The sequence below is a fragment of the Plectonema cf. radiosum LEGE 06105 genome, assembly GCF_015207665.1.
Classification (GTDB): Bacteria; Cyanobacteriota; Cyanobacteriia; order Cyanobacteriales; family Nostocaceae; genus Rivularia; species Rivularia radiosa_A.
On the sequence record NZ_JADEWL010000001.1, the window covers coordinates 115,344 to 158,018 of the forward strand.

Annotated in this window: 47 protein-coding genes; 17 read left to right on the forward strand and 30 right to left on the reverse strand. The window is 37.9% G+C overall.

Annotated elements, in window-relative coordinates; translation table 11 throughout:
- Positions 1–24: 24 nt before the first annotated feature.
- A complete protein-coding gene (locus tag IQ247_RS00395; RefSeq protein ID WP_193915631.1) occupies positions 25–1,383 on the forward strand; it encodes an MFS transporter in 1,359 nt (452 codons plus the stop codon).
- A 109-nt stretch (positions 1,384–1,492) separates the two neighbouring features.
- On the opposite strand, the gene IQ247_RS00400 is transcribed toward IQ247_RS00395, so the two are convergent.
- The 3 genes from IQ247_RS00400 to IQ247_RS00410 all read right to left on the reverse strand — a co-directional run bounded on the left by IQ247_RS00400 (position 1,493) and on the right by IQ247_RS00410 (position 4,591).
- On the reverse strand, positions 1,493–2,896 hold the full coding sequence (locus IQ247_RS00400; RefSeq protein ID WP_193915634.1) for an NAD(P)(+) transhydrogenase (Re/Si-specific) subunit beta: 1,404 nt from the start codon (positions 2,894–2,896) through the stop codon (positions 1,493–1,495).
- Between the two features lie 116 nt (positions 2,897–3,012).
- On the reverse strand, positions 3,013–3,300 hold the full coding sequence (locus IQ247_RS00405) for an NAD(P) transhydrogenase subunit alpha part 2 (protein WP_193915637.1): 288 nt from the start codon (positions 3,298–3,300) through the stop codon (positions 3,013–3,015).
- Between the two features lie 130 nt (positions 3,301–3,430).
- The gene (locus tag IQ247_RS00410; RefSeq protein ID WP_193915639.1) at positions 3,431–4,591 is read right to left on the reverse strand and encodes a Re/Si-specific NAD(P)(+) transhydrogenase subunit alpha; all 1,161 of its coding nucleotides are present in this window, start codon (positions 4,589–4,591) and stop codon (positions 3,431–3,433) included.
- A gap of 887 nt (positions 4,592–5,478) precedes the next feature.
- Here IQ247_RS00410 and IQ247_RS00415 point away from each other — a divergent pair.
- Positions 5,479–6,006 (forward strand): DUF2808 domain-containing protein, encoded by a 528-nt coding sequence (locus IQ247_RS00415; RefSeq protein WP_193915642.1) that lies wholly within the window; start codon positions 5,479–5,481, stop codon positions 6,004–6,006.
- A gap of 406 nt (positions 6,007–6,412) precedes the next feature.
- Here IQ247_RS00415 and IQ247_RS00420 read toward each other — a convergent pair whose 3' ends face one another.
- From IQ247_RS00420 to IQ247_RS00435, 4 genes are all read right to left on the reverse strand, one after another.
- Complete coding sequence (locus IQ247_RS00420) at positions 6,413–6,988, reverse strand: putative toxin-antitoxin system toxin component, PIN family (protein WP_193915644.1); 576 nt, start codon at positions 6,986–6,988, stop codon at positions 6,413–6,415.
- Positions 6,966–7,202 (reverse strand): type II toxin-antitoxin system VapB15 family antitoxin, encoded by a 237-nt coding sequence (gene vap15, locus IQ247_RS00425; RefSeq protein ID WP_193915646.1) that lies wholly within the window; start codon positions 7,200–7,202, stop codon positions 6,966–6,968. The genes IQ247_RS00420 and vap15 overlap by 23 nt, the downstream gene beginning before the upstream one ends.
- 279 nt (positions 7,203–7,481) lie before the next feature.
- Positions 7,482–7,922, reverse strand: coding sequence for a putative toxin-antitoxin system toxin component, PIN family (locus tag IQ247_RS00430; protein WP_228059359.1), 441 nt, complete (start codon positions 7,920–7,922; stop codon positions 7,482–7,484).
- A complete protein-coding gene (locus tag IQ247_RS00435; RefSeq protein ID WP_193915648.1) occupies positions 7,904–8,125 on the reverse strand; it encodes an AbrB/MazE/SpoVT family DNA-binding domain-containing protein in 222 nt (73 codons plus the stop codon). The genes IQ247_RS00430 and IQ247_RS00435 overlap by 19 nt, the downstream gene beginning before the upstream one ends.
- Positions 8,126–8,208: 83 nt before the next feature.
- On the opposite strand from IQ247_RS00435, the gene IQ247_RS00440 reads away from it, so the two are divergent.
- The 7 genes from IQ247_RS00440 (at position 8,209) to IQ247_RS00470 (ending at position 12,432) form a co-directional block, all read left to right on the forward strand.
- Positions 8,209–8,439 carry a hypothetical protein gene (locus IQ247_RS00440; RefSeq protein ID WP_193915652.1) on the forward strand — a complete coding sequence of 77 codons (231 nt, stop codon included), beginning with the start codon at positions 8,209–8,211 and terminating at the stop codon, positions 8,437–8,439.
- 365 nt (positions 8,440–8,804) lie between these two features.
- Complete coding sequence (rpmH, locus tag IQ247_RS00445; RefSeq protein ID WP_193915655.1) at positions 8,805–8,939, forward strand: 50S ribosomal protein L34; 135 nt, start codon at positions 8,805–8,807, stop codon at positions 8,937–8,939.
- A 32-nt stretch (positions 8,940–8,971) separates the two neighbouring features.
- Entirely contained in the window at positions 8,972–9,394 is a 423-nt protein-coding gene (gene rnpA / locus IQ247_RS00450) for a ribonuclease P protein component (RefSeq protein ID WP_193915658.1), read from the forward strand.
- The gene (locus tag IQ247_RS00455; protein WP_193915662.1) at positions 9,381–9,773 is read left to right on the forward strand and encodes a PH domain-containing protein; all 393 of its coding nucleotides are present in this window, start codon (positions 9,381–9,383) and stop codon (positions 9,771–9,773) included. The genes rnpA and IQ247_RS00455 overlap by 14 nt, the downstream gene beginning before the upstream one ends.
- A 247-nt stretch (positions 9,774–10,020) precedes the next feature.
- Positions 10,021–11,172: a membrane protein insertase YidC gene (yidC, locus tag IQ247_RS00460; RefSeq protein ID WP_193915666.1), complete on the forward strand. Its 1,152-nt coding sequence runs from the start codon at positions 10,021–10,023 to the stop codon at positions 11,170–11,172.
- On the forward strand, positions 11,172–11,690 hold the full coding sequence (locus tag IQ247_RS00465) for a Jag family protein (RefSeq protein WP_193915669.1): 519 nt from the start codon (positions 11,172–11,174) through the stop codon (positions 11,688–11,690). The genes yidC and IQ247_RS00465 overlap by 1 nt, the downstream gene beginning before the upstream one ends.
- A 226-nt stretch (positions 11,691–11,916) precedes the next feature.
- Complete coding sequence (locus IQ247_RS00470) at positions 11,917–12,432, forward strand: YceD family protein (RefSeq protein ID WP_193915672.1); 516 nt, start codon at positions 11,917–11,919, stop codon at positions 12,430–12,432.
- A gap of 63 nt (positions 12,433–12,495) precedes the next feature.
- On the opposite strand, the gene IQ247_RS00475 is transcribed toward IQ247_RS00470, so the two are convergent.
- The 5 genes from IQ247_RS00475 to IQ247_RS00495 all read right to left on the reverse strand — a co-directional run bounded on the left by IQ247_RS00475 (position 12,496) and on the right by IQ247_RS00495 (position 16,743).
- On the reverse strand, positions 12,496–13,863 hold the full coding sequence (locus IQ247_RS00475; protein WP_228059360.1) for an alkaline phosphatase family protein: 1,368 nt from the start codon (positions 13,861–13,863) through the stop codon (positions 12,496–12,498).
- Positions 13,864–14,019: 156 nt separating this feature from the next.
- Positions 14,020–14,427 (reverse strand): hypothetical protein, encoded by a 408-nt coding sequence (locus IQ247_RS00480; RefSeq protein WP_193915674.1) that lies wholly within the window; start codon positions 14,425–14,427, stop codon positions 14,020–14,022.
- 114 nt (positions 14,428–14,541) lie between these two features.
- Entirely contained in the window at positions 14,542–15,012 is a 471-nt protein-coding gene (locus tag IQ247_RS00485) for a DoxX family protein (protein WP_228059361.1), read from the reverse strand.
- The gene (locus tag IQ247_RS00490) at positions 14,969–15,406 is read right to left on the reverse strand and encodes a DoxX family protein (RefSeq protein ID WP_193915680.1); all 438 of its coding nucleotides are present in this window, start codon (positions 15,404–15,406) and stop codon (positions 14,969–14,971) included. Before IQ247_RS00490 ends, IQ247_RS00485 begins: the two co-directional genes overlap by 44 nt.
- Before the next feature lie 77 nt (positions 15,407–15,483).
- Positions 15,484–16,743 carry an NAD(P)/FAD-dependent oxidoreductase gene (locus IQ247_RS00495; protein WP_193915683.1) on the reverse strand — a complete coding sequence of 420 codons (1,260 nt, stop codon included), beginning with the start codon at positions 16,741–16,743 and terminating at the stop codon, positions 15,484–15,486.
- Between the two features lie 982 nt (positions 16,744–17,725).
- On the opposite strand from IQ247_RS00495, the gene IQ247_RS00500 reads away from it, so the two are divergent.
- Complete coding sequence (locus tag IQ247_RS00500) at positions 17,726–18,580, forward strand: universal stress protein (protein WP_193915771.1); 855 nt, start codon at positions 17,726–17,728, stop codon at positions 18,578–18,580.
- Positions 18,581–18,707: 127 nt separating this feature from the next.
- Here the strand turns inward: IQ247_RS00500 and psbM are convergent, their stop codons facing one another.
- From psbM to IQ247_RS00525, 5 genes are all read right to left on the reverse strand, one after another.
- The gene (psbM, locus tag IQ247_RS00505; RefSeq protein WP_193915686.1) at positions 18,708–18,827 is read right to left on the reverse strand and encodes a photosystem II reaction center protein PsbM; all 120 of its coding nucleotides are present in this window, start codon (positions 18,825–18,827) and stop codon (positions 18,708–18,710) included.
- Positions 18,828–18,960: 133 nt separating this feature from the next.
- Positions 18,961–19,257 carry a 2Fe-2S iron-sulfur cluster-binding protein gene (locus IQ247_RS00510; protein WP_193915689.1) on the reverse strand — a complete coding sequence of 99 codons (297 nt, stop codon included), beginning with the start codon at positions 19,255–19,257 and terminating at the stop codon, positions 18,961–18,963.
- Between the two features lie 154 nt (positions 19,258–19,411).
- Complete coding sequence (locus IQ247_RS00515) at positions 19,412–19,549, reverse strand: photosystem II reaction center protein K (protein ID WP_193915692.1); 138 nt, start codon at positions 19,547–19,549, stop codon at positions 19,412–19,414.
- A 594-nt stretch (positions 19,550–20,143) separates the two neighbouring features.
- A complete protein-coding gene (gene tgt, locus IQ247_RS00520; protein ID WP_193915695.1) occupies positions 20,144–21,247 on the reverse strand; it encodes a tRNA guanosine(34) transglycosylase Tgt in 1,104 nt (367 codons plus the stop codon).
- A 52-nt stretch (positions 21,248–21,299) separates the two neighbouring features.
- Positions 21,300–21,752: a hypothetical protein gene (locus tag IQ247_RS00525; RefSeq protein WP_193915698.1), complete on the reverse strand. Its 453-nt coding sequence runs from the start codon at positions 21,750–21,752 to the stop codon at positions 21,300–21,302.
- Between the two features lie 381 nt (positions 21,753–22,133).
- Here IQ247_RS00525 and cobS point away from each other — a divergent pair, with 381 nt between their 5' ends.
- The gene (gene cobS, locus IQ247_RS00530; RefSeq protein WP_193915701.1) at positions 22,134–22,907 is read left to right on the forward strand and encodes an adenosylcobinamide-GDP ribazoletransferase; all 774 of its coding nucleotides are present in this window, start codon (positions 22,134–22,136) and stop codon (positions 22,905–22,907) included.
- Between the two features lie 87 nt (positions 22,908–22,994).
- Here the strand turns inward: cobS and IQ247_RS00535 are convergent, their stop codons facing one another.
- The 4 genes from IQ247_RS00535 to IQ247_RS00550 form a co-directional block, all read right to left on the reverse strand.
- Positions 22,995–23,462, reverse strand: a complete 468-nt coding sequence (locus IQ247_RS00535) for a PPC domain-containing protein (protein WP_193915704.1) — start codon at positions 23,460–23,462, stop codon at positions 22,995–22,997.
- A gap of 71 nt (positions 23,463–23,533) precedes the next feature.
- The gene (locus tag IQ247_RS00540; RefSeq protein WP_193915707.1) at positions 23,534–24,208 is read right to left on the reverse strand and encodes a ComF family protein; all 675 of its coding nucleotides are present in this window, start codon (positions 24,206–24,208) and stop codon (positions 23,534–23,536) included.
- 19 nt (positions 24,209–24,227) lie between these two features.
- On the reverse strand, positions 24,228–24,722 hold the full coding sequence (locus IQ247_RS00545) for a GNAT family N-acetyltransferase (RefSeq protein ID WP_193915710.1): 495 nt from the start codon (positions 24,720–24,722) through the stop codon (positions 24,228–24,230).
- 51 nt (positions 24,723–24,773) lie between these two features.
- Entirely contained in the window at positions 24,774–25,373 is a 600-nt protein-coding gene (locus IQ247_RS00550) for a MiaE family protein (RefSeq protein WP_193915713.1), read from the reverse strand.
- A 371-nt stretch (positions 25,374–25,744) separates the two neighbouring features.
- On the opposite strand from IQ247_RS00550, the gene IQ247_RS00555 reads away from it, so the two are divergent.
- Positions 25,745–26,869, forward strand: a complete 1,125-nt coding sequence (locus tag IQ247_RS00555) for a CsgG/HfaB family protein (RefSeq protein ID WP_193915716.1) — start codon at positions 25,745–25,747, stop codon at positions 26,867–26,869.
- 56 nt (positions 26,870–26,925) lie between these two features.
- Here IQ247_RS00555 and IQ247_RS00560 read toward each other — a convergent pair whose 3' ends face one another.
- Complete coding sequence (locus IQ247_RS00560; RefSeq protein ID WP_511023003.1) at positions 26,926–27,207, reverse strand: ParB N-terminal domain-containing protein; 282 nt, start codon at positions 27,205–27,207, stop codon at positions 26,926–26,928.
- 225 nt (positions 27,208–27,432) lie between these two features.
- Here IQ247_RS00560 and IQ247_RS00565 point away from each other — a divergent pair, with 225 nt between their 5' ends.
- Positions 27,433–29,031 (forward strand): SpoIID/LytB domain-containing protein, encoded by a 1,599-nt coding sequence (locus tag IQ247_RS00565; protein ID WP_193915722.1) that lies wholly within the window; start codon positions 27,433–27,435, stop codon positions 29,029–29,031.
- Between the two features lie 341 nt (positions 29,032–29,372).
- Here the strand turns inward: IQ247_RS00565 and IQ247_RS00570 are convergent, their stop codons facing one another.
- The gene (locus tag IQ247_RS00570) at positions 29,373–29,672 is read right to left on the reverse strand and encodes a ferredoxin (protein ID WP_193915725.1); all 300 of its coding nucleotides are present in this window, start codon (positions 29,670–29,672) and stop codon (positions 29,373–29,375) included.
- A gap of 507 nt (positions 29,673–30,179) precedes the next feature.
- Here IQ247_RS00570 and IQ247_RS00575 point away from each other — a divergent pair.
- Complete coding sequence (locus IQ247_RS00575) at positions 30,180–31,136, forward strand: Gfo/Idh/MocA family protein (RefSeq protein WP_193915729.1); 957 nt, start codon at positions 30,180–30,182, stop codon at positions 31,134–31,136.
- 242 nt (positions 31,137–31,378) lie between these two features.
- The gene (locus IQ247_RS00580) at positions 31,379–33,238 is read left to right on the forward strand and encodes a DUF3352 domain-containing protein (protein ID WP_193915732.1); all 1,860 of its coding nucleotides are present in this window, start codon (positions 31,379–31,381) and stop codon (positions 33,236–33,238) included.
- 125 nt (positions 33,239–33,363) lie between these two features.
- Here IQ247_RS00580 and IQ247_RS00585 read toward each other — a convergent pair whose 3' ends face one another.
- Positions 33,364–33,588 carry a type II toxin-antitoxin system HicB family antitoxin gene (locus IQ247_RS00585; protein WP_193915735.1) on the reverse strand — a complete coding sequence of 75 codons (225 nt, stop codon included), beginning with the start codon at positions 33,586–33,588 and terminating at the stop codon, positions 33,364–33,366.
- A 619-nt stretch (positions 33,589–34,207) separates the two neighbouring features.
- Here IQ247_RS00585 and IQ247_RS00590 point away from each other — a divergent pair.
- Positions 34,208–34,531 carry a phasin family protein gene (locus IQ247_RS00590; protein WP_193915738.1) on the forward strand — a complete coding sequence of 108 codons (324 nt, stop codon included), beginning with the start codon at positions 34,208–34,210 and terminating at the stop codon, positions 34,529–34,531.
- 181 nt (positions 34,532–34,712) lie between these two features.
- Positions 34,713–35,228: a BamJ family beta-barrel-assembly machinery protein gene (gene bamJ, locus IQ247_RS00595; RefSeq protein ID WP_375341206.1), complete on the forward strand. Its 516-nt coding sequence runs from the start codon at positions 34,713–34,715 to the stop codon at positions 35,226–35,228.
- A 202-nt stretch (positions 35,229–35,430) separates the two neighbouring features.
- On the opposite strand, the gene dnaB is transcribed toward bamJ, so the two are convergent.
- The 6 genes from dnaB to IQ247_RS00625 all read right to left on the reverse strand — a co-directional run bounded on the left by dnaB (position 35,431) and on the right by IQ247_RS00625 (position 42,538).
- Positions 35,431–38,034: a replicative DNA helicase gene (gene dnaB / locus IQ247_RS00600; RefSeq protein ID WP_193915744.1), complete on the reverse strand. Its 2,604-nt coding sequence runs from the start codon at positions 38,032–38,034 to the stop codon at positions 35,431–35,433.
- 225 nt (positions 38,035–38,259) lie between these two features.
- Positions 38,260–38,721: a 50S ribosomal protein L9 gene (rplI, locus tag IQ247_RS00605; protein WP_193915747.1), complete on the reverse strand. Its 462-nt coding sequence runs from the start codon at positions 38,719–38,721 to the stop codon at positions 38,260–38,262.
- A gap of 138 nt (positions 38,722–38,859) precedes the next feature.
- On the reverse strand, positions 38,860–39,222 hold the full coding sequence (gene psb28 / locus IQ247_RS00610) for a photosystem II reaction center protein Psb28 (protein ID WP_228059363.1): 363 nt from the start codon (positions 39,220–39,222) through the stop codon (positions 38,860–38,862).
- A 106-nt stretch (positions 39,223–39,328) separates the two neighbouring features.
- Positions 39,329–41,011: a glycosyltransferase family 39 protein gene (locus tag IQ247_RS00615; RefSeq protein WP_193915750.1), complete on the reverse strand. Its 1,683-nt coding sequence runs from the start codon at positions 41,009–41,011 to the stop codon at positions 39,329–39,331.
- 264 nt (positions 41,012–41,275) lie between these two features.
- A complete protein-coding gene (locus IQ247_RS00620) occupies positions 41,276–42,115 on the reverse strand; it encodes a M56 family metallopeptidase (protein ID WP_193915753.1) in 840 nt (279 codons plus the stop codon).
- A gap of 3 nt (positions 42,116–42,118) precedes the next feature.
- On the reverse strand, positions 42,119–42,538 hold the full coding sequence (locus IQ247_RS00625; RefSeq protein WP_193915756.1) for a BlaI/MecI/CopY family transcriptional regulator: 420 nt from the start codon (positions 42,536–42,538) through the stop codon (positions 42,119–42,121).
- Positions 42,539–42,675 lie beyond the last annotated feature (137 nt).

The window sequence follows — 42,675 nt, forward strand, 5'->3', positions numbered from 1 at the left end:
TACAACTAACAGCCAACAACTAATATGATCGAAATTAGAGAAAAATCACCTACACAAGGAGTACTAACAGTTATCCAGGAAATGAGTATTTTTATACTTATTTGGTTTGGACAAATTGTTTCTGTAACAGGCTCTGGATTAACCAACTTTGCTCTAGATGTTTGGGTTTATCAAAAAACCGGGTCGGTGACTCAGTTCGCACTCTTGGTGCTATTTAATACTCTTCCTTTTATTCTGATTTCTCCCATAGCTGGAGTATTAGCCGACCGTTTCAGTCGCCGTTGGCTAATGATTATTAGTGATTTATGTGCGGGTTTGTGTACCTTAACCATAGCATTGTTATATATTAGCGGTCAGCTAGAAATTTGGCATATTTATATTGCGACTGCTGTTAGTAATGGTTTCCTGGGTATCCAATGGCCTACTTATAATGCTTCTGTCACCTTACTTGTACCAGAAAAACACCTTGCTCGTGCCAACGGTATGAACCAGTTAGCCGATGGTTTTGCTCGACTAACTGCCCCTATCCTCGCAGCTGCACTGTTAAGTATTATCCATCTCAAGGGCATTATTTTGATCGACTTTTCGACGATGCTCTTTGCTCAAATTTTCCTGCTAATACTTCCATTTCCAGAAATTAACAACAGTGAAACCATCCAAGACAGCGAAGAATCAGCAAAAATGTCATTCCTAGAGGAAGTTTCCCAAGGGTTTAGTTATTTGTACCAACGTCCTGGACTATTAGCAGTGCTGTTGTTTACCATCATTATTAACTACCTTGTAGGAGTATTTGATGTTGTTGTCATACCCCTAGCGTTATCATTTAACTCAGTAGTCATTGCTGGTACAATCTTTTCTATCACTTGTTCTGGTATTTTGGTGGGTGGTGTTGCTACTAGTATTTGGGGTAAGTGGCAAAGTTACATTCACACCATATTTATCAGCACTATCCTTGCGGGATTATTTATTTTAATTGCTGGTTTGCAACCTTCCCTATACTTGTTTACTGCTTTTGGGTTTCTCTTCTTCCTAACTGTACCCGTTATTAATAGTTCTACTTTCGCAATATTACAAAAGAAAGTTAGTGCCAATATACAGGGAAGAGTATTTGCTTTACAAGGAGCGATCGCAACTACCTGCTTGTCCCTTGGCTATGTCAGTGCTGGTTTTTTAACCGACCATGTTTTTGAACCTTTAATGACATCCAATAGTCCTCTGGCTACTACTATCGGACAAATTATTGGTACTGGAACTGGTCGTGGTATAGGACTCCTATTAATTATCATCGGATTTCTAGTAATTTTACTGACCTCAATTGCTTACCTTTACCCGAAGCTAAGACTCGTGGAACAGGAACTACCCGATGTTATTCCGAAAAATTAATCAAATCAGAAGTCGGGTTTTGCTCGCAATTTGTAACCGTGTTACAGATACTTGTGCTAAAAACCCGACTTCTATTAAAAATCTATTTCCCCGTCACGATTTTACAGTTCTACAACTGTTTTACTTCAGAAACTAACTTACCTACCATATCTTTAGCGCTACCAAAAAGCATCGAGGTTTTATCTTTATAGAACAGGCTATTATCAACACCTGCAAAACCTTTACTCATACCGCGTTTAATTACAATCGTTTGTTTAGCGCGATCGACTTCTAAAATAGGCATACCATAAATCGGACTATTTTTATCGCTTCTGGCGGCTGGATTGACTACATCATTTGCCCCAATAATTAAAGCAACATCAGTTTGTTCAAATTGGGGATTGACATCTTCCATATCATAAAGTTGTTCGTAGGGAACATTTGCTTCAGCAAGCAACACATTCATATGTCCGGGCATTCTTCCAGCTACCGGATGAATGGCATACTTAACATCTACACCCATCCGCTCCAATTGATCAGCCAATTCGCGAACACCGTGCTGTGCTTGAGCAACAGCCATTCCGTAACCGGGAACGATGACTACAGAACGAGCATAACCGAGCATCATCGCACCTTCTTCGGGATCAATGCTGCGAACAACTTGATCGGTTGCACCACCAGTAGCACCAGCACCGCCACCACCATCTGTACCAAAGGCACTAAATAATACACTGAACAAAGAACGGTTCATAGCCTTACACATAATTTGCGTGAGGATTAAACCGCTCGCTCCTACCAAAGCGCCGGCGATAATTAACATATTGTTCATCACCACAAAACCAGCAGCAGCCGCAGCCAAACCAGAAAGTGAGTTCAACAGCGAAATTACTACCGGCATATCCCCACCACCGATAGGGATAACGAACAATACACCTAGCAGTAATGAAACTCCTACTACCCCTAAAAATACGGGTAAATTATAAGGATCTACAATTAAAAATCCACTACCGACAATATAGGCAACCAACAGCAAAATATTAAAAGGCTGCTGTAAAGGATAAGTAATCGGCGTACCTTTGAGAATACCTTGCAGTTTAGCAAAGGCTACCGTACTGCCCGTAAAGGTGATACCACCGATAAATACATCCAGCAGCATGGAAATATTTACATCCAAACCAATCGGTTGAGAAGTTTCCAATAGCCGCCAAAATTCTGCAACCGCTACCAAAGCAGAAGCAGAACCCCCCAAACCATTGAGTAAACCTACCATTTGGGGCATTTGAGTCATCTGTACCGTATAAGCAGCAACAGCCCCGATAGCGGAACCAATTGCTAAACCCAACAGAATCATTTGATAATTCAACACCTGCTGATTTAGGAGAGTCGCGGCGATCGCCAACAACATCCCTACAGCCGCAATCACATTACCGTTTCGTGCCGTAGCAGGTGAACCTAACTTTTTTAAACCCAGAATAAACAAAGATGCAGCAACTAAATAAGTTAACTGAATTCCAGTTGGCAGAAAATCGCTCATAATTTTGTTTGATAGTTGATAGTTGATGGTTGACAGTGGACAGTTCAGAGTTCATTACAACTAATTCTTAACTCCTAACTCTTAACTCTTAACTCCTAACTCTTAACTCCTAACTCTTAACTGGCTTTCTTCTTAAACATTTCCAACATTCTATCGGTGACGAGAAAACCACCAACAACGTTAATCGTTGCGAGTATCACCGCAGTCAAACCAAGAATTACTGAGATATTGGATTCCTTTGCACCAGCAGCTACAATTGCCCCCAGTACTGCAATACCAGAAATTGCATTGGAACCAGACATCAAAGGTGTGTGTAAAGTTGGCGGTACTTTATTAATGACTTCAAATCCAATAAAAGAAGCCAAAACAAATACAAATAAAGCCGCAATTAATGCTTCTGTCATTTCAAAAAAACTCCCATAAAATCAGTGAACAGTTATCAGTAAACAGTTATCAGTATTACTAGTTCTTAGGCTGAGCGTGGGAACTAAGGTTTGGAGACTGAACTGCATCAATTATTGCAATTGCTCATTGTTAACTATTAACTGTTAAAGCTTGTAAAGCATCTTTTACTCTTTGATTGCGAATTTCACCGTTATGGGTAACGCAAGCAGCGTCTACAATATCGTCGGTAAAATCAAGATGCAAAGCTTTATCTTTCACTAGTAAATTCATCAGTGAAACTAAATTTTTTGAATACAATTGACTAGCGTGAACTGGTACTGATGAAGGTAAGTTAATCGGACCAATAATTGTCACACCGTTTTTCACTACATTACCACCAGGTTCGGTATAAGCTGCATTTCCACCTTGATTTGCTGCTAAATCGACAATTACTGCACCGGGTTTCATTTGGGCAATCATTTCTTCTGTTACTAATCGAGGTGCTTTTCTACCCGGTACTTGAGCAGTTGTAATTACTACATCAGCATTTTTTACTCGCTCGGTAACGGCTTCTTGAGTACGCTTTTTGCTTTCTTCAGAAATTTCTTTAGCGTAACCCCCTGCGGTGGCTGTTTCTTCATCTAACTTAACTTCGACAAATTTTGCTCCCAAACTTTGCACTTCTTCTTTCACAGCGGGACGAATATCAAAAGCTTCTACCACCGCTCCCAAACGTCTTGCAGTTGCGATCGCCTGTAAACCAGCGACACCCGCGCCCATGACGAACACTTTCGCAGGAGCAATGGTACCGGCTGCTGTTGTCAACATCGGGAAATATTTTGGTAACGCTTCCGCAGCGATTAATACCGCTTTATAACCCGCAATGGAAGCTTGGGAAGATAAAGCATCCATACTTTGCGCTCTGGTGCTGCGGGGAATCATTTCTACGCTCAAAGCAGTTACTTTACGCTGTGCTAGTTGCTCAATCAGGGATGGATTTGCTAAAGGATTGAGAAACCCCATTAATACGCTTCCTTCCTTCAATAAATCAACTTCGGAACTGCCATCTTCTCGTTGTTGCGGAGGACTTACTTTGAGTAGGATATCTGCTTCACCCCACAAAGAAACAGTATCAGAAATAATTGTTGCTCCAGCTGTTTCGTAATCAGAATCGTTAAATAATGCTTTTTCACCAGCACCCGCTTCTATCCATACCTCGAAACCTTGTTTAACCAACTTTGAAACAACATCTGGAATTAATGCTACACGACGCTCGCTAGCTTCTATTTCCTTCGCAACTGCGATTCTCATGAATTCTCCTAATTAATCGTTAGTTATTTTTTTAGAACAAGTGAAAATATCTTTGAGTAAGGCATAGCTAATATTAACAGTAGGCTTTGATCTGTAAAGCCGCTTAGTTAAAATTTTCGACCCTAGAAGACTGCTAACAAAACTAAATTATGGTTCATCCTAAGTCGATTTCCCAACTTTTCGACCCGATTTTTCACTTTTTTTCGGGATTGAGCATGACTCGAAACCAATTTTACTTGCTTACATAATTAAATTGTCGTTCCTCATATTAATATCTATAAATTCGTCAAATTTTCATAATTCAATCATCATTGAATTTCACTTTTAGGTGCCTATAACTTTGAGGGTAATAACAAGCAAATAAGCAGCAAATTAATTCCATTAAATAAAACTTATCCTTTTGAAGATAGCGTAATTTAGTTGATGATTGTCCGATTTAATATTTCAAGTTTTTTAACAAAATACTTCATTATTGAAACAGTTCTATACATTTGTAAACACTATCAAATTTTGATTACATTCCATGAATCGAAAGCTTTAATTAATTTCCTGGCATGAAAAATTATGCATTTGGTAAAAGGGTCTAAATACTTATTTAGGACTTATTTAGGTATATAGCAATCCCAAATCATATATGAGAATTTAGATCCCTGACTTCTTCAAGAAGTCGGGGATCTGAACACTGTGTCAGCCTCATTAATAAGAATAATTATTTAGTACCTCAAAATAAACATTAATCCAGGGAAAATTTACATATTTATACGTATAAAGACACTTTTTGTAAGTAACTTACGTCCAAGATTTAGGATTCAGTAGTAAAGTTTTAGTTACGAGCGTTAAATTCGTATTGTCTTCATACACCAATTTCTGCCAGAGGAGTGATTATTATGCGACGTTTACTTTCTGCTGTAGCCGTAACTGGCTTTTTGCTTGCAGGAATGCCAGCAGCCATCACCTACGCCCAAGGTTTACCAGGATTAACTTTGTTTAGCGGTGTCAAGAGCGAAAATCAGTTATCATACCGATTAGACTTTGGCGGGCAAAGAAACGACTGGGATAGATACCGTTTAAGAGTTCCCGGCAAAAAATTAAATATGGCGGTTGAAAAGTTTGTCATTGCTTATCCAGATTACTACACTGGAGAATTTGATACCAAAAAAATAGAAATCCAAGTCGGAGGAAAGAAAGGAAAAACAGTTGCAGTTTCCGAAGTCAAATGGGATAAAGCAGGTAAAGTAATTGAAATTTATCCTAAAGAACCCATTCCGGCAGGAAAAAGCGTCGAGTTGATTTTATCAAACGTCGAAAACCCAGACTTTCCCGGAACCTTTTACTTCAACTTATTAGTTCAATCTCCTGGTGATAAAACAGCGTTAACTCGCTATGTAGGAACTTGGATTATCGGTATTAATTAGGAGTTAGGAGTTTTGAGTTTTGAGTTTTGAGTTTTGAGTTAGGAGTTTTGAGTTAGGAGTTTTGAGTTAAATTGTCTTGCCGTTTCTCTATCTCCTTTTTCAGGCTTTGTTGGGTTGTGCCTCCGGCACACCTACGGTGAACATTATGTCCTAACGAAGACGCTGCGAAAACCGTTCTACCCAAACTAAAATTAATTATCTTTAATCGAGCGTATTGAGATGCGATCGCCCTCAAATCTAATCAATGGCGATCAAAAATTACTTGTAAAGTATCACACTCTGAAGCCAAAATGGGTATTACTGATTTTTTACCCTTGAGCTAAAAACTGCTGCATGAGTGTCAACAATATTCTCCAATACGAATCAAATATCTGGGCAACTGCCGATTTGCTCAGGGGAAGCGGCATCAAGGAGTCGGAATGGCCCTCCTATATGATGCCGTTTTTTGCGTTGGTGATGATTGAAAGCCGCTTGGTAAGGATGTTTGATGAATTAAAGATGGAGATTGGCGAAGCAGCATTAGGGGCGATCGCCAACTACCTAGACACCAAAACCACCCAAATTGACTAATCATTGCTAGAAAACTTTGATAATTCAGAATTACGGTGCCTTCAAAACTATCTAAAATCAATAAATCTTCATCACCTGTAATCAAATAATCTGCTTGACTATCCTTAGCTAATGCTAAAAGATAATTATCTTTGACATCACGACAAAGTAACACGCTTGATTTAATCTCTACAACTAACCCAATTGACTCTAAGAAGATAATTAAATCTATGACTTTTTCCGGTGAAAAATACTTTTGCAGTTTTGGTTTTTGAGTAACAATAGTAATTTCATCAAGAAGCTGTTGTGAGAATACAGGTTGAATCGTCCCTTCAACTAAAAGTGATTTCAAACTAGCAAGCTGTTTACCAATCAAGAAGCTAATCCAGAGATTAGTATCGATGATAGCCTTAATCGGCTTGTTGTCTGGCATAGAGTTCAGCCCTTACAGTCTCAACCTCCTGACTAATAGTCTCTAAGGAAATTTCGTCAGTTTGAAAACTTTCGAGTAGTTCAGTGATAGTGTGTTCTCGAATATCTTTTTCAAGTTCCTGACTCAGCCTCAACTTTTCCGTATCAGGTAATTGTTTAACAAGTGTTAGAATTTGCTCAAAGTTTAAGGACAGTTGGTAAGTTTTAGGAGTCATAGAATTTATTATTCTTGATTTTTCTAGTACTAGTTTTCTTTTGCAGTGATGCCTTCCGCACCCAAACGATAAACCTACGGTTAGCTAACGCGATAAGCGAACTGTCTCAATTTCACGGATTAATTGTTGAGGGTCATTTTGAAATTATCCTCATTTCTATAAGTACATTAAATGATAACTGATAGAAAGGTTCGGCTTTGCTGTTTGCCTAACTATTTACATGAACGTATTAGCGCCGCAAAACCCTAATTAATGATGTCATCACCGGAAAAATTAGGATTACTGAGCATCAATAACATTTAAAAAATCTTCAGCAGTGATCATCGGGCAAGAAAAATTATCCTTCAAGTTGAGTAAATCGCGATCGCCTGTCACCAGATAATCCGCCTTCCCAACCACAGCCAGAAGTAAAAAAGGCACATCAAATGGATCGCGACATTCAGGAATTATAGGCAACACATCAGGTATCGCCACAGCCTCACAAAAAAGTATGTAATCCGATAATAAATCTTCTTGCTCAATTGGCGTGAGTTGAAACTTTGGATAAGCCAGCACTCGGATTAACTCAGTTGTTGTCGCTTTAGAAACCAGGGGAGTGAAGCGATCATCCTGCCATGCCAAACGAATCCTGGATATTCTGCCCCCAAAAATCAGCGCAGAGACTATGATGTTTGTATCAATTACAACCCGTAAATCAACCGTCATGACTGACGCGCCCAAGCCACTGCATCAGCCACATCCTGCTCACTCAGCCCCAAATCTGCCAGCTTCGCCCGCACCGCATCCGCTCGCTGAATTTTTACAGGAGTCAGAATAATTTGCCCATTTTCTACCTTTACCTCAAAATACTCAGCCTCCCCGATTTCACGGGTAATACTTTTAGGCAACGTTAGTTGATTCTTAGAAGTTAACTTGGCGAGCATGACAAGCCTCCTAGCCTTTACCAGATAATGTAAGGATTCCTTACTTTATTGTATACGTATTCCCTTACAAATAGTAATCAGATATGAGCGAACTGCACTTACAAGATAAGTTCCTAATGCCATTTTTTCGCCAAGAATTGGACTACCAAGAAGTAAAAGCTAATACCATCACCAGTTCGCTGCTCATCGAAGAAGATTTACAAACTTTTATTTCTACTACTGAACTCAATCAAAAATCCTACGAAATTCTCCTCAAAAAATATCACAACAACACCCGAAAACTGTTAGCTGAACTAATCGAATTAATCCAATGACGCATCGCCAGCAGCCGCAACATGGCGTTGTTTATTAATACAAATATGTACGAAATTGTGACGAGGGTAAACGGTTGATAGTTAAAATTAAATCAAATATTTCCGAAAACGAAATTTATGATGACTTTGCCAAAATCTATCGTAAATATAAAGTTTTAAATCAGCAGCAAGTCGGAGATTATTTCTTCAAATAAACAACAGATTTGGTCAATAAATTGTGTGATGATTTTGAAATTACAGTACGTAAGGGATTGCCAAACTAAAAAAATTACCTGTTTTTTCCGCAAACTCTATTTAACTTTGATATATTTGATGGTAAAATTACAGATTGTAATTTTTTATTAAGTCGCCGGGAAGGAAAATTTATGAAAAGAACATTAGGCGGCACTTGCCGTAAGAGAAAGAGAACATCTGGATTTCGTGCGAGAATGCGGACTCCGGATGGTAGAAACGTGATCCGAGCTAGAAGAAGCAAGGGTCGTCATCGCTTGAGCGTGTGAGCATCAGGCTTGTGTAGGATGGATATTTAGCTGTGGCTTTGCCTAAAGCAAATCGATTAAGGTCACGACACGATTTTAGGGCAGTTTTCCGGGAAGGAGTTCGCTTTCATGGGATGTACATGACTTTAAGAGCATTACGACCATGTAATCAAAAATCGCCTTCTTCGGATACTTCCTATACAAATGAACAAGAACAAACACTGCAAACTGTTACTCCACCACGAATCGGGATATCGATTAGTACCAAAGTGAGTAAAAAAGCCGTAGTTCGGAATCGGTTGAAACGGCAAATCGCCAGTGTTTTATATGAATTATTGCCTTTATTAGCTCCCGAATGGCGATTAGTGGTAGTAGTAAAACCAACAGCTGCACAACAAGAGTGCGGAAGCCAACAATTTCTGCAAGAATTAAAGCAGTTGTTGGTAAAAGCCGAGGTGATTAATGGGCATTCGTGAAGAAGTTTATTATGAAGGTGGTCCTCATATTGGGGATTTAATTATAGGTATACTGATTGGTCTAACTATCGTAGGTTTACCTTTAGCTGTTGGTGCGATTGTGAGAGCTTTATGGCTACGCTACCGAATTAGCGACCGTCGTATATCTGTCACTGGTGGTTGGATGGGTCGCGATCGCACGGACATAATTTACTCGGAAGTTGTCAAAATAGCGTCGGTTCCCCGTGGTGTTGGCTTATGGGGCGATATGGTGCTAACCCTCAGAGACGGTAGTCGCTTGGAATTAAGAGCGCTTCCTAAATTCCGGGAACTTGAAAGTTATATTTCGCAACAGGTAGCTACTAGAAATCCCAAGTTTGCCAACGCACCGAAAAAGTAAGTTCTCGAACAGCGAGATGCGTTTTCGTGGATTATAAAGGTGAATCAATTCAAAATACAAAATACAAATTTTAAAAATTGTTTTGAATTGTTTTGAATTGGTAATATCTTTATTTACAAAGCCGATCGCGCTATCGGTACATTGAAAAATGTGCGGCTATCCGTAGGGTAGCTAGTCGCATTTTTCATAGATATTTAGATAAATTAGATTCAGTTAAATTGCAGTCGCTCAGGTTGAATTCAAAATAATGGATTTTGGTATTGGGTTCCTCTCGAACAATGTAATGTTGCCAATCATAGACTTGTTCTATAGCATTGTGCCGAGTTATGGATTGGCGATTATTGCTTTAACATTAATCATCCGCTTCTCACTCTATCCTCTGAGTGCCGGATCGATACGCAATATGCGTGAGATGAAGATTGTACAGCCAGTAATGCAGAAGCGGATGGCAGAAGTCAAAGAAAAATATAAAGACGATCCGCAAAAGCAGCAAGAGGAGATGATGAATGCTCAAAAAGAATTCGGTAATCCCCTGGCTGGTTGCGCTCCCTTGCTTTTACAAATGCCGGTATTGCTCGCACTGTTTGCGACTTTGCGGGGTTCGCCTTTTGCTACTGCAAACTACAACGTAAATCTCCAGATTTTGCCTAGCGAACAAATTGAACGGATTCAACCAGCCGCATTTGCTACCAAGCCGCAAAGTATTTACGTTGATGAAGGCGATCGCATCAAAGTAGCGGCGATTCTTCCCGCAGGAAATAAGTTAGCTGTAGGAGAACACACCAAGATTCAATATCAGACGGTTGATGGTAAGCCGTTTGAGGATGTTTTAGCACAGCACCCCGAAACTGAGAAAAAAATCATTCCTCAGTGGAAAGTAACTAAGGGAGAAGAACGAATCAGCATTGATGCTGAAGGTAATGTAGAAGCCTTACAGCCCGGAGATGTAACTATCCAAGGGAGTATTCCCGGATTAGCAGCAGACACGGGATTTTTGTTTATCGAAGCTTTGGGACAAGTCGGCGCATTTGATGATGATGGCGCGATTCGTTGGGATATCGTCTCGATGATTGGATTGTTCGGCGTTTCGCTTTACGTCAGTCAGTTGATTTCCGGACAAAATAATACAAGTGCCAATCCACAGCAGGATACTGTAAATAAAATTACTCCAGTTCTATTTTCCGGGATGTTTTTATTCTTCCCTTTACCTGCTGGAGTATTGATGTATATGGTAATTGGTAATATATTCCAAACCGCACAAACATACATTCTTTCCCGCGAACCGTTGTCGGAAAAAGCACAAAAGATTTTGGACGAACAAGCAAAAGAGGCGAAAAAAGAAGAAGACAAAAATATCGCGTTTGAGCCAAAAAGTAATAAAAAGAAAGCAACAAGTTGATGATGAGCGATACTCGGATGCAACGCAGCGAGCAGTGGTTAAATGAATTGCTGCAATTAACTGGGTTCTCTGTGGAGATTAAAAGCGATAAAGAGGAAAGCACTTTGGGAGAAAAAGACCCACTTTCTCTTAACAGCTATTGGTTGACCATTGAAGAATCCAATTTAACCGAAAATCAAATTCAGACCTTAATTGGACGCGATGGTAAAGTGCTAGATGCTATACAGTATCTAGCAAATTCTATTCTTAACTTGAACCAAGAATCGGACGACCAAGCATCCTATACAATAGAATTAAACGGCTACCGCGTTCAAAGGCTAGCCGAAATTCGCGCCATGATAGAACAAGTCATCGATCAAGTCCGCAACACTGGACGAGAAGTGGAAGTAAAATCCCTTAGTTCAGCCGAACGTCGTCAAGTCCATACTTTATTGAAGGAATTTGAAGATTTAGAAAGCTTCAGCCAAGGTAAAGAACCACATCGCCATTTGGTTGTACGTCCAGCAGCAGCATGGTAATTAGGAAACAGGGTTCGGGAAGAAATAAAAACTTCTTTCCCATCCCCTCCTTATTAAATCAGTGAACAGTTAACAGTTAACAGTTATCAATGGATAATTAACTACTGCGAGAAAGTTAGACAAGGCAAGATCGGCGCTTTCTGACTGATAACTCTTAAACCCGCTTGTATAAACGTGACTGATAACTGTTAAATACATTATTAAGAAGAAATTAACGGTAAATGATATGGACGCAATTTATATCCCCCAGCTTGCTCAAGCGTCAAAACCAGTAGAAGATATAGAAGTTAAAGAATTTCTACCCGATTTAGATACCTTAACGCCAGTTCGCGGCAATATTCGCGTACAACACTGCGGTAATTACTTACAAGTAGCGGCAAAGGCTGAAACAATCATGACGTTGACCTGCAATCGTTGTTTGCAGCAATACAACCATCGTGTTCTAATTAACACTTCAGAAATTATTTGGTTAGAGGAAGAAGCTAATATTGAAGACGAATTTCTTGCAGAAAGAGAAGTTGCTTTAGATGAGTTGGTAGAAACTTTATCCCCATATGGATATTTTCACCCCAGCGTTTGGCTGTACGAACAAATGTGTTTGGAAATTCCTCAGCGTCAGCTATGCGAAGAAAAATGTCCGGGAATAATTGAGCAAATTCAACAAGATGGTAAAATAGAAGATAAATCTATTGATAGTCGTTGGGCTTCTTTGCAATCTTTGAAAAAACAGCTAAATAAATAAAGTTGGCTCGGAAACAGTCAACAATTACCCATTACCAATTACCTTCCATCTCCCATCCCCTCCCTAAAACCGATAAGCAAGAAACGGAATCAACATTTCAGCCCTACTTAAACCACCATGTATACCTAGATTTCCTTTAAAGCGTTCTTCATTGGTTATATGCTGACGACATATCCAGTCTTTATGGGAAAGAAGTAGTAAATCACCAATTCTGTCTTGAGCTTCTATACCCAAAGGTTTACCGGGAATTCCAAATAAGCCTAATTCCATCGCAACAGAAGGAGTAATAGCAAAAAAGTTTTCGTGAAAATTCTGCTTAATATAATCTAAAACAGCAGCTTGTTTATCATGTTTAATATGTAAATAACGAATCCGTGATTCACCTGTGATGGGAGCAAATAAATTTTGGGTGAGATGGGGATGTTCTTCTAACCAAAGGGTATTTTCTAAAGGATTATATCTTTGACCGTGGTCGGCTGTCACTAATAAAACTGTATCATTACGACCTGCGAAAGGTTCGATCAGTTGACTTTTAAGAGCAAAGTCTAATGTAGCAACTTCGGCTTTATAAGAAGAACTCAGAGGGCCATAACGGTGAGAAACTGCATCGATAGTTGGTACATATATATAAGTAAAACTTTTTTGGTGAGTACTTTTTGTTAACAAACGTTCCCGTAATTGAGCAAAAGCATCTGCGGGTGTAAGATAACCTTTAAAACCATCATTCCCAGCTTGCGAACCAGCACTAGTAAATCTACTGATACTTGTTTGTTTAAATTGATAAAAATTGATAATTTCTACATCTATCCCCGCTTTCTCCATGCGTAAATACAAATTAGGTACCCGAATCAGAGTTTCTGGATTAAATATTGTGTCGGAAAAAGATGCTCTACTAGTAGAAATATAAGGACGAAAACCGATAAAATTAACAATCGTACCGATTTCGGGAATATAAAGATTGGTTCCCATCATCCCGTGCTGTGCGGGTGCGTAACCAGTTGCGGCTGAAGTTAAAGCTGTGACTGTAGTACTAGGATAAACTGAAGTTGCGGGCATGAAAAAAGCCTGCTGACTATCGCAAGCTGTTGCGATCGCGGGTATATCTTTGGAATCTGCGAGGGTTTTCAATTGTTCGTAACCAAACCCATCGAGAATTAACAACACCACATGATTGATTGGTGCTTGATTTTGCCAAGATTTCCAAGCTTCGGTTATTTGAGATGTTGCTAATAGCTCAGGATTGAAAGCGGGTGCAGCAGCTTCTTCGCTCAAAGTGGGAGCATCAGGACATAACCAGTCAATTGCTAAGGAAGGAATATTAGTTAAACCAAGTCCATCGTAACTGGGTTTTACCGCTTCTGTACCGAAAAAATCTGGTAACTTTTGACGAGCAAGCAATTTCTCTAAAGCTATAGCTGATATTCCCAGCATTGTTATAGTTGGCGATACTTCGCAATTATTCTAGCTAAATTTGAAAATATTTAATTTTTATTTATAGTTAATCGGACTTACGTATTGACAAGAAAATCACTGTATGAATTCAAGGAGCAAAAACAGCACTCAAGTTATCCAAAACATATTTACGAATCACTTCTGTGAATAGTTTTCTTTATACTTCATACCAATCGACCAAATTGTAAAACCAAGTATTAAGCTACCTGCGATAAAATCTAGCCAGATTAAGGTATGCATTTTAAAGGAAAACGTTTCGGTTGTTTGAAAAAAGTAATGTCCTGGACTTGATATTCCAGTTAATGAATAAATCGAAAGGCATACACAAGCAAGCCATAATATATTATTTAGATACAAAACGTAACCTATTATTCCTAGGATTGTTAAAATCAACCAGGATTGATAAATACTTTGAGGAGTTATCCATTCGGGGTCGGGATAACTGGGAAAATTGATAAAATTATCTGTGTAGTGAAAGGCTGTAATTACTACACTAATAATTAACAGAATTAAGAGTAGTATTTGATTGCTTTTATTGTACATTAGATTTAAGGTTTATTTAAATAGTATAAGTACAAAATTCCGAAAATTGCTGTATTACGCTGGGTGAACACATCCTACAAAGTATATGTTTTAAATATTGAAATATTTAAATATCTATCTTTTTCTACGAATCAACCAATTATCAACAGAAATTAAATTAAAATTACAGCCAGCTAATAAGATAAACAAAACAATATTATAAATTAATTGCGAACCTGCAATATCCCATTTTTGTAACAAACAAACTCCAAACATTAAAGTCATCATTAACAAAAAATTAACTATCAGAGCTTTACGAGTTTGTAGTCCTAAAATTAATAATAAACCAACAGCAAATTCAACAATGGGAATTAGATAAGCGGGTATTGCTATTAATAATGGAGGAATCGCAATATCTTTGTAAAGTCCTACTTGAGAATCGACAAAGCCTGGTATATTGCCAATTCTAACTAAACCATGTACAAACATATTAATTCCGAAAACTAGCCGTAAAAACGTGTAAGCTAGAACGATATCCGAATTACGCAGTTGAATTTTTGGATTATACATTTGCTCTGTCTGAATCAGAAACGTAGGTATCATCATATTCGTTGCTAGCTGAATGTGATTTCAAGCTAACAGGACCAGTACCATAGTAGTAGATCAGCAACATTGCACCAACTAAACCGAAGTTTTTCAGAAAACTATTCCATTCATTGGGATCAGCAAAAGGATTATGAAAAACGAATGTTGTCGGAACTAAAAATATAATGAGTAAAATTGCTCCCAAACGTGGTTGAAAGCCTAATAAAATCGAAATTCCGCCGACTAAAGTACAGAATATATTACCAATAAGTAATAACTGCGGTACAGGTAAACCTCTTTGAGTCATCATTTCTACAATTCCTTGAAAACCCAAAGTATTAGAAACCGCAGCTTTCAGAAAAATCGCTGAGAGAAAAGCTCTACCTATTAACGGAATATATTTTTGAAAGCCCATAATTGATTTTAGATTTTAGATTTTAGATTTTAGATTAGTTTTTAGGAGTTTTGAGTTTTGAGTTTTGAGTTAACTTATTACTTGTTACTTCTTACTCGATTTGTAGAAATGATAATCCGCGATGCACTTTCACCGAAGAAATAATATTTCAGCCAGTTGAAAAGTACTCCTAAACGGTTGCGAATTCCGGGGAGATAAACTAGATGCACTTCTAACCACAGAAACCAAGCAATAAATCCTTTGATTGCAAATTTACCAATTTTCCCGACTCCTGCGTGTTTTCCAACAATTGCTAAACGTCCTTTATTAAAATAATCAAAGGGTAATGGTATTTTACCGCTTATTTGTCGCCGAATGTTGTCTGCTGCGGTTTTACCTTGTTGAATTGCTTCTTGTGCTACTCCGTTAAATTCTTCTTCACTCTCAACGTAGGAAACGTCTCCTACACCATATACATTTTCATATCCACAAAGTTGTAAAGTTTGTTCTACTAGAATTTTCTCTTTTGTGGCTGTTTTTACTGGTTGTTTGGTTTGTGGTATCGCTGCTAATACTCCCGCTGTCCAAATTACTGTATCTGTAAATATAGCCGTGTCATCTTCGAGATATACAGCTTCAGAAGTGACTTTACTAACTTTAGAATTTAAATGTACTTTTATTCCCTGACGACGCAACCATTTTTCGGTATATTTTCCTAATTTTTCCGGATAGCTGGCAAATAACCTTTCTCCTGATTGCACAAGTATGACTTGCGATCGATCGCGATTTAAGCTGGGATAATCTTTCCCCAAAGCACTATTAATCAATTCGCTTAAACTACCAGCTAACTCTACACCAGTTGCACCACCACCGACGATGACGAAAGTTAATAACCGTATTCTTTCTGCTTCATTGGTAACTTTTACTGCCTGTTCAAAACGACTGAGGACTTGATTGCGAATTGCGATCGCGTCTGTCAAAGTCCGCATAGGAAAAGTATTTTCCATCGCTCCGGTGACTCCGAGATACTGCGTTTGGCTACCCGTAGCAATAACTAAATAATTGTAATCAATTGTGGTATTCTCGGCTTGAATAATTTGCTGGTCAAAATCAACTTTTTCGACGTGTGCTTGCAAAAAATTTACTGTTGAAAAACCTCGAAATAACCGACGCAAGGGATAAACTACTTGATGGGGATAAAGTATAGCAGTGGCTACTTGATAGAGCATCGGAATAAAGGTGTGATAATTATGACGGTCAATCAATAAAACATTGACTCGATGTTTACCCAGCTTTTTCGCAGCTTCTATACCCGCAAAACCAGCACCGATGATTACGACTCTTGGTTGATGAGTCATTTTTCTTTTATTGGTTTCGCTATCAGTGGACAGTTGACAGTGGACTTTTCTTTAACCTTTAACCTTGATTTATTTTAAAGAACATATTAACTACCTTTTTGAGTAAATTTGAAGACAAGGGTAAAAATCTATCTTTAGACTTACGTCTTTAGACTTAGCTCTTTAGATTTAATTCTTTGATTGCTATTTATATCAAAATATCAAAAATATAAAACATATAAAAAATTGAACCTGGAAAGTTTTTCTCTATATAAATACTTAATAGCTGTAGTAATCCTGACTATTTTTTGATTGATATAGAGGGAAAATATTATAAGGTAACGCTATGTCTAAGAATTACTGATGGAATAAGTACAAATAATACGATGATGAGAACAGATGCTACATCCATAGAGTCTAATACTAATGTTTTATTAGATGACATTCCTCAAGGAGATTTCATAATAAATTCTGGCAAACAAAAAGGCATTTTTGTCGCTTAAATAACTAAAACACGTCTACACGGGTTCTAAATTAACTAGTCTACCGTAGCGGTGGACTTTGGAAGGTGTAGTAGCGGTTTAAATCGCCGGATACTTTTAAAACATCCTCTGACGCAGAACTTTCTCTTATATTGATTAATCTAGTGGCTAATTACAATAAAATCCTAATTTTGACTATTTAATTTTACCAAACTTTATATATCTTATATATTTAATTAATTAATTAATTTTTGTATCTGTTTTATTTACAAGATTTTACTTAGTTTTAATTAACTTTATTAAACATAGATTACAACTAATAAATAGAATAATTATTTATTAAGTAAATAGGGCAGAATGGAGAGTAGTCTTAAATATGGAACCAAAATTATAACTTCAAATAATCAGGTTCAGATATACACAGCCATGCTTTGTCATTTGTCTAAATTTTGATGACAAATAACAGAGTAAAATCGAGCAAGGCGGTGAAAACTCAAGCTAAGCAATCAAAAAATGTCCCTATGATGCAAAACATTTTGCTAGCTGTCTCAGGATTGGGACACGCTGAAGAGATGCTCAAACTGATGGAGGAAATACCATCAATTCAACGAGCAAAAGTTACCGTTTTGCACGTTGTTCCTCCACAAACTACCGCTGAAACAATGACAGCGAAGTGGGAAGAAGGTGGCAGAATTTTAGCAAGTGCGATTCAAAAATTGCAGCTAAATCCCAATCAAGTAAATTCTGTACTGCGTCAAGGTGAACCAAAAGATGTAGTTTGTCAAGTTGCTGATGAAATCGACGCTGATTTGATTATTATGGGTTCAAGAGGACTCAAGCGTTTGCAGTCAATTTTGGCTAATTCGGTGAGTCAGTATGTTTTTCAATTGTCTTCTCGTCCAATGTTGCTGGTTAAAGATGACATTTATGTCAAACGAATTAACCGGGTTATGGTGGCAGTTGACAAATCAGATGCGTCGAAATACTGTTTAGACTTGGCTTTGTTTCTACTTCGGGATATTCCAGGTGGCGAGTTGATTGTAACTTATGTCATGACTGACTTAAAGAGTCCATCTGCGGAAACTGCCCAAATTAATGCGGAAAAACATCCGATTCTAGCCGCAGCAGTTGCTGAAGCTCAAAAACAAGGTATTAAGTCTCGTAGTATACTCAGCATTGGGAAGCCGGGCGAAAAAATTTGTAGTTTGGCACAAGAAATGAATGTAGACTTATTATTACTCGGTTCTCCAGACCGTCGCCCATCGATTGCTAAGAATTTTGTTGATTTGGATAAACTTTTAGGTGCTTCTCTATCTGATTATGTCAGAATTAATGCTACCTGTCCGGTTTTATTAGCGCGGACTGCGGCAGCTTAGATTTTAGATTATACACTGTTATTTCAACTCATTTAAGTTTCTCCTAAATCGCGGTTGATAGATAAAACCCCTACACTTTCGGTGTAAGGGTTTTTCCTTTCAAATAATTCGGTAATTAATTGAATATCTAAGTGTCTTTTCTTCCACCTTCGCGGCTAACGGTAAGGGTGTAAAGTCCTATTAAAAAAACCGTGGGAACTAGTACGAACAAAATGCTCGCTATGAATCCCAAATCATTAGTTTGCATAGTTATATTGCCCCTAGGATTGATTTGTAGCCAATACTTTTAGGATAACATTACTGATGCCCTAGCTGACTAATATCAAGACGAGACAAAGTAGAGTAAATAGAAAATACTGCAATCTCAAAAGATATAATTATCAAGGCTTGGTTACTACACTCACTGAACCGTTAACCAAGGTTTGACAAGCAAGGCGATAATTATCCGGCTTTTTTTTCAAAATTTTGCTTTCTGCATCCGTGAGAGGTGAGAGATTTTCCATACCTTCTGTTATCTCTACAATACAGGTTCCACACTGCCCCGCACCTCCACAGTTCATCATTTTTCCCCATACCTTATAGATATCAATGCCGTTTTCCATGGCTTTCAATCGTAAATTAGCACCATCCGCTGCTATTACTTGTTTATTTTCTTTAACAAAGTTAATGTTGCCCATAACTAATACCTCCTTAAATATTATTTGTATGTATTTCTCATTCTTAATTTATTACAAAAAGTTAAGAAATATCAAATTTAGCAAAGAGATTCTGGTTAAAAAAAATAAGACAGACTTTGGGAGCCTGTCTTTAAAAGATTATTTATAGGTCAACTTACTTGAAACCTACAGCAGCTTGCCAAACAAAAGCTAGTAACAAAAAGAAGACGGGAATAATTGGGAGAACATCTACCAAGGGGTCAAAAATTTGATAGGCTTCCGGCAGTTTCGCTAATAATAGTGCTACTTCCATTTTTGTTTAAATCCAAGTATCCAACACAGCTTTCATAATTGAGAAGTATCTTAACACGATTGGGTAATCAATAAATAATTGTTAGGAGTTATGAATTAAGAGTTATGAGTTATGAGTTAAGAGTTATGAGTTAATCGAACTTAGTGAAAAGGCATATTAATAGTCGTAGGGTGTGTGACGCTTGAATAAATATAGCGGTTTTCACTTGGGTGCAATACAAATTTTACCTCACCCCGCCCTTTGGGCACCCCTCTCCAAGGCATCGGAGAGGGGAGGGGGTGAGGTTTTAGTGTATTGGACTCAACTGAAATTTGCTATATTTTACGAAATAACAAGATTTGTAGCGTCACGCACCAGCCGAAGTTTGTGATAATATCGTAAATTCTCTTTAAGTAAGCATCATTAACTAACCTTAATTTTACGTGAGTTCGACTCTTATCACAGAAGTCGGGTTTTTATGAATATTTTGTGGTGTTACAGATATTAATCGTAAAAATCGACTTCTTACCGCCACAAAAAATTCAGGTTTTACAGCTTATTTTCGTCTGTGATTGAGTAATCGTGAATTCTTCATCGAACTAACCTTACTTAATATCAATTCAACCAATGACCAAAATCCGTGATAAAAGTATCATTCAATATACTCTCGCGAATTTTTTGAGTAAATCTAATTAATTCGGTAATGTTGTGAATACTCAATAATGTATAAGCTAAAATCTCTTGAGAACGAATCAGATGAGATAAATAAGCACGAGTAAAGTTTTGACAGGTGTAACAAGGACAAGTTTCATCAAGAGGAGTAAAATCTTCACGAAACTTGGCATTTTTGATGTTCCATCTTTCCCCTTTTACCATTGCTGTACCATGCCTAGCCCAGCGAGTAGGAATTACGCAATCAAATAAATCCACACCAGATGCGATCGCGATTACCATTTCTTGATGGGTACCCACTCCCATCAAATAACGCGGCTTTTGAGCAGGTAATAAAGGTGCAGTTTGTCGAACAATTTTGTGGATTAATTCTGGCTCTTCCCCGACACTGACACCACCAATCGCATATCCAGGTAAATCTAGCTTGGTTAAAGCATTCGCAGCTTGAGAACGCAAATCGGGGTAAATACCACCTTGCACAATCCCAAATAATGCTTGTTCGCTGCAATGATGGGCTTCCATACATCTTAACAACCAACGGTAAGTACGCTCCGTTGCAGCTTTCACTTCTTCGTGGTTGGCTGTTGCTGGGGGACATTCATCAAATGCCATGATCACATCCGCACCCAAAGTATTCTGAATTTCTATTGATTTTTCTGGTGTTAAATTTATAATTTCTCCATCACGAGGAGAGCGGAAAGTTACACCTTCTTCCGTAATTTTACGCATCTCACTCAAACTAAAAACCTGAAACCCACCGGAATCGGTAAGCATCGGTTTATCCCAACCCATAAACTTATGCAGTCCACCTCCGCCTGCTACAATCGCCTCGCCCGGTTGTAGATGGAGATGATAAGTATTTGATAATACCATCTGCGCTCCAGTGTCCTTTAATTGGGCTGGAGTCATGGTTTTAACGTTTGCCAAGGTTCCTACCGGCATAAAACGCGGAGTTTCGACTACACCATGAGGAGTAGAAAATATCCCAGCACGAGCTGAAGTGTTGCTACAGTTAGCAATAGTGTGAAATGAAAAATTTGCGTCCAAAATTAAGGAAACCGAGACAGTTCTATTAACGATTTAACTTATTAAATCAAATTTAGAACATATCCGAACAATCATCATCAATTTCGGCATCCCATTTAGCTGATAATACCTGTTCCATCATTGCTTCAATGGCACTGGTATTCCAACAACGTTCTTGTCGTTCCTGCATGGGAGTAGACAGAGGAATCAACCGCAAACGCATTCCTTCCTGAACTAAATCTAAACAAGCCTCCTTTTCCGATGACTGCTGAAGTTCCAAATAATCGAAACTATAAACATTCAAATAAAGAGCGTGATTCGCGACTAATGTGGAGCGTCGGGGATTTGCAAAAACTTCCATTACATCCCCTTCACCCTCCCCGCACACTTCACCATCTTGGGTGTAAGCATAGCGGACGCGACCTAAATCCGCCAGTAATCGCCGCATATCAAGCTTGTTTACGATGACACCTGTGTTGACAATGCATGGAGCTGGTATTTTGGGAGAAGGTAGATGGTGATTCATAATCAAATAGCTTTGTGAGCAAAGGTGAATTACAACGTTATAGCCTGCATAACCAATGACTCAGCGGTAATCTATGCCCTGTAATATATAAATATCAGATTTTGGCAACAACCGCTGAAACTAGCTGACATTAATTATTAGCCTTTTTTCAAAGTACACAAAACACTACCATCGATTAAAATGCAATTTTTTATGACTCATGGAACTGTAATAAATATTACTAACTTATTATTCTTTACTTAGATAAGCATAACAAATTTTTTGGCTCAGTTTCTCATCCAAATAAATCTTATTTCAAGTTTTAAAATTTGATACTGTTATTTGTGCGGGAATGATGGGTACCATTGTTTTCATCTTACTTAAGTAGTTAATTTGACTTGCATGAATTTTCCGTATCAGTGGTGTAAAAATCAAGCTTTAAATACAGTGGCAAGTATCATATTTTATACTTCTATCCCAATGCCATATGTAGAAAATTTAAAGTTTGACCAGGTAGCGCGTTTTGCTCCAGCGATAGGACTGATAATTGGGGGAATATTAGGATTATTTGATATTGTAGCTAATTTTTTAGAAATACCCGTGTTTACTCGCAGTGCATTAGTGGTAGTAAGTTGGATTGCGATTACGGGAGGATTACACCTGGATGGAGCAATGGATACAGCTGATGGGTTAGCAGTAATGGATCAAGAGCGACGTTTGGAGGTAATGAGCGATAGTGCGACAGGAGCCTTTGGAGCAATGGCGGCAATTATTTTAGTATTGCTTAAAACAGTGGCATTAATAGATATACAAGAAAATCGTTGGTTGATATTAATGGCTGCTTGTGGATGGGCACGCTGGGGGCAGATATTGGCGATCGCCAGATATGATTATCTCAAACCAACAGGTAAAGGTGCGTTTCACAAGCAAGCCATTCGTTCCTACAAAGACGTTTTACCTTCAGTATTACTATTATTGAGTTTGAGCGCTGTAATGTTATTACTCGATCAATATTACTTATTATTGGCAATTGCGATCGCCCTTACAGGAAGCACATTTGCTTTTCTCACAGGTGCTTGGTTCAACCACAAATTAGGCGGACATACCGGGGATACCTACGGTGCAGTTGTAGAATGGACTGAGGCACTTTTTCTTTGCGTTATGACAATACAATAGGTTAAAGGTCAAAGGTTAAAGGTTAAAGGTTAAAGGTTATAACTTATAATTTTCTCCCCATCCCCTTGTCTCCTTGTCCCCCCATCCCTACTTAACCGGCTTCAACCGCGTTACTTTCAGCTTAAAATTGCCGATTCCGGTTTCTCCGAAAGAACGAACCCTAACAATGTAAATTCCGGGTTTGGTAATACGGGTGAAAAGTAGAGAATTACTGCTACCATCAGGGCCATCATCATTTTCGGCGATAGTGGAACCATCGGGTCCAAGCAATGTAATAATACTGTCAAAGCTATCTGAAGATAGGTCGATGGCTAAATTATCGCCTTTTGCTAAATTCACCAGATAATCGCGAGCAAAACCACCTTCTCCTGTGGGGATATCTTTTTCCGACAGAGCATCAGAAATTTCATAGGTGTCAGGTAAAGGTATTGGATTATAAAATTTATTCGCTTGTTTATTTGTTTGAGCAAAAGCTGTTGTACTAATACTGAATGCGATTAACGTAGCAGGAATCAACCTAAATTGTCCTAAACCTAGGGCTTTAGTCTTACTCATGATTATAAGTAGTTTTTTTGTAACAATAATCTTAATTTTGACTAATTATAATTGGGAGCGGACACTCTTGTTTATGAATTCTTTGTATGGTTAGCCTTTGAGGGAACAGCAACAACCGCAACTCCCGAAACTACAATTCCACTTTTACTCAAAGTTTCTATAGCAGACTTAACAGTAGTACCCGTAGTGTAGATATCATCAACTAAGACTACCGGGACATTACTCGGATAACGAAAATCCTTTCCTAATTCAAAAGCTTGAGTTAAGGTTTTTTTTCGCTCAGTTGGTGATAATCCAAATAGTGCCTCAGTTGCTTTTACCCTTTGTAATCCGTTTACTTTTAATTTTAGACCAGTTGTTTGACAAAAGCTTTGTGCAATCAGCGCTGCTTGGTTAAAACCTCGTTGCTTTTGTTTGTCGGGGTGCATGGGAATCGGAACAACTATTAAAGAATGCTCATTTCCATAATTTTCCAACCATACTTCCCCCAACCATTCACCGAGGGGACGAGCAATTTCCGGGTGATTGTCATATTTCATTGTCGCGATCGCACGTTTGATGGCTCCACCATAACCACCCCAAGCAATTACTTTTGGAAAACTGTCTTGAGGGTGATTCGAGTCACTTAAACGGCACTTTTGTAATTGTTTATGACAATATTCACAAAATTCTTGGGAAGCAGGGCGCTGACATAAAGGACAATTTGACTTTAAAAAAAGATTAAGAAAATTCTCAAAAATTTGCATTCATTATATATGGTAATTGTTAACTGTTAACTGTTAACTGTTTTAAGTAAACCCTGTCGCAGCGTTTTGTTTCTACACCTGTTGCAGCAATATAACCATTACTTTCATAAAGCTTGACAGCTTCACTCAAAACGCTAGCAGTTTCAATCCAAATTTCTTGGAAGCCACGACAGCTAATTGCTGCTTCTAACTGTTGTAACAAATATTTCCCCAATCCAAAACCTCTAACTTTGGGCAATAAATACATTTTGCGTATTTCTACAGCCTTTTCACCGCGTTCTATAGGATAATAAGCTCCCGTACCAACAATTTGACCTTGGTATTCAATTACCCAAAATTCGCCGCCCTTAGCTAGGTAGTAATCTTCCACTTGCAATACATCTTGATCAGCACCATCTGGTTCCCAACCCAAACCATATTTCGATAATACAGAGCGAATTACTTCAGCCGCAAAATCGCGATCGCAAGGTTTCCATTCACGAATTAAATAATCTCGAAAATAAAGACTTGGCATTTGGAATTTTGGATTTTAGATTTTGGATTTTAGATTGGTAGTTTTCAACTGTCAACTATGAATCCGTGGTTCTGGATAAAGGGTTGCAAGTATTTCGCTTTCTGCAATTGACAATTCATCCAATCTCTGAATAACAATTTCACGGTCATAGTAAGTATCTGCAAGCACCCAATATATACCATAATGTCGCGCTTCTGATGCCATTAAACCTTTATAAAACTGAGCTAAATCGGGTTCGGGACAATGTATTGCTAATAATCCTAAACGTTCGTGGCTGCGAGCTTCAATTAAAGCACTAACAAGTAAGGAATCCAAAAATCTATTTGGTTCAGTAGGACGAATTTGGGCTTTTAGTTTCGCACCGTAGGGAGGTGGTGTCAGGGGACGTAAGGCAATATTCCGCTTTTCTAACCACTGATTCACTTGTTCAAAGTGTTCTAATTCTTCTTTGGCAATTTTAGTTAATTCTTTTACCATCTTCTCATTGGAAGGATAACGAAACATAAAGTTTATTGCTGCTGATGCTGCTTTACGTTCGCATTGAGAATGGTCTAATAATATTGCTTCTAAGTTCGATATTGCTAATTCTACCCAAGCTGGATTGGTTGGTTGCTTGAGGATGTTGATGGTTGGTAGTTCTGAAGTTAGCACGTTGTAAGTTATAAATTAATATACACAATATACATTTTTCTATTTTCTGAGGTAATTCCCAATGGTGATGATTATTGATAACTTTTACTTTTAATCAATAAATTTTCCGAAATATAAATATTTATTGAGTCTATATACCGCTTATCACCCACTCTTTGCTGATTTATTCATAATTATTATACTTTTTTCGTTTTTTTAAATCGCTATTTCCTCCAAAAATGTAATTTAAATATTCAATAATATTACTCATTTCCGGAAACTTTTTTGAGAAGTTTGTAGAACTTATTAGTTTGTTATCAAACTAATTGTGATTTGATATTTGGGCAACTAATTATCTGCTTACCCAAAATTAACTTATTGAGGGAAGATTGATGAATTATTGTTTTGTTCGTCGCGTCACCTCGTCTATTATCGCTTCATTGTTTAGTTTAATTTTTGGAATTGGTAGTGCAAAATCTGTTGATGCTCAAGATACAAAAAGACTAAGTTTTTGCCAAGAAAATAAGTCTTTATTTCATCTGAATCAAGGAGTAGAAAGAAAATTAACTGTAGCTGTTTTAAATTTTGAAAGTAGTAAATATACCATAAATGAATACGGGAGTAAACAATATCCAATTCAAATCACTGGACTTGGTAACATCTTAGAAAGCAAATTGGTAAAAAATAATCAATTGGCTGTTACCAAATTGGAAGAAATAAAATCTCTTAGTTTAGAACAACTAAGGAAAATTAGAGACCAAAATGGTATAGAAGCAATAATTATTGTAACTGTAAACTCCTTTGATACCATTAAAACAAATCAAGGTGGATGGTTATTCACCAAAGAAAAAACAAATCAAGAAATTAATATAAGTTTGAATCTTCAAGTGGTAGACACCACTACAGGTGAAATCGTTTTAGAAGCTGAAGGTAATGGGGATGAAAGTGGTAATAGCTTTACTGAAGTCAAGTTACCTTTTAGTGTAGATATAACTTATGATACTGGCAAGAGATACGATTCTTATAATACAGGATATTCTATTGTATTCAAATTCGGTGAAAGTTCTCAAACAACTACAATTTCTAAAACTACTAATAATATTCAAGAAAAGTTAGTTGTACTCGCTACAGAAAAAGCGATGAACGAGATTACTAATCAATTAAATACCCATTCAGAAGAATTAGCTTGTTTACTGAGAAAACCAACTCTAATTGCTGATGTAAACGGAAGTCAAGTTATCTTAAACAAAGGTAAATTGCATGGATATTGCAAAGAAATGATTTTCTCAATTGAACGCTCTCCACAAACAATTATAGACCCAGCAACCGGACGAATTATTAGTATGAAAACTGAGAAAGTTGGTACAATCAAACTCTCTGAAGTTGATGCACAATCTAGCCTGGGAGTAGGTATAACCGAACCTGGTAAATCTTTTCAAGTCAAGGATATAGCAAAACTTACCAATGATGCTAATTGTCCAGAACAGCAAGACGAAAATAATTCAACTGCTGCATAATGATTTACAATCCCGCAAACATTTTCGCGGGATTCTGTTTATAAACTTTTTCTCGCTTAGGCTAAATGCATTTTCAAAACACTTTTGGGAGCCTTACGTACTCTAGCTTTAATGGAATTTTTCCCCAAACGCTGGCAAGCTTCAAAACGATGACACCCGGAAAATCCATAATATTCCCCATCGACTTCTAATACGTCAATCGGTTCTTGCTGTCCAATTTCTGTGATGGATTTCATCAAGGCTTCTACTTTCTCAGCATCGTTTTTACGAGGAAGCGGGCGTTTGATCAAATTCAACGGGATTTCTTCAACTTTCATCTTCTTTTCGTCGTCTCTAATATTTAATACTGCTTTATCTTCCTAAATTAATCATACTCATTATGAGTTTGTCTTGCAACTGTTTCTATTCCGGTAAAGGATTATCTATGGGTTTGTGAGTAGCCGATTGGTGAAAAAATTGCTAATGCTATCATTAGGCAATTTATACACAATAGTATTAAATTGCGTCATATTTCTCAGAGGATGCTCGTACAGCACGAGTGACACCCTTAATTGTTAATTTCTATGAAAATTTCCTTAGAACGTTTATCTTGTACCATAGTGACAACTTGGTGTTTATTAGGACTGACAGGAGCATCGGTTCCCGCGACAAAGGTTTCTGATGTTGAACTAAAAATTGGGATTGTGCAGCGATTTGCGTCCCTACCGGATGATGAGTTGATATTGGAGCCGACCAAAGGTGATAAATTAAAATTGACTTTTACAGATGGTAAAAAACCGCAAACACTAGTAACTGCAAATCCGGTAAAAATACAAACAGCAATGCAGCCGCTGACACAGCCATTTCTTGATGAGCAGGTGATTTTAGGAACCTTCCGCACTTTTGAAACTGCCGAAAACAGCGCCGAAATGTGGCGTAAAAAAGGTATAGAAGTCGAAATTGCTCAGCCGGAACGTTGGCAGGTGTGGGCGAAAAGAGAAGTTTATAATACACCTTTATTGCGACGCTTGTTATTAAAAAGTGTCAACGCTGCTGGGAAAAAAACAGCATACGTTGATAGTAAAGTTTTGCGTCGGGTACCTCAAGCAAGTTGGGTAGTAAATGGATATCGCTACAATCGAAACCAGCTGAAAATTACTAGTGATAAAAATTTAATTGGGGTAAGTGTAAACGGAAAAGCCAAAAGTAAATATCTTTATGCCGGAAAGCTACAATTACAACCAAATGCTTACGGTACATATACTTTAGTCAATGAAGTACCTTTAGAAACCTATCTACGGGGAGTGGTACCTTATGAAATTGGGGCAAACGCTCCGGAAGCAGCAATGCAAGCCCAGGCAATAATTGCTCGTACCTATGCCCTGCGTAATTTACGCAGATTTGAAATAGACCAGTATCAATTATGCGCTGATACGCACTGTCAAGTTTATTACGGACTCAAAGGAGCCACCGAGAAAACAGACAAGGCTATTTCTGCAACAAAAGGCATGGTGTTAACTTATAACAACGAGTTAGTAGACGCGCTTTACTCTTCCACAACTGGTGGTGTAACCGCAGCTTTTAGCAGCGTGTGGGATGGAGAAAATCGTCCTTATTTAAAACCCATAGTAGATGCACCACAGAATGTTTGGAATTTATCCGAGCAAAACTTGGCTTCAGAAAAAAACTTCCGTTTGTTTATGAGTTTGAATAAAGGATTTAACGAAAGCGAGCAACAATGGTTCCGGTGGCGTAAAGAAAGTAGTTTAGAAAATATTACCGAAGGATTGCAGAAATTTTTAAAGGTTAAAAATAGTCCCTTCGCAAAATTTCAAACAGTTAAGGATATTCAAGTAGTCGAACGCAGCCCAGGGGGAAGAATCCTTAATCTAGCCGTAAAAACTGATATTGGTACCTTTAATTTACATAAAGACGAAGTTCGCAGCGCCTTTTTTGCACCTAGAAGCACCTTGTTTTACTTACAGCCACTCAACAAAGGCAAACCCGGAGTTTGGGGATACGCTTTCGTCGGAGGTGGATTGGGGCATGGAGTAGGCTTGAGTCAAGTTGGCGCTCAAAATCTCGCGACTCTAGGCTGGAAAAGTCCACAAATTCTCAAATTTTACTATCCCGGTACTCAAGTTCAGATGCTTAGTGATGTTATGAAGATGGGGAATAGGTAATGGGTAATGGGTAATTGGTAATTGGTAATAAGGAATGGGTAATGGGTAATGGGGAATGGGGAATAGGTAAGTTGTCGGGCATTTAATTTGTATTTTTCTAGCGGGCAGGCTTGCCCTCGAACAAAGTGAAGGGATGCCCGCACTACAAAACTTTAAGAAAATTTGAATATACAAATTAAAGGCTTTTTAGCTTAATGGGTAACTGATAACTGATAATTGATAACTGATAACTGGTAACTGTCCCCTGTTAATAAAAAAGCAGCTACTGCAAAGGGATGATTCCCGATACGGTGCTGCTTTTTAAGAAGTAATTTACTACAAAAACAACTGTTAGATTGCTTTTAGTAGAGTTCTTCTTCTTTGTGAGTTTCGATGGTGCAGTCGGATGTGGGGTAAGCGACGCAAGTCAATACATATCCCGCTTCCATTTGGTCATCATCTAAGAAGGATTGGTCGGATTGATCGACGGAACCGGCTGTAATCTTACCAGCGCAGGTGGAACAAGCTCCAGCACGGCAAGAGTAAGGCAAGTCTAAACCAGCTTCTTCAGCTGCGTCTAAAATATAGGTATCATCATCAACGTCGATAGTTTGGTTCAAACCTTCGGCTTCGCTGATGAGTGTCACTTTAAATGTTGCCATTTTGTAATCCTCTCTTTTGCAAACGGCAGTATACATCTATTAAGCAAACAGTGCGGCTGCTCCTTGATGAATAGCCGCCCTTTTTTTATTTGCTTCAATTCTGATACTACGAGAAAAATTAGATTTTGTTACCAGTTTTTTGTCCCGATTAGTAATGAAATAAGTAGAGTCCATATAGATAAGTTTAAGTTATCTGTTTTGGCTCCTTTTCATAAGGCTATTTAAAAAATTTATAGACATTGAAAAAAATGTGATTTTGTAGATAACTAATCAAGAAGATTATTAAAATTTATGGTATATGTAAAGAATTTGCTAAAAGCTACCAGCAATAATGTATAATCATGCCGGTGGGTTGGTCGCCGGTCAATATTTCCTTAATGGTACAAACCCCGCTTATTTATCTGTGGAACCAATCTAAAATCCTCAACTTAAGCCCCACTTATTTATCTATGGGGTGAATCCAAAATCCAAAATCCAAAATTGTTTGACGGTAAAGGGTTAATAAAAGTGCGAGTAGGGTTAATTGGTACCGGCTATGCGGCAAAGTTAAGAGCGCAAGCGTTGTTAAACGATAAAAGAACTGATTTAGCAGCGGTTGTGGGAAATGTTTCTTCAAAAACAGAAGCTTTTGCTAAAGAATTTGAGTGCAAAGCAGTAAGTTCGCAAGAACTCATAGAACAAAAAGATATTGATTTAGTAGTAATTAGCAATGTCAATTCAGAGCATGGTGCTTTAGCTCGTGCGGCTTTGGAAGCTGATAAACACGTTGTTGTGGAATATCCGATGAGTTTGGATTTAGCGGAAGCATCGGAGTTGATTAATTTAGCCAAGTCTAAAAATAAACTGCTCCATGTCGAACATATTGAACTTTTAGGTGGTTTACATAACAGCTTAGAACAGCATTTGCATAAAGTCGGTGAAGTATTTTATGTGAGCTACAGCACAATTAAGCCCGAAAATCCAGCACCCCGCAAATGGACTTATAATCATCAACTTTTTGGCTTCCCGTTGATGGGTGCGCTTTCAAGATTACATCGATTAACAAATTTATTTGGTGAAGTTGCAACGGTTAGCTGTCATAGTCGATTTTGGAAAACACAAGCGGATTTCTACCAATCTTGTTTTTGTAATGCTCAACTCAATTTTACTAGCGGACTTTTAGCATCCGTTATATACGCCAAAGGTGAAACTATGTGGGAAGCAGAACGAAAATTTGAGGTACACGGTGAAAATGGGGGATTGATTTTTAATTCTCAACAAGGAGTTTTTATTGATGCAGAAAAATCAACTCCGATAGAAGTAGGTAGTCGTCGTGGTTTATTTGTTAAAGATACGACTATGGTTTTAGATTATCTGTTTAATGGAACTCCTTTGTATGTTACTCCAGAAGAAAGTTTGTATACTCTCAAAGTCGCTGACGCTGCAAAACGTTCTGCTGAATTGGGAATTGCGATCGCGCTTTAGGAAGAGTTAGGAGTTAAGAGTTAGGAGTTAGGAGTTAGGAGTTAGGAATGAGGAGTTAGGAGTTAGGAGTGAGGAGTGAGGAGTTAGGAGTTAGGAGTTAAGAGTTAGGAGTTATAAATTCAAAATCATTTTATTAAGTATTTGTCTTCATTGCCACTTCATGAAAATCCTCCATAATACTACTAAGTGAATTTATTCACTTTTGTGTTAGAAAAAAGACAATTAGTTGTGAGGAACACGGAATGAAGTCATTGTTCAGAGTAGGAGCGTTTGCAACATTCAATTTACTCTGCTGCTCAAGTATTGTTCAAGCAGTAGATGTGGGGAATAATATTAATAATTTATCAAATAAAACATACGCTCAAAAAATAACTCCTAATAGCTTAAAAATTCAATTACAACCGACAGCGACAAATACTCAATTTGCGAATTTTCTACCAAATAATACACCATTGGTAGCGATGGTTGATACATCTTCAGTAACATGGAAGAAAGCGGGAAATTTTCAATTATTTCAAACAGCTTGGAATGGGATATCTTTTTTAATTCCACCACAATTAAAAAATGGATATGCGACAGATATTGAACCTTGGTTAGGAGAACAAGTAGCCTTTGCATTTTTACCGAAAGATGGCTCTTCTGGGGTGACGATGGAGTCAAATTTTGTTACTTTAGCTCCGGTAAAAGACGAGCAGGGTTTGCAGCCATTTTTGAGTAAATTGAAAGCGAATCAAAATTTTACCCAGCGACAGTATAAAGGAATTACCATTTTAGAAACGAAAACTAATAACTCTTCTACACAACCAAGTTTACCGAGTACAGAAAATAATTCTATACCTCCGGTTCCGAAGTCTCCGATAAATAAAGCGATTAAACCGAATGTTATTAAAAACCCAAATTTGAGAAAACAAAATAGTTTAGTAATCGGTATTTTACCGGGACATCTTGCAGTTGGTTCTTCTACAAAAGCGATTGAAAGATTAATTAATACTAGTCAGCAAAAAGCTGCCACTTTAGCTCAAAATGCTCAATTTCAGAAGACAATTAGACAACCCCAAACAGATAAACCACTGTTTGCAATGTATCAAGAACCTGTGGGTTACATTGCACTTGTAAAAGAATTAATTAAAGACCCTAGTTTAGGTTTACCTCAGTTTGATTTAGATAGTCTAATTTCATCAGAACAACTTCAACAATACCAAAGTATCGGTTCATTTTTGATACTTCAAAAAGAAGGAGTCCGTTTTCAAGTAAATACTTATCCTTCATCTACATTCAATCAAAATAATCTGAATTCTAACATTCAAACACAAAGAATATTATCTCGAATGCCAGCAGCAACATATACTGCTGTTAACGGAGAAAAGCTTAATCAAAGATGGCAAACTATAGCAAATATCCTCAGTTCGCAAAAAGAATTTGAAGCTAATTTAAAAATGTTTCGGGGATTTATCAGCAGTAATACTGGCTTAGATTTTGACAGAGATATCATCAATTGGATGGATGGTGAGTTTGCTTTTTTCATGTTTCCTACTAAAGGTGGGTTTTTTAAAACCATAAATCCGAACTTAAATATGGGTATTGGTTTAGCAGTTGAAACAAGCAATCGAACCGCAGCCGAAACAACTCTGAAAAAGTTAGGAGATTTGATTATATCTGTATCCAAGGGAGAGGTAAAAATTACCGAAACAAATATTAAAAATCAACCTATTACCAGTTGGGATATTGATGGAGATTCGGCGAAAAGCTTGCTTGCTTATAGTTGGGTAGATAACAATACTTTGATTGTGACAACGGGATATGGAGCGATTGCCGATTTAGTTCCTGAGCCTTATGTAGCATTACCTTCGACTTATAACTTTAAGTCAGCAACCGATTCTCTTCCTAATCCAAATGCAGGCTATTTCTATATGAATATGGGTTCTTTGTTGTCATGGATTTATGGTTTTGTTCCGCCGCAATACAGCAATAATCAATATTTTAATATGTTTAAACAAGCTATTGGTTCAGTTTATAGTGTCAGCGCGACAAGTTCTTTTAATGTTGAACGAGAACAATTGGATTTATTAATTGTTTTAGCACCCGTGAGAAGTAGAATATAACGCTACTATCATTCGTCGGGTTTTGATGTTAAATGTTTGTCATACACGACAATCATCGTAAAAACCCGACTTCTCAAACCCAGTATATTAATTGTTGTTTTATAGTGTTTTTTTATAGTTTACCTCTATGCTACTTTAAATGACTGTCCCCATGTTTTAGGTTCTGGTAAAGGTTCACCATCAATTTTCGCTGACTCAATGAGCATTTCTAATACTTCTTGAGCATTTTTGATTGCTTCTTCGTAAGTATCACCGTGAGTATGACAAAACTCTCCCCATTCAGGGAGACTCACAATATAACAATTATCTTCGTTTGACCATTGAATAATTATTGTGTATTGAGAATTCATATTTCTTCCTCTTCTTGAGATTTTTCGATTTCTTCTATTATTTGAATCGCATTATTACGGCAGAAGATTACCGATTAAAAAAAACCGCAGAGACGCAGCGTTAGCTTCGCTATACTGCGTAAACGCGCAGCGTGTCGCGACAGCGACACAAAGTGTGGTCTTGGGGGTTTCCCCCATGAACAACTTTTCAAGCTAGAGAACGCAAAGGAAAGAGGTAAAAAGAGATGAACCGCACCCTCCGGGTGAAAGGTAATCTTAGAACTCATCAGAATTAACTCCTAACTCTTAATCACTATAGGGAAATTTCCGTACCTGATATTCGGATGACTCTACCATCTCGTAACTGAATCCTAAATCTTGATCAAAGCTTTCCCGATGAATCCCGGATAATTAGCTAGGGCTGCTGTCCAGATTTCAGCGTCTCTTTGAATGTATTGTTCCCGGTATTCGGGCGCTATTTTAAACTTAAGTAACTCAATTTCCACCTACGTTCATTCCCCGTACTACTTTGCCACAATAGAATTAGCATTAAGCTAAACTATTTCAATTCCCAGCATAGCTTTATTAGTTGAGCCAGCGAGCGGGAAATTAAAGAAAGGAGAATTAGTAGGAAAGCGGTATGGATAATAACAATTGGATGCAACAATTATTAATGCTCGGTATCGGTACAACTTCGGTAATGGCGGATAAACTCAAACAAGCAAGTGAACAATTGGTTAAGGATGGTAAACTTGACCCAGAACAGGCAAAAGCCGTCATGGATGATATGGTACAGGAATTGAAGTCTGAGCAGGGAAACTGGGAAACCAATATGCAGCGACAAATGAAGAATATGCTGCAAGATTTGGGAGTTGCTCGTCAGTCGGAAGTAGACGAATTGCGCGGTAGAATTGACCGTTTAGAGCGTCAGGTACGCGATTTGGAAAATAAACTGTGGCGCTGAAGCAAAGTTAGGAGTTAAGAGTTAGGAGTTAAGAGTTAGGAGTTAGGAATTATAAGTATAAAACTGGTCATCAATAATTGTTCATTAATTACTGTTCTGATTTACACTAAGTTTTGTTCTACTAGTATTCCTATGTTTAGAAGATGGAACAATTGGGAGGATACCTAAATTGAAACCAATTTTGAAGCTTGTGGGTCTCGTTCTGCTTTGTGTTGTAGTTTTCGGGTGCGCTCAAGTATCTACTGAACCACCCGAAAGTGTTGCTACAGAAAACACGACTCAAGCATCACCAGCGTCTACAACAGTAACTGAAAATAACACCCCAAAAGCGAGCGATAATAATATGTCTGACGAAAAAGTTGTTACAACACCTTCGGGATTAAAGTATGAAGTTTTAAAGGAGGGGACTGGTGAAACTCCTAAATCTGGACAAACTGTATCTGTTCACTACACGGGTACTTTGGAAGATGGAACCAAGTTTGATAGTTCAAGAGATCGAGGTCAACCTTTCCAATTTCAAATCGGTGAAGGACAAGTAATCAAGGGTTGGGATGAAGGACTCAGTACGATGAAAGTTGGCGATCGCCGTAAGTTAATTATTCCCCCTGAATTAGGTTATGGTTCTCGCGGTGCTGGTGGTGTCATTCCCCCTAACGCAACTCTCATTTTTGATGTGGAATTATTAGGAGTTAGTTGAGAATAGGTAATGGGTAATGGGTAATGGGTAATGGGTAATGGGTAATTACTCCTAACTCCTAACTCCTAACTCCTAACTCCCAACTCCCAACTCCCAACTCCCAACTCCCAACTCCCAACTCCTAACTCCCAACTCCCAACTCCCAACTCCTAACTCCTCACTCCCAACTCCTCACTCCTAACTCCTAACTCCTAACTCCTAACTAATAATGACTCGGTTTTGCTAAGTTTTTAAATTTGGTAAATTGGGGGTCAAATAGTAATTTAACGGTTCCTGTGGGACCGTTTCGATGTTTGGCAATTATCACTTCGGCGATTCCTCGATCGGGGGTGTCGCTGTTGTAATATTCGTCGCGATACAGCATTACTACTAAGTCGGCATCTTGTTCGATACTGCCGCTTTCTCTCAAGTCTGAGAGCATGGGACGCTTGTTTGTCCGAGCTTCTACTCCTCTACTCAACTGAGATAAAGCGATTACGGGAGCGCCTAATTCTCTCGCTAACCCTTTGATACTCCTGGTAATTTTTGATAGTTCTTGGACGCGATTATCACCACCACCTTCCATTAGTTGCAGGTAATCGATGATTACTAAACCTATATCTGTACCGGCTTCTGCTTGCAAGCGTCGCGCTTGACTACGCATTTCTGTGACGGTAATATTTGGCGTATCGTCGATGAAAATCGGCATTTCTGAAAGTACGCTAATTGCCCGACTTAAAGGCTCCCATTGGGTTTGACTGATACGTCCGGTTCTTAAATAGGTACTTTCAATTTCTGCTTCGCTCGATAATAATCGCTGTACCAATTGCTCTTTTGACATTTCTAAACTGAAAACGGCAACTGGTAGTTTATATAATGATGCGACATTATGAGCAAGATTGAGACAAAATGCTGTGTTATGAACGCAAATATCATTAGCAACAAAATTATGAGTTTCTGGGATTGTTAAATCATAAACTTGTTTATCTCCCATGGGTTCAATAGAAACAATTTCATCCCAATAAATATCGCTGGTTGCTAAATATTGCAGCCGCAAATTTTCTAAAGCTGTTGCTAATGAAAACAGTCTTTCTCGTGATAAAGCACGTTTGCCAACGTGAATATTTGAATATCCTTGAATCCCAGCACGTTTAGCTAAACCTGTCCAAGTTTCTTCTTCTTTCGCTACTGCTAACTGTTTCCAAATCTCTACAGGTATCAAGTCACGATTTGTTTGATATCTTTTTTCAACTAATGCTGCTTTGATATTGGATAATACTTCTTGCTTGCCAAAAATACCAATTTCTGATACAAAGTTTTTGATGGCACGAGCATTAGTAATATCCAGTTGCCAAGCTTCACGTTTGGTATCTTTATACTTAATTAATCGGGTTTTTAATGCTGCAATAATCCCAAATCGTAGCAATAAATGCTGTATTTGTCGCGCTAGTTTTTCGTTGACGCTGTAATAACCTAGCTGTACTTGACCGCTTTTTAATACACTAGCCCATCCATCAATAGCAAATAAACGATTCAAAAATAAAGCAATTTGCTGACGTTCTAATTTAAAGATTACGCCAGGAAGTGTTTTTTCGTCTGCTTTTTTACCCCATAATTCTAAATTTTCTAGCCAAGATATCAGCGGATTTTCTTCCTCTAAAGTCTCAACATGAAGCATTGGGGAACGCTTGGAGCGTTTCTTTTCACTAACTCTTAGTTGAGGAGCAAACTCTGTAACAGAAGAAGTAAAATCTTGCTGAATTAAAGGATTAATGTTACTAAATTTTGGTGCTGTATCTGTTAAACAACCATCCCCGATTAAATAGGCTAATAATTTAACTTCACACTCGCGAATTTTTTGCTTACCAAATACATTGATTTTACGGGGTACGGCAATTTTATCACCTACATTCAACTCGGAAAGTCGCTTCCATCCATTAATAGTTAAAAAAGGATGGGTAATAGTTGTCTCAATATACCTTCCCAAACGAGTTTTAACACCAAATACCGGCTTAATCCCATCATCAATGAATGCTTCGGGTTGAGTAAAACGGAATTTCCAATTATCTTGGAGTGTTAACAATTCTCCCTGACGACGATGATATATCTCTCGAATTGTGGAAATACTGCCGTCACTTAACAATAATTCGGCATCTGCTTGCAAACATTTTCCCATTGACGGACGACCGGCAATGATAATTAAGTCTGAGCGTCCAAAACCGCTAGTCATCGCATCCAAATCGTAAAAACCGCAGGGAATACCGGGTAAAGCAACTCCTTCATGACGTTCTTCAATATCCTGGAAAGTATTAATTAAGGTGTTGGAAACGTGGGTTAAACCACTTGTAGTCCGAGCTTGAGCGATACCAAATACCTTTTGTTCTGCTTTGTCGATTATGGTGCGGAACTCGGTTTCGGTTTCGTAACCCAATGTAACTATTTCGTTACCGGCTTTAATTAACTGTCGCCGTCGATACTTTTCCACTACCAATGCAGCTAAAGCGTCAATATTAACCGCTGAAACAGTTCTATCTATCAGGGAAGCGAGTTTATTTCTGCCACCCACTTTTTCTAGTAAATCGCGATCGCTAAGCCAACTGATAACCGCAAGCAAGTCGGTGGGTTTATTCTGAGATTGAAGCCTCAACATCCCCGTATAGATATCTTTGTGAGCGCTGATGTAAAACGCTTCTGGTTTCAAGCTATCGCTAATTCTACTAATCGCTTCGGGATCTAATAAAATCCCCCCTAAAATAGCTTCTTCTGCTTCGATGTTTTGTGGTGGGAGACGGTCTAAATTACCTTGAAAATTTAATTCTTCAGACATAACTCGAATGATAATTTTTCTAATATAAAACCAATGAACTATTACTCTGATAGTGCAAATAGTCCTCAAACAACGTGTAGAGACATCGCGGTGCAACGTCTCTACACATAATGAATAAGTTTCAAATAATTAAAGCACAGATTTTTGAGATAAATAATAAAGTATCTAATGTATTATTAGATACTCGTTTTTATCTTTGCTAAAATAATCTTTAGTAATTAAAGATTACTCGTTGGCTACAACTTCAATTTTGACTTTTGCTGTGACATCGGAATGTAGTTTAATTTCCGCTTGATAAGTACCTAAACTACCAATATCGGGGATGGTAATACCGCGTCTATCTATTTCCATTTCAGTAGCACCTTGAATTATATCAACCACATCTTGGCTGGTAACGGTACCGAAAATAGCTTGGTTTTCACCAGCTTGCTTAGCAATTTTGAAGCTACCGACATTTTCCAAAGCTGTTTTTTGTTCAATAGCTTTTTGCTTCAATTCCTCTTGACGCTGACGTTCTAATTCTTTACGACGTTCAACCTGCTTGAGAACACCCGGAGTTACGAAAGTTGCCAAATTTTTAGGAAGCAAATAATTACGAGCATAACCAGGAGCTACGTCTATCAAGTCCCCTAATTTTCCTAATTTGTTAACATCTTGATTTAAAACTAATTGTATGCGTTTAGCCATCGTGGTTCTTCCCTATTTACTGTAATATCAAGCTGGATGGGTTTTGGTGCTTACAGACCCAATCGTGTTTACCTAAAGCCTAAAGATTCTAGCGAAATGGGAGGGACATTGGCAACTGTTAATTTTGGTTAAGGGAGTTCAACTATCTTCATAAGCCATACCATTAGCATCAGCATAACGATGCATAAAGCGCATAAATCTATCCCAATGGTCATCTTGTTCAATTTCAAATTGACAGTTTACCCGTTTTAATTCATCTCCTTCATCACCACCAAAGATAAATTTAGTAGAAGAAGGAGTTACATTAATTTCACCTTCTTCATCGGTTAAAAGCATTGTATTTAGGGCTTTTTTAGTAAAGCTATTGAACTTTTCCAATGCTTGCATTTGGTCGAATGTCATTAAAACGATGCGTTTACCAGTATTAGGATTACGACGTAAGCTGACGTTTCCTAATTTTTCGTTAACACCAGCAAAAAATTGAATTGAAGGGGTAGACATGATAATTTATTTTTTGATTTATTTTTTGATTTATTTTTTCTAAGTTGTGATTTATCCCGTTAGGTGTGGGAAAAAACTATTTTAGTATTATAAAACTTGATTGAAATTATTCACAATGATAAAGTTTGTAACTATATTCACCGATACGTGAGCGATATTTTTGGTCGGGAAAACATTGTGTTGATTTTAAATTAACAGAAGAACGGAAATCAATCAGCCACAAGTCTAAAGGGCGCGGCATTTGATTAATATTTTGTTGCAATACTTGCACTGCATTGGTATAAGTTTCTGCGTTTGCATCTCTACCAGCGAGAAAAAACTGCCAGTTATTTTGAGAATCGCTAGCATAAAAACGCTTGAATTCCCAAGCTAAACTCATCATTCTTCCAGTTTGTCCGTGATGCTTATGAGTTGTGGTAATTAATACAGGAACTTGAGATGTTTTTTGAATTAGGGAGGCAAGCAAATCGGGGCGCATATTTTGTAAATAGCCCAAATTAAACATTGCTGTTATGCCACCAATCAATGCCATTAACCAAATAATTATCAGTGTTAATTTAGTATTTTTTTTCAATCCCTGCCAACAAACTGTTAATAAAGCCGATACAAGTAAAATTATCGCTGGAGCAAAAACAAATATAAAGCGTGCTGCTAAAGTTAAATCGATATTTAAAATATAAGTACAAAACAAAAATAAAGCAATTGCAGCAATTGTATATCTAGTTAAAATTTGGATTGGTAAACCGTTATTTGAACGAGAAAAAACTTTCAACCCGTAAACTAAATAAGCTGTTATCCAAACTAAAAAAATTAGTGTCGCGACACCAGAAATAACTATAACCCAATTGGGTAAAATTGATGGCGCTGAAGGTAATAAAGAAAATATACTCATCACCCATAACAATAGTCGTCCTAATGGTGCAAAAAAATTATCGCCACTATTATTAACTACCCATTCAGTAGGTTCGCTTCCGTAAACACTTTGTACTATCGGCAACCAAATTAAACAACCGGCAAAGCTGGCGATCGCAACTAGCAAAATCCGCCATAAATAAGGCTGCACTGGGGTTAATTTATTTTGTTTATTTTTACGTATTTCATGCCAAATATATCCAAATAATACTAATCCTTCAGCCAATAAAGTTAGAGCAAAAAAGTAATGAGTAGCAACACCGACAATATTTATAATCGTCCAAAAGAAACCTACCCATAAAGGTAGAGATTGCTGACGATGTATATTTTCAATTGCTTTTATAAAGCAAGATAAAGAAGCAATTACTAATAGCATTATTAAAGTATAATGACGTGCTTCTCTTGCCAAAAAAATACTATAAGGTGAAACTGCTATAATCGCGGCAGCAATATGAGCTAGCAACTTAGAACGAAAAGCTAAATAACCAAAGCCAAACATAGCCGGAATCGATAGAACACCGAAAAAGGCACTTAGCGATCGCGCTACCCAAACTGAAGCGATTTCGCTGGAATTTGCAAACAGTTTCATCCATAAATGGGTCAAAATAAAGTAAAAAGGTGGATGAGTACTTTCATTAAATAAGCGTTCGATAACATCACCAATTCCCGCTTCAGGTGTTGGTATCAATGGCTGTAATAATATATCGGAACTAATTACTTGGTTTAAAGGAACCGTTTTAAAACTGTTACCCAAACTAAAAACTATTGTGGCACATTCATCAGTCCAAGGAGGCAAAGATGCTAAACCTGAAAAACGCAAACCATAACCAATAACTAACCAGATTAGCAATAGCAATAGATGAATGTGTTTTTTCATAAAAGTGATTTAATATTATCCAGTTTAAACCACCGGATACTTTTAATACTTTATCTGGCGACTAGAAGTCGCACGGCAGTCGCTCATGGGGGAGACCCCCCCTTCTGCGCGCTGCCTTGGCTACACAGTCAAAACCCACCTCCGTGGGTTCTAAATTAATAGTCCACCTTACGGTGGACTTTGTTTCTGTAGTAGAGCCAGTGCGTTGCGGAGGCTCCCTCCGTTGTAGCAACTGGCGTGCGGTTTAAACCGCCGGATACTGATTCAACTGTGAAACGCAACGCTAATTAAAGGAAGAAAAGTCCATACAAGCCACTTCAAAGATATAAAATGAAGCTTCACAGTTGGTTGTGGTTGAGACAAAAGGGCTTCGACTCTTTCTTCTAAACGGTTTGCACCAACCGAACCTAATGCTGCACAAAGAACTTCTGAAGCTACATGAGGACTACTGACAACCATTAACAGGGATTCTGCTAATAATAAAGGGTCAACATATGAAGCTGCGTAAGCATCGGCTCGCAATTCCCGTAGAGTCAATAATTCTTGCCACAAAGCATCTGTATTGGGCAGCAAAGCGGTACATTCTCGCATCCAACCCAACCAGAAAAACCAGAACGTATCGCGATAATAATAATGTCCTTGTTCGTGGGCTAAAACTGTTTCTAAATGATTGTCCTTCATAGTTTGCAATAATCCAGAACTCAGGACTAATTCCGGGTTTAAAAAGCCAATTTGACCAGCAAATAATGCCCCTGTATTTAATAAGCGAACTTGTTTACCTGCTACATTAACTTGGGGACAGTCGCGCACAGATTTGATCGATAACCAACCTTGCCATGCTTGTTTTATGCACATAACAGCAAAAAAAACAAGAGTAACTAAGGCAATTACATAGCCATAGCAACCCGTTTGCAACCCGCCCATTGTACCTTGAGGTCCCATGAACAACAAAGCGAAAGTTGTCATGAAAATTAATAAGGGAGGAAATAGAAAGAAAAAGAGTGTTTTTTGCCAACGTTCACTCCATTTATCCAGATTTTGAGTCCATCGACATCTGATAGTGTAAGCAACTATTAAAACTATAAGAATTATCAATAAATGCATTATTTATTCTTTCTCCCTCGCTTGTCGTGCAGCTTCAATTCGTTTTGCTATTGCTTGTATTTTCGCAGAATCAGCTTCATTTAAACTATCTGCAAAAGCAGCGATTACATCAGGATTACCCACTTTGAGAAATTGCTGTAACTGTTCGTGAGCTTGAATAACTTCTGCTTGTTGCTTTGTTAATAATGGTTGCCAATAGAATGCTTTTCCTTGTTTATTACATTCGAGCCAACCTTTTTGAGTCAAGCGTCGCAATACAGTAGTAACTGAAGTATAAGCTAATTCGCGGTTAGGGTCAGCCAAAATGCGGTCGTGTACATTTTTTACTGTTACCTTGTGCAATTGCCAAACAATATTTAAAATTTCCGTTTCCAACGGACCTAGAGAAAGTTGTTTGGGACGGTAATCTGGTAAAGGTGCCATGTTGATTTTGGATTTTAGATTTTGGATTTAGACTACAAGCTATAAGGTCAAAGGTCAAAGGTTGAAGGTCAAAGGTTATAACTCATAACTCATAACTCATAACTCATAACTCAATAACTTTCTCCCCATCTCCCCAT

Excerpts from the sequence above, each read along its gene's own strand:
- IQ247_RS00395 (WP_193915631.1), top strand. The coding sequence starts at position 25 with ATGATCGAAATTAGAGAAAAATCACCTACACAAGGAGTACTAACAGTT.
- IQ247_RS00400 (WP_193915634.1), bottom strand. The coding sequence starts at position 2,896 with ATGAGCGATTTTCTGCCAACTGGAATTCAGTTAACTTATTTAGTTGCT.
- IQ247_RS00405 (WP_193915637.1), bottom strand. The coding sequence starts at position 3,300 with ATGACAGAAGCATTAATTGCGGCTTTATTTGTATTTGTTTTGGCTTCT.
- IQ247_RS00410 (WP_193915639.1), bottom strand. The coding sequence starts at position 4,591 with ATGAGAATCGCAGTTGCGAAGGAAATAGAAGCTAGCGAGCGTCGTGTA.
- IQ247_RS00415 (WP_193915642.1), top strand. The coding sequence starts at position 5,479 with ATGCGACGTTTACTTTCTGCTGTAGCCGTAACTGGCTTTTTGCTTGCA.
- IQ247_RS00420 (WP_193915644.1), bottom strand. The coding sequence starts at position 6,988 with ATGCCAGACAACAAGCCGATTAAGGCTATCATCGATACTAATCTCTGG.
- vap15 (WP_193915646.1), bottom strand. The coding sequence starts at position 7,202 with ATGACTCCTAAAACTTACCAACTGTCCTTAAACTTTGAGCAAATTCTA.
- IQ247_RS00435 (WP_193915648.1), bottom strand. The coding sequence starts at position 8,125 with ATGCTCGCCAAGTTAACTTCTAAGAATCAACTAACGTTGCCTAAAAGT.
- IQ247_RS00440 (WP_193915652.1), top strand. The coding sequence starts at position 8,209 with ATGAGCGAACTGCACTTACAAGATAAGTTCCTAATGCCATTTTTTCGC.
- rpmH (WP_193915655.1), top strand. The coding sequence starts at position 8,805 with ATGAAAAGAACATTAGGCGGCACTTGCCGTAAGAGAAAGAGAACATCT.
- IQ247_RS00455 (WP_193915662.1), top strand. The coding sequence starts at position 9,381 with ATGGGCATTCGTGAAGAAGTTTATTATGAAGGTGGTCCTCATATTGGG.
- yidC (WP_193915666.1), top strand. The coding sequence starts at position 10,021 with ATGGATTTTGGTATTGGGTTCCTCTCGAACAATGTAATGTTGCCAATC.
- IQ247_RS00465 (WP_193915669.1), top strand. The coding sequence starts at position 11,172 with ATGATGAGCGATACTCGGATGCAACGCAGCGAGCAGTGGTTAAATGAA.
- IQ247_RS00470 (WP_193915672.1), top strand. The coding sequence starts at position 11,917 with ATGGACGCAATTTATATCCCCCAGCTTGCTCAAGCGTCAAAACCAGTA.
- IQ247_RS00475 (WP_228059360.1), bottom strand. The coding sequence starts at position 13,863 with ATGCTGGGAATATCAGCTATAGCTTTAGAGAAATTGCTTGCTCGTCAA.
- IQ247_RS00480 (WP_193915674.1), bottom strand. The coding sequence starts at position 14,427 with ATGTACAATAAAAGCAATCAAATACTACTCTTAATTCTGTTAATTATT.
- IQ247_RS00485 (WP_228059361.1), bottom strand. The coding sequence starts at position 15,012 with ATGATGATACCTACGTTTCTGATTCAGACAGAGCAAATGTATAATCCA.
- IQ247_RS00490 (WP_193915680.1), bottom strand. The coding sequence starts at position 15,406 with ATGGGCTTTCAAAAATATATTCCGTTAATAGGTAGAGCTTTTCTCTCA.
- IQ247_RS00495 (WP_193915683.1), bottom strand. The coding sequence starts at position 16,743 with ATGACTCATCAACCAAGAGTCGTAATCATCGGTGCTGGTTTTGCGGGT.
- IQ247_RS00500 (WP_193915771.1), top strand. The coding sequence starts at position 17,726 with ATGATGCAAAACATTTTGCTAGCTGTCTCAGGATTGGGACACGCTGAA.
- psbM (WP_193915686.1), bottom strand. The coding sequence starts at position 18,827 with ATGCAAACTAATGATTTGGGATTCATAGCGAGCATTTTGTTCGTACTA.
- IQ247_RS00510 (WP_193915689.1), bottom strand. The coding sequence starts at position 19,257 with ATGGGCAACATTAACTTTGTTAAAGAAAATAAACAAGTAATAGCAGCG.
- IQ247_RS00515 (WP_193915692.1), bottom strand. The coding sequence starts at position 19,549 with ATGGAAGTAGCACTATTATTAGCGAAACTGCCGGAAGCCTATCAAATT.
- IQ247_RS00525 (WP_193915698.1), bottom strand. The coding sequence starts at position 21,752 with ATGAATCACCATCTACCTTCTCCCAAAATACCAGCTCCATGCATTGTC.
- cobS (WP_193915701.1), top strand. The coding sequence starts at position 22,134 with ATGAATTTTCCGTATCAGTGGTGTAAAAATCAAGCTTTAAATACAGTG.
- IQ247_RS00535 (WP_193915704.1), bottom strand. The coding sequence starts at position 23,462 with ATGAGTAAGACTAAAGCCCTAGGTTTAGGACAATTTAGGTTGATTCCT.
- IQ247_RS00540 (WP_193915707.1), bottom strand. The coding sequence starts at position 24,208 with ATGCAAATTTTTGAGAATTTTCTTAATCTTTTTTTAAAGTCAAATTGT.
- IQ247_RS00545 (WP_193915710.1), bottom strand. The coding sequence starts at position 24,722 with ATGCCAAGTCTTTATTTTCGAGATTATTTAATTCGTGAATGGAAACCT.
- IQ247_RS00555 (WP_193915716.1), top strand. The coding sequence starts at position 25,745 with ATGAATTATTGTTTTGTTCGTCGCGTCACCTCGTCTATTATCGCTTCA.
- IQ247_RS00565 (WP_193915722.1), top strand. The coding sequence starts at position 27,433 with ATGAAAATTTCCTTAGAACGTTTATCTTGTACCATAGTGACAACTTGG.
- IQ247_RS00570 (WP_193915725.1), bottom strand. The coding sequence starts at position 29,672 with ATGGCAACATTTAAAGTGACACTCATCAGCGAAGCCGAAGGTTTGAAC.
- IQ247_RS00580 (WP_193915732.1), top strand. The coding sequence starts at position 31,379 with ATGAAGTCATTGTTCAGAGTAGGAGCGTTTGCAACATTCAATTTACTC.
- IQ247_RS00585 (WP_193915735.1), bottom strand. The coding sequence starts at position 33,588 with ATGAATTCTCAATACACAATAATTATTCAATGGTCAAACGAAGATAAT.
- IQ247_RS00590 (WP_193915738.1), top strand. The coding sequence starts at position 34,208 with ATGGATAATAACAATTGGATGCAACAATTATTAATGCTCGGTATCGGT.
- dnaB (WP_193915744.1), bottom strand. The coding sequence starts at position 38,034 with ATGTCTGAAGAATTAAATTTTCAAGGTAATTTAGACCGTCTCCCACCA.
- rplI (WP_193915747.1), bottom strand. The coding sequence starts at position 38,721 with ATGGCTAAACGCATACAATTAGTTTTAAATCAAGATGTTAACAAATTA.
- psb28 (WP_228059363.1), bottom strand. The coding sequence starts at position 39,222 with ATGTCTACCCCTTCAATTCAATTTTTTGCTGGTGTTAACGAAAAATTA.
- IQ247_RS00615 (WP_193915750.1), bottom strand. The coding sequence starts at position 41,011 with ATGAAAAAACACATTCATCTATTGCTATTGCTAATCTGGTTAGTTATT.
- IQ247_RS00620 (WP_193915753.1), bottom strand. The coding sequence starts at position 42,115 with ATGCATTTATTGATAATTCTTATAGTTTTAATAGTTGCTTACACTATC.
- IQ247_RS00625 (WP_193915756.1), bottom strand. The coding sequence starts at position 42,538 with ATGGCACCTTTACCAGATTACCGTCCCAAACAACTTTCTCTAGGTCCG.